The organism is Nostoc sp. DedQUE05, assembly GCF_034530955.1.
GTDB lineage: Bacteria > Cyanobacteriota > Cyanobacteriia > Cyanobacteriales > Nostocaceae > Nostoc.
Genome location: NZ_JAVRCB010000001.1, coordinates 267,267 through 308,502, shown reverse-complemented (window position 1 = coordinate 308,502; position 41,236 = coordinate 267,267). Strand labels below are relative to the sequence as shown.

Here is a 41,236-nt window from a genome sequence, read left to right as displayed (position 1 = left end):
CATAACACGCCGACGTATTGGCATAACACGCCGACGTATTGGCATAACACGCCGATCGCCTGTTTTATAGTAAGAGTGCGATCGCAATTCCTTCCACAGCAGAATTTCAGCAAGTTTTGGATAATCTCACCTCTGGGGAATGAGCGATCGCTTATTTTGGAGTTATGATAAATTTCTTCGTTACTTAACTTGTTCAAATTTAAACAGACCATCGCTACCTTTAACTACTTTGACAAGAACAGGTTCTTGTTGACGATCGCCTCTCTGATCAAAATGGAGTGGATACCCTGAAGTTTCGGTTGGTGAAAGATTAATAGATTTGAGATTTTGCAAAACAGTTTGGCGAGAGGGATTGTTAGACATAGATATAGCTTTGATAAAAGCCTGAGTTGCATCATAAGCTGTAGCTGTGCGCCAGCTAATCTGTCCTCCCCACATTCCCTTAGCTTCCTCTGCAAATTTTTTTGAGTTTTGATCTTCTGCAAACCAATCTACACATATAACCAAACCTTCAAAAGCGTTTCCACCTGATTTCAAAGTGTCTTGATTGTACAAAGCATTTCCCCCTAACAGAGGCAATTTTTTGCTTCCCTGGGCGCGGGCAATTGCAAGTGCCACAGAAGTTAACTCTGTATTCGGAAACAGAATAATTGCATCTGCATTTTTTTCCTTGATTTTTGAAATTTCGGCAGATATATTCAGTGAAGCATCAGCCAAATTCTGAGTATATATAACTTCCCCATTATTATCACTAACAAATAAATTTTCAAATTCTTTCTTTACATCATTACTATAAATATCATCAGGATTGTATAAAATTACTACTCTTTTATAGCCCTGATTCCTAGCATAATCTGCTAACTCACCAGCATTTACTTCAGTAGAAAGTACTGTTCTAAAAAATACTCTGCTATTTATTGAGGTACTTGTACTTCCTGGAGATATCATTGCTATACCAGCGCTTTCATACTGAGGTAGTGCTGCTTGACTATTTGGACTAGTATAGTGTCCAATAACTCCTAAAATATTTTGATTTTTAATTAGCTCTCTAGCAACTTTTTGAGCTTGAGTTTGATCGCTGCCATCATTTGCAATTACTATATTTAAAAATCGCTTATTCACTCCATCTAAACTGTTAAAATTATCTTGTGCCTGTGCAACTCCTCGCAATAGTTCTTTAGAAATATCCGTTTCTTTATTAGTATCTGGTAAAACCACTGCCAGAGTGAGTGGCTTGCCTTGTTGATATGCTTTGGCATTGTTGTAATAAATTCGCAACTCTGGGTCATAAGGAAAGGCTTGCCTAGCTCTTTGAAAATACTCAACAGCTTGGGTATAATTATAATTTTTAAAAGCGTTAAGAGCCTGAGTGCGACTTGGGTTTTCACTTCCACCAAACAAAGTACGCTCACCTTGACTAAATGATTGCTCAAATGGCTGCTCAAACAATATTTGATTTGCTTGAGTTTTAATATATGTATTAATGGTTTTCAAAGATTGCAATACTACTACTGGAATCATTACCAGTAGTGGAGCCACCAAGATAAAAAAACGCTGCTGACTTCGTATTGCCATTTCTTGGCTAGTATTTAAAAATTGATAATCATTAACAAGCAATTCTTTACCTTTTTGCCATTGTTGAGCCTCTTGCAATTTATGTCCACGTAACAACTGTGATTTATCCTGACGATTAGAATTTAGCCATGCTGCTAGTTCTTTCGTATAGGGACATAAATCCGTTAAAGTCTCATTAATCCATTTATGATCAAAAACAAACTCATAAATACGGTTATAAACTCTTAACTTTCCATTTTGCTTAACGACCAATCCTGACAGTCGTAATTCCATTTGTTCGGTACTATTATTATCTTCTCCAATTTCTCCATTTTTTAAAATTTGCTGATATAGTCCTAGCAATGGCTCCGCATATTTATTGATGACAAACCGATTGCTTATTGTCCTCAAATGTTCCGGATCATCCTGAAATTGCCAATTTTGTATAATACGCGATCGCACTAATTCCTCTACAGACAATCTTTGTTCATCATCTAAAATCAATTGACAAAGCTTTTGAGTAAGAAAAGGTTGTCCACCAGTCCATTCCAAAACCTCTTTTAGCTTTTCTTGGGGATTACTGACTTTACCTACTAATCCCTTAGCTAAAGGCTTGGCTTCATCTAGATCAAACCCTTTGAGTTCAATTGGTTGACCAATATTAAAAGGTGTACGCTGTCTATCTTGAATCAAATCAGAGGGAGTTGCTACCCCTAAAAGACAAAATGTCAGGCGTTTATATTCTGGTTTATCAGCACGTTGGTTATAACAGGCTCGAATCAAAGTGAAAAAATCCTCAGTTGAAAAACTGAGGCTGAGAACGCTATCAATTTCATCTACAAAAATGACAATTTTTTTATGAATAGAGGTTAGTATCTCCTCTTCAAGGAACTTCCCCAATCGCCGCAATGGAGGCAGTAATTTTTGCGCCTTCCACCAGTTTTCTAAATCAAAATTATCGTCTAGTTTTAGACTCCTAACCAGGCTGTCAATTACACCTGCATACCATTGATCGGGAGTGACATCCTGACTGCCGATGGCGGTAATATCAATTTCAGCACAATCAATCCCCTCTTCCTGCAACCTTTGCATGGTTTTTACCCGCAAACTCGATTTACCCATCTGCCGCGAGTTCAGAACATAACAGAATTCACCCGCCCTCAACTTTTTGTATAAGTTGTCATCTGCCTGCCGCTTAACGTAAGTAGGGGAATCTGAAGGTAAAGTACCCCCAACTTGGTATTCGTAGTTTGGCAGGGGATCTAGCGAATTTGACATCAACACTACACCCCCAAGCGATCACGAAAATACAGGCGATACAAATCACATAACGGCTGAACAGAATTATTATGAGTATATTTTACTAGTCCCATATGCTGTAACTTAGACGCTTTGACTCGATCTATCAGGACAGCAGTATTTTTGGCTACTACTTGCTTCATGGTCTCTAGTAGTTGATGTTCCTGCAAAATTAACCAATGAAGGCGCAAGTGATCGCCGTATAAGCCTCCTTCAGTAGGCGCAATTTGCAATAGCTCGATTAACGTCAATCCGCATCTTGTCATTTCATACAGTGCTTTCTTTACCAACCAAGGATGCCCACCCACCATATCCATCAATTGAGTAGTTTGTTCTTCATTCCAATGAAGTTTAAGATGTTGTGCCAATTTTTGTACTTGTGCTTGATTCAACTGAGGTATGTCAATAGATTTACCCACATTGAACGGTGATTTATTCCTATCTGTAGAAATGTAATCTTCTTTAGAATAGGCAATTACTAACTGTAGTTTTTTCCAAATAGGTCTAGTATGGGCTTTCTCATGCCAAGTTCGCAACAAAGGAAGAAAGTCACAAGCGATCGCTTGATGAGAAAAAAGTATATCGACGTTATCCAATCCCAAAATTAGGGAACTGCTGATTGCTGGTAAGAGATATCTTTCAAAGTAGTTGGTACAATTACTGTTAGCACTCAGCGCACCTCGCCAGTTTTCAGCTAGATTATGCGGTAGATTCAATTCTTCAGCTATGCTGCCACAAAACCACTGCAAGAACCGTTCTAGAGTATTGAATACTTCTTTTTCTGGTTCTTGAAAGTCCACTCGCACTGGTTGATAGCCTTGCCGTTCCCCATAATCCAAAATCTGGTTCATTAAGTAGGTTTTGCCCCATTGCAAGGGAGCCTTCACGCGGATTAATGCCCCTCCCCTATCAACTGCCTTGTAACAATCAGCATAAAAAGCTTGATCGAAAAACGGAAATTCAAGTTCTAGGGATGGTTCTGGATGCAGCAAACTTTCCAAGTCAGCCCAATTTTCTTGAACTGTGGTTAATGGTACAGCTAATCCCCCTTGGGTATTGTCGTAAGCGGCAATCATCCCAACTACCGCTTTAACTTTAATATCAAATACAGGGGAACCACTATAGCCACCGATGATTTGTTGCGAGTCTGCCATTACCCGCAACCGCAACATTAATAAGTTACTAAAACCTAAATGACGGTTAGCATCAGTGATGTTGCCCTCAATCGTCCCTCCTTCAGGGAAGTCCAAACGCCCATAGCCAATAGACAGAAATTGATTCCCTGGCTCAAAGATTAGCGATAGAGGTACAGCATTGCCTGGATAACCGGATAATTGCAATATGGCGAAATCATCGCGCGTGCTATTTCCCAAATAAACCAATTCAACCGCTTTCCCATTGACTCGCACTTCTTCCCAACCTCCTGCTGACTCAACCACATGAGCGCAGGTGAGTAAATGTCCTTGGGTTGAGATAAAAAAGCCCGTACCTTGGATATTACCTTCTGGAGTAGCGATCGCAACGGTACAAGCTCTAACTAAATCCCAACTCATGACAATTTATTACTTGTTTTCTTCTTGTGTAAGTTTCCAAGTTATTTTCACCTTCAGTGATGCCTGTCCACTAGATTCGACTACATAAACTGAGCCTTTGGCGGTAAAATTCAACCCAAACTCAACTTCTCCGCTCACAGGTTGCGATTCTTGCTGTAAGGTACGAAATGCTTTTGTAATTGGGCGACACCCGCGAACAATCAAATCCTTAACGGCATCGAAGCTTGCCTCTACTTTTTCTATAGGTAAATCACCTGTAGGTGGTGATACACGACCTACTGAGCCATCTGGTAACTCAACTGCTACCAAAATCTTGCCGCCATCCTCTGTATTCAGTTCTAGAAGTTTACGAGCCATAATTCAATTAGCTTGTGGCTATCTGTTAAAAAGGTAAGTAAAGTAGTTTTTGAAATGGATTTATATAAACTTCTAGGTAAATAATTTTTTTGTAGAAAGTATATTTGAGCGTTATATAGAAAAACTATACCAATAAAGCAGTTTCCCTAAAAATTTACTTTTATCTCGTACCTTGCATCTATATGACTTCACAATCTTCTCGCTCTGACAAAATTCTGGTTGTCGATGACTCTCCTGATAACGTGTTTTTGATCAAAACTATTTTGGAGGAAGAAGGTTATACCATTAGCACCGCCGAAAATGGAATTTCGGCCTTGGCAGAATTGAAAGCTTCTCCTTGTGATTTAGTTCTGCTGGATTTGATGATGCCAGGTATGGACGGGTACGAAGTCACTAAGCACATTCGTGGAGAGATGAAATTGCCGCAATACATTCCCATATTGTTAATAACTGCCCACGATGCGCCCAACGTCGCCCACGGACTAGACTTGGGTGCTGATGATTTTATCCGCAAACCTGTAACAGTAGACGAATTGCTGGCACGAGTGCGATCGCTCCTACGTTTGAAGCATAGTATGGATGAACGTGATGAAATTGCCCGCCAGCGAGAAGATTTTGTCTCCCGTCTCACCCACGACTTACGCACTCCCTTGGTAGCTGCCGATCGAATGTTGATGCTATTTCAGCAAGGGGCATTGGGAACATTATCAACGCAAATGCAGGAAGTAATCGCCATCATGGCCCGTAGCAATATCAACCTGCTTTCTATGGTGAATACTTTATTGGAAGTTTATCGTTTTGAAGCGGGTCGCAAAAGTTTGGCGTTTCAACCGGTTAATCTGGGTCAATTACTAGATGAAGTGACTGGAGAATTGTCACCCTTAGCTCAAGATAAAACACTGTCCCTAAATTTGGATGTTACTGAAGAGTCAGTCACAAATACAGTGATGGGCGATCGCTTGGAACTACATCGTTTATTTACCAATCTCATCGGAAATGCGATCAAATTTACCGACTCCGGGTCTATTACTATTCGTTTTACTTCTCAACGCCATTTCAACAAAAGTAATCAATCTCAGTTCTCTGAAACATCCAATTCCGTTGACTACATTAGAATTGAAATAGCGGATACTGGCCCAGGTATTCGCCCTGAAGAACAAGCCACTATATTTGAACGATTTCGCCAAGGCAGTCATAAGAGTTCTGGTAGTGGCTTAGGACTGTATCTTGCTCGTCGAATTGTCGAGGCACATCAAGGCATTATTCTGCTTAATTCCGAGTTGGGCAAAGGTAGTATATTTATTGTGCTTCTACCCACCAAAGTATGAAAAACTAGTAATTATAAATTATGAATTATAGAGTTTTTTATCCTGGTAATTCATGATTTATAACCTTACTAGTATCTACGATAATTTAAAGTAAAAAATTAAATCAGAAAATCAAATGCTAACAATTGAGAAATTAAATATGCTGAGATAACAGCATTAAACAAATAGTTTTTAATAGGAAAAAACAATGATTACCACTGAATTATCTAACATTGGCAATATTATCCAGAATCAGCGAGAGTTTTTTCAAACGGGCAAAACTAAAGATGTAACTTTTCGCATTGAACAACTGAAAAATCTTAAGCAAGCAATTATCGAACATGAACAGTCAATAGTCGAGGCATTACAAGCGGATTTACATAAACCAGAAGTAGAAACTTACCTTACAGAAATCAGCGTAATTAAGGATATTGATTACGCCATCAAACATCTTCAAAACTGGAGTAAACCCCAAAAAGCAGCGGTTTCCTGGGATTTTTTTTCCTACTCAGCAAAAATTTATCCAGAACCATTAGGGGTTGTCTTAATTATCGGGCCTTGGAACTATCCATTTCAGTTAATTATCTCACCGTTAATAGGTGCGATCGCAGCCGGTAATTGTGCAATTATCAAACCTTCAGAAATAGCTTCTCATACGTCTGATGTCATTGCTAAGATTATTGCCAAACATTTTGACCCTGCTTATCTTGCAGTGATTGAAGGAGGCGTGGAAGCAAGTCAAAAACTACTTGCAGAAAAGTTTGACCATATCTTTTTTACTGGTGGTACAGCCGTCGGCAAAATCATTATGGCAGCAGCAGCAAAATATCTTACACCAGTGACTTTAGAATTGGGTGGTAAAAGTCCTTGCATTGTAGATACTGACATTAATATTGAACATACTGTCAGACGAATTACTTGGGGCAAATTTATTAATGCGGGACAAACTTGTATCGCCCCCGACTATCTTTTAGTTAATAAAACAATCAAGAAAGATTTAATAGATGGTTTGGAAAAATCTTTAAAAGAATTTTATGGTGATAATCCAGCAAACAGCCCTGATTATGCCCGGATTATCAGTGAAAAACACTTTGAGAGATTAGTTAGTTTTCTTAAAGATGGAAAAGTTGTCATCGGTGGAGAAAATCAACCTTCAGAGCGTTATATTGCTCCAACACTAATTGATAATGTCTCACTAGAAGATTCTGTAATGCAGGAAGAAATTTTTGGCCCTATTCTACCCATCATTGAATATACTGACATTGCAGAAGCGATCGCCTTGATTAACTCTAGACCCAAACCTTTGGCGTTATACTTATTTTCTCAAGATAAAAACCTGCAAAAGCGAGTTTTGCAGGAAACTTCCTCTGGTGGAGTTTGTATTAACGACACAGTTATGCAGGTTGGTGTCTCGTCTTTACCATTTGGTGGAGTGGGAGATAGCGGTATTGGCAACTATCACGGCAAAGCTAGCTTTGACACCTTTTCCCATCAGAAAAGTGTATTGCAAAACTCCTTCTGGCTCGATTTAAAATGGCGATACGCTCCATATCAGAGCAAATTGCCGCTAATCAAGAAACTTTTAGGATAGAAGTTATGAGTTATGAGTTATGAGTTATGAGTTATGAATTTTTAACTCCTAACTCTAAACTTCTAACTTCTAACTATTAAATCCCAAAAGCGTTGCTGTAACGCTCCTCAGCCCAAGGTTCACCACGGCGATGGTAGCCATTGCGCTCCCAAAAACCAAGTTCTTCAGCAGCTAAAAATTCCAAACCATTAATCCACTTAGCACTTTTCCAAGCGTAGAGGTGGGGTACAACTAGCCTCATCGGCCCACCGTGTTCAGATGGAAGGTCTTCACCAAAGACTTTAAAAGCAAAGAAGTTTTCTTCGCGCAGAAAATCTTCTACAGAAATATTGGTGGTGTAGCCGCCATAGCAGTGTTCCATAACATGGGCTACTTTCGGGTCTAATTCAATCAGACCCATAAAATCTGTAACTTTAATGCCAGTCCATTTGACATCAAGTTTAGACCAGCGCGTTACACAGTGGAAGTCAGCTGTGAATTCGTGTTGAGGTAGCGCCATAAAATCTGACCAACTAAAGGTAGTAGATTTTGCTAAACCCCAAACTCGAAACTCCCATTCCTCAGTGCTGACTTTGGGAGTTTCGCCGTAAGTTAATACGGGGAAACCTTTAGCTAAGTGTTGACCAGGAGGGACGCGTTCGCTTTCTTCTTTACCTGGTTTCTGAAAAAATTTTCCTATCATAATTAGAGAAAAATAAGTTTTCTCAAGATGTTTACAAGCTTTTTTGCTGAGTTGCCAACAGCACCAGATGTTTTACTCTTTATATAAACTCTTGAATGATAGGTAATGGGTAATGGATATTTCCAATTACTCACTACCAATTTTTTTCGATCTAATGAGCTTATGTAGAGTGTCTATGACTCATAATGCAATCAGGAAAGCTAAGAAAAAGCATTTATCTAGCGATCGGAAGTTTGATTGTTGAGTTTGGCAATCAAATCTATCGGCGCTATTCGTGCTTTTCCTGACTGAGAAATTATGATTCTTCTTCCTCTTCTTCAGCAGCTGGATAAACAAATGTAGAACGTCCAGTCAAAATTGACTTACCCAAAGATAGGGCTTTTTGAGCTTCAACGACGGCTTTATGCCTCCAGGTAGCTCGACGTTTATCTCGTTTTGATTTGGAAGTTTTCTTCTTAGGAACAGCCATGTCAGCAGATATCGCGATTTTTGACAACCTTCTTATTCTAGGCCATCCACTGACGCCAAAGACAACAGTTGAGTCAGGAATAAGTAAGTTGGGTTAAGACTGACGCTAGGACGCGGGAACAGCAAGAATGACTTTCTTTTAAGGACTGACAAGAAATAATTATCCATATTCAGGGTGGGCATCCTGCCCGCCCTGAATATGGGACGGGTGAGGACACCCATCCCACAAGAAAATTTGGGATATTTTTTATTTGGAAGTCCCTAAGTTCCCCCAAGGTTCCGAGCCAAAAAAGCTTTGGCTCGGACTTCTAGCTCAACCCGTCATTTTGGCGTTGACACAGCGCTAGCTGCTGGAACTTGATTAGAGTTATTTTCAAAGAAAAGTAAAGATCGCGCAGTTTTGAAGTAAGTGGCCCAATTTTGAGCATCAGGACGCGATCGCCATTGAGGACGACTGACATCTAATGTCAGGACTGGTGCGATCGCTCCATAATTTTGTACGGATACAATTATGGAAACATCTGTCACCAAGATATCTTGGTCGAAGCTCCTTTGAGCAGCTGCCCTAGCGACCGCTTCCGCTCTCCTGAGAACGGTTTCATAGTTTTCTTCTGGCAGGCGGTCGATAGCTAGATCGACTCTAGCGGTGTAAGCTCGCACAAGCTGCGGTGCGATCGCTTCCATCAAAAACCACGCAGGAACAGTAGATATAAGCAAAACTACTAAAGGAATTATCCGGATTCTTCTGGCAATTTGGCTAATAACTGAAAAGGGAGCGAGCGATGATGGTAGGTGAGCAGAAATTTTGCTCATGACCTTCTATCTCCTTAGTAATGATCTGTTATTGAAATTAGGTAAAGGTATTTTCCGGCTAAATAACGTAATAAAAATTACATTCTAACTTAAGATTCAATCAGAATCACCTAGACTATAAGACATAGGTTAGCTTTGTTTGATTTGACAAAGCCAACCGCAATTTTAAGACCAGCAAACAACAATAACTGACAAAGAGCGGGATGGCAAATTACTGGGCGATCGCGATTGGTATCAATCAATATCAGTTATTTCAACCTTTAAGTTGTGCCCAAGCAGATGCTGAGGCACTAGAAGATTTTTTGGTGACAGAGGCAGGTTTTCTCTCCAAGCACTGTCTAGTGATGACAGATACTTCGCCGCCGATTGGGGATAGATCGACTTACCCGACGAAGGAAAATATTTTGCTGCTACTTGAAGATTTGGCAGCAACAAGTTGGCAACCGGAAGACTATCTGTGGTTATTTTTTAGCGGCTATGGAGTTAATTACAAGGGTAAAGATTACTTAATGCCAGCAGAGGGGAACCCGGAACTGGTGCAAGAGACTGGCATAGAATTGCGATCGCTAATGCAAAGTCTACAACTTGCCAATCTGAATGTATTGCTACTACTCGATATCAACCGCGCTTTTGGTACTCAAGCGGATGCTCCCGTTGGTGAAGAAACAATAGAACTAGCCCAAGAACTACAACTGGCGACTATTCTTTCTTGCCAACCAGAGCAATTTTCCCATGAGAGTAGCGAACTAGGTCACGGATTCTTTACAGCAGCTTTGTTAGAAGCTTTGCGTTCTGGTAATGGCAGCAACTTGGCAGATTTAGAAAGCTACCTCAGCCTGATCGTGCCAAAGTTATGTCACCACCACTGGCGTCCTATCCAAAACCCCGCCACGATCATCCCATCAAGGCAGCAAGTAATCTTGCCAAAATTGGCAATGGAAAGTGATTTTCAGCCAGAACCGATAATTTATCCTGAAGAATCTTTTGCTGTTGCTCTTGCAGCCCCTCCCCTTGACGATTCCTCTAAAACTTCAGCAACTCAGGGCAGACGGGGAGAAGCTAGTGTTAACTCCTCCCAACAGGCGAAAGGTCAAAAAGTCCAAGAGTCAGGTGGCGGATTAGTTGCCCAGCCAATGCCGGAAACTTCCTTGGGAGTGAATACCAAAGGAAGATTTATCCCCAATTCCTCTAAAGGTTACGTCTCTCGATTGCCAGCGAATCAGCCAAGCATCCCTTTTTGGAAACAGTTTATCTTGTGGGGCGGAGGCAGCTTACTGGTAGCAGGTTTAATCGCCGTAGTTTTTCTGCGTAATCAAGAAACTTTTAGAATTAAGCAAATATCAAGTGCATTACCCAATGCTACTGTTAGCGATCGCCAGGTTGTCGAGAATTTACCAAGCGATGTCTCCGACGGGCTACGCCTACGCACTCCACCAGTTAGACTCAAAAATCAATCTAGCGCCCAAATAACCTCTAGTTCCGAGTCGAAAAAGCGGAATCAAGCAGTATTAGACCTGGCGAAAATGTCGCTCAGACAAACTCAGGCTAGCGATTTGAGCATGGCGATCGCTACAGCCCGAAAAATTCAACCTGGTGAACCACTGTACGAACAAGCTCAAGAGAATATTAAGATTTGGAGCCAGATGATTTTAGATTTAGCAGAAGGTCGTGCTAAACAAAGACAGTATGCAAGCGCTATTGCTGCGGCTCGATTAATTACCAAAGATGAAGCCCCCTACGCGAAGGCACAAGCAGCAATTAACCTGTGGCGCTTAGAGGGTAAGCAGTATGTGAGTAACAAAACTCTTTTAGATGCAGCGAATGCCTTAATTAAGCCCGAACAGGCATCTACCTACAATCGGGCGATCGAAGTTGCCAAGAAAGTACCACCCGGACAACCAGGCTTCGATACTGCCCAAAAATCGATCGATAAATGGAGTGAGAAAATTTTAGACTTGGCAAAGCGTCGCGCCGCCGAAGGAGAACGTAATGCCGCAATTGCAACCGCAGCCTTAGTGCCAGAGGAGACAGGCGCTTACGAAGATGCTCAGGATGCCATCCAAAAATGGCAAAAGAAATAGTAAAAAAATAGTAAAAAATAGCAGAGAGTTAGGAGTTAGGAGTTATATTATTGATCCCTGAGTCGTTATTCCTTACTCCTAACTTTTCCCTCAACAGTACTGAGATATATCTTCGCCGCATTCATCGGCTAGATAGCACATCGCTCGGAAACGTAAACCAACCACTTCTTCATATAAGGGGTTGAGCTTGCACATCGGCGGGATGTGAAACAAGGTCTTGCCAAATAATTTGACATCGCGCTCAAAGGGGCATTGAGATGGAATCAGTTTGCACAAACGGTGAGCTAGTTGGCGATCGCGGACTTGAATGTTTTCTACTCGCTGCCGTAAGGGTTGGAGAATATCCCAGTAAGGCTTGGAAACAGAATGGTTTAGCTGGGTTGCTTTATGGTCAGTAGTCTCTGCTTGATTGATTGATACCCAGCTAGCCAGAAAAATCTTTTTTGTGGTATTGTCGAATACCTTCATGGTTAACCCTCTGTGTTATTGAGGCTATTCACCTTTTTGATGAATATATACAACGTGGCAACGAACTTTCCCGGAAAAATCGCGTTCTGACTGCGATATAATGTAATACCTGATTAGCCACTTAAGTCAGAACCTAATTTATTACTACGTCAAGTTAATCGCAAATTTCTGGGGATCGGTAGTGTAATATTACGATCTTGTTCATAACTTGACACAGTTTAAATTTTAATAAAGACATCCATCATTGGATAGGTTTTAGTGTAACATTTACAGAACTTAATATAAGGTCTTTCTAAAAGAATTTTTGCTAAGTATAAACATCAGTAATACTCTAGAAGGCATTTTTCCTCTCCGTGTTCCCACTTTCTCACGTAAGTGTGTCTTGTTCATCGCTGGCTGAATACTGTAGAAGTAATGATTTTCGATCGAGTAGAATCGATTGCATTTCACAAAACTAGGTTGGCAGTGGCAATTTGAGAATGATACAGTCTGAAGCGTTAAAATCAGATGAGCTTGCTTATGGTTTCTGTATTCTACAGCGCAATTCCTCCTGACAGTACGCTGTATGCACGGCTTCTACGTGAAAAGGCACTCAGTATCCTTGTAGCTTATCTTTTCCCCTATGGTTGCGGCATTTTCCGCTTTTTTGAAATTGAGCCTGAAGAGATTGACGAAATCGTGGAAGATGTTATCGAAACAGAACAAGAGACTTTTGGATCTGAGCTAGAAGCAAATTGGGTAATCGCACAATTGCGGTCTGAGTTAAGGCTTACTCGTCAAGTGTATCCAGGGATTGAAGATAGAACAGCAACACTAGAAAAATCATCTGCTGAGATCAAGGAACGTTTGTCGCAAGAGCTATCGAGAAGAAAGTTTGCAAATGCCGATGAGATTGTTGAAAAGCTCATGTTCGGAGATCAAACTTTTGCTCTAACTCTATTGTCAGCAGAGGAGTCATTAGGACTGATATCCCGTGAGCTAGTCAGTGAAGGGGCCAGCATTTTTCGACAGATCGATCCTGAAACAGTGTTTGCAAGAAATGAATGGTGTTTTGAAGACTTCGAGCGATGGAGAAATTTGTATCTTTCAGCAGCCGAGAAAAATGAGGAGATATTGGTTGCAGTTGCTTGAGGCCACAGCAACCTAACAAGTGAGATCGCCTCCAATAACTATAGATAATTTCTATACGCATTACAAAAGAAAGCGCAAAGACGTTCAGAAAAATTCTGTGTCTTTGCGCCAATCGAAATTTGAGCCGTGAAAGCCACTGCTCAAACTTCTCTCTGTATGAGATTTTTACCTGAAATTTTCTATGATGCTACCTGAGCAGCAGTCCGAGTCCGCCGTCTTCTCCCATCAGCAACTTTTACAGGTGGCTCATCAGGAATTTGCATCAACAAAGTCACAGATGGCTGACATTGCAATTCCCGACGGATGGAACGTTGCAATTCTCGTTCTAAAGTACCTTGCAATCCACCCCAGTCTATATCTGCTGCTTCACCTTGCTCAGGAGCAAATTCTGTCCAGCGCACCGTGAGGATTTCTTCAATGCGTTGTTTTACCCAGGTTTGCAGGAGCGATCGCTCTACACTTGTAACTACACCCCGGAGGTGAGTTTCTGGTTTTGCTAACAGTTTACCATTCCAATCAATGGCAGCTGCGATCGTAATAATGCCTTCTGAAGCCATGCGTTGCCGTTCTTGCAGCACTTTCGCACTTACCATACCCGAACTAGTAGTATCCACCAGTTCTATACCAGATGGCACTTTCCCAGCGACGCAAATGGCATCTTCTGTCAATTCGACAATATCACCATTCTGAATGATAATCGTGTTTTCTGCGGGAATGCCCATACTCTGAGCCGTTTCTGCGTGCTTCACTAGCATCCGATGTTCGCCGTGAAATGGCACAAAGAATTTCGGTCGAGTTAAGGCAATCATCAGTTTTTGTTCTTCCTGACAGCCATGACCGGAGACGTGAATTCCTTTATCCCGTCCATAGACCACTTTCGCACCTTGAATCATTAATTTATCAATGGTGTTGACTACAGCGATCGTATTTCCGGGAATTGGGTTAGCAGAGAATACTACCGTATCTCCTTCGCGGATTTTAATGTGAGGATGTTCTTTGTTAGCAATGCGGGTCATGGCTGCCATCAATTCACCCTGAGAACCTGTAGTTAAAATCAGCACTCTTTCATCGGGTAGGTTGCGGACAGCGTGCAATGGTTGCAGCAGATTGTCTTCACACTTGATGTAACCTAAATTGCGGGCATGAGCAATCAAGTTCAGCATGGAACGCCCGACAACTGTCACTACACGATTCTGCTTCTTGGCAATATCCAAAATCATGTTGATGCGATGGACGCTAGAAGCAAAGGTCGTGACAAATAATCGCCCAGGTGCTTGACTAAATACTCTCTCCAGATTGGGATAAACTGAACGTTCTGAAGGTGTAAATCCTGGCACTTCCGAATTAGTGGAATCACTTAGTAAACAAAGAACGCCTTTTTCTCCATGTTCTGCTAGGCGTTGCAAGTCAAACTTTTCACCATCGACTGGAGTATGGTCAATTTTAAAATCCCCTGTGTGAATGACTACACCCAGGGGAGTATGAATAGCAACAGTGAAACTATCAGCGATGGAGTGGGTGTTACGGATATATTCGACTAAAAAGTTTTTGCCAATCCGCACCACATCGCGTGGTAGAACTGTTCTGATTTCTGTGCGATCGCGGACTCCTGCTTCTTCTAATTTACCCTCTAGCATTGCCATTGCTAATCTGGGGCCATAGATCACCGGAATATCAAATTGCTTGAGATGAAAAGCAATCCCGCCGATATGGTCTTCATGACCGTGAGTCACGATCATCCCTTTAATTTTGTGCCGATTTTCCCGCAGATAGGTCATATCTGGTAAAACAATATTGACTCCATGCATCATTTCTGTGGGAAAAGCTAATCCTGCATCTAACAGGATAATTTCATCGTCATACTCGAAAAGACAGGTATTTTTACCAATTTCATGCAAACCGCCCAAAGGAATAATTTTCAAGGCGGAATTATTAGCTTCGTTTTTAGCCATTTTCTCCTTAGATTGTTACTTTTGATTAATTAAGTTGATAGTTAACTTTCCTTGTATTTCAGACAACATCTGTCTTTTAAGCCAGTCCCAAAGCAATCAAGTTTTAATTGAAGATTTCAATTTTTTATTCAATAAAATCAACTGTAAAACTCAAGGATTCATAGTATATCTATCAGTCCTAGCACAGGTTTTTAAATGCAACTTATGAACAATTACGATCGTTGTGTATATGTATCTTTGGCAAGGAGGAGACTATCAACATTTAAATAGCTGGTGGTTAAATTAAACTAAGTTCTTTCAGAATCGCTTCTAACTTTTGACTTACTTCTAAATCAGCTTCACATAGCGGCGGACGAGTTGAACCAACCTCCCAACCTTGAAGTTGGAGTGCTTTTTTCACTGGAATGGGATTTGAAGTAAGAAATAAAGCTTTAAACAAGGGAAATAATTGGAGATGAATGTCGCTTGCTACCTCAACTTTTCCCGCCCTAAAAGCTTGAATCATCTGCTGTAGTTGGTTTCCTACCAGATGAGAAGCCACACTTACCACACCCTTTGCCCCGATCGCTAACAAGGGCAAAGTCATGTAATCATCACCAGAATAGATGTGGAATTCTTTTGGTGTCAAGCGACGAATAACGCTAGCCTGATCTATATTACCAGTGGATTCTTTAATCCCGACAATATTGTTAACCTCAGCTAACCGGGCAACTGTTTCTGGCTGAAGGTTTTGTCCGGTACGACCTGGGACATTATATAACAACAACGGTAAGTCGGGACAGGCTTGTGCTATTGCCTTAAAGTGCGCTTCCAATCCCGCTTGCGGCGGTTTGTTGTAATAAGGAACAACTTGTAAGGAACCATGTACTCCTATTTTAGACGCTTTTTGGGTGGCTGCGATCGCTTCTTTGGTGGAATTCGATCCACAACCTGCGATTACCTTGGCTTTTCCGGCCACGGACTGCAATACCTCGACAAACAACTGGTATTCCTCATCCCAACTTAGTGTCGGGGATTCTCCGGTTGTGCCGCACATCACCAATGTATCTGTACCGTTGTTAGCTAGATGCGCCGCCAGTTCTGCCGCTACATCATAGTTGACACTACCATCTGCTTTAAATGGCGTAATCATAGCGGTTAAAACATTGCCAAAATCTCCCACCCTTTTTTCACTCCTGATTACCCATGTTTTTATATCTTGGTGGTTCTCTATTGTAATAACCTATCTGCAAATTGCTTTCAAGTGTCATTAGTCATTTGTTATTTGTCCTTTGTCATTTGTCATTTTACTAATTACCAATGACTAATACAACTCTTGGAGAGGCTGCGCCCGAAGCGTAGCTATGCCGCAGGCTTTACGACTACGCTCAGTACAAGTGACTAATGACTAATAGCTAATGGTTTAAGTAGATTTTTCTCTACTAACAATTCGGCTATTTGTACTGCATTCAATGCTGCACCTTTGCGAATTTGGTCGCCACATAACCATAATTCCAAGCCACAAGGATGAGAAATATCCTGGCGAATTCTTCCCACTAAAACTTCATCTCGACCGGTTGCTTCTATTGGCATCGGAAAATGATTCGTTCCCCAATCTTCTACCAATTTTACTCCCGGGGAGGAATTTAAAATTTCTTTGGCTTCCTTCGCACTAAAAGGAGTCTCAAATTCTAAATTAATGGCTTCTGAGTGAGCGCGGAGTACGGGAACCCGTATACAGGTTGCAGTGATTCTGATTTGCTGCGTACCAAATATTTTTCGGGTTTCGTTGACCATTTTCATTTCTTCCTCACAGTAACCCAAATCGTTTAATGGGGAGTTATGCGGGAATAAATTAAATGCCAATGGATAAGGCAATATTTCGGCAATCGCTGGCTGTCCTTGTAGTATAGCGCTTGTTTGGGTTTTAACTTCTGCCATTGCCCTAGCTCCAGCACCACTAGCAGATTGGTAGGTTGCAGCGACGATGCGTTGCACTGGTTTAACTTTATGCAATGGCCAGACTGCCACAGACATTAAAATTGTTGTGCAGTTGGGGTTAGCAATAATGCCTTGGTGATGCGCCGCAGCTTGGGGATTCACCTCTGGTACTACTAAGGGAACTTCCGGGTTCATCCGAAAAGCACTGGAGTTGTCAATTACCACTGCGCCCTTTTCCACAGCAACTGCTGCCCAAGTTTTGGATGTGGAACCGCCTGCACTAGCTAGTACTATATCGACATTTTCAAAGGCGCGATCGCTCACTGCCTCTATTGGTATATTTTCACCTTTAAACCGCAGCGATCGCCCCGCACTCCGCTCTGATGCCAATAACTTCAAGTCAGCAACCGGAAAATTACGACTTTCTAATAATTCCAGCAACTCTGTGCCTACTGCACCAGTAGCTCCTAAAATAGCTAAACGATAGGATTTCGACAAACTTGCTTCCTCCTTATTAAGAGACTTAATCTGCAATTTCTTGGAACAATGGACAATTTAGTTATATTTAAATAGCGATCGCAGTCTGGAAATACATTTTAAATAGGTTTAAATTTTTCTTTCATTTAATATATCTTTATATATTTAATACATTTTTTTATAATGTTGCATTTTAAAATAACGCCAATTTTTTCATCAATAACTATAACTATATATTATACAATAAACCGCTATTTATCAGAAAAAGGGAGATATCTGCATTTAGGGGTTTAACAAGCATCCTTCCTGTAAAGAAACAAATGTATTGGCTACAAACTTGTTTACCAAAGATGATGAATATACTACGAGCTAAATGCAAAAAGCCAGCACAACACAAAACTGAGCTATGTGGTTAAGTGACAGATGCACTCTCGTACCACACATAACTTAATAATAGCTAGATAATAGCTAGACTCAATACTATAACTTTAATTTGAGGTACTAACCACTCTTTGAGACCAGGATATCACGGCGTTAGCCCACTGAATAATTAATTCCCAAGTTTTAGAGTGAGTCGGGGGTGAAGAAGGGAATAGCGTATTAGGTTACAGGGTAGAGGTGACAGGGTAAGGGTTACAGATTATTTCCCTATCACCTCCCCCTTAATATCAATGCCCCATTAACCAAATTGTTATGAAAGTAAAATGTCAAGTCCTTGATAATTGGCAGTAAACTGGATCTTTGCCCCAAGACAAACATCCATCCTTGGATGTCACAAGACCTTTTGGCAAACTTCCATTGCCCTAAGAGACATCAAGCTATAAACGCAAACAATTATTTTATTGCGTTTTGTGTGTACTCGGAGTATAAAATACCAGAAAACTAGAGACGAAGCATGAAAGTTACCCAGGAAAAACTTCCCGCCAGCCAAATTGGCCTGGAAATAGAGATTACGCCGGAAATTACCAAGCAAACTTACGAACAGGTCATTAAAAACTTAGCGAGTACTGCCAATATTCCTGGGTTTCGTAAAGGCAAGGTGCCTCGGCCGATATTACTACAACGGCTGGGTACAACTCGAATCAAGGCAGCGGCACTGGAAGAACTAATTCAAGATGGCATTGAGCAAGCAGTCAAACAAGAAGCCATCCCAGCAATCGGTCAGCCGCAATTGCGCTCCTCTTTTGAGGATTTGATTAATAATTATGAACCGGGAAAACCCTTGACGATTTCGGCTGCTGTGGATGTAGAACCAGAAGTGAATCTAGTGCAGTACACTGATTTGCAAGCCAAGGCCGAAGAAGTCAAGTTCGAGCCAGAGCAAGTGGAGAACACGCTGGATAAGGAACGTCAAGAATTGGCGACATTGATTCCTGTGGAAGGACGTGCAGCTCAAATCGGCGATATTGCTGTAGTCGATTTTAAAGGTTCATTCGCCAGAGTTGAGGGCGAGGACGAAACAACAGAACTAGAACCGATTCCCGGAGCCGAAGCAACTGATTTTCAGGTTGAGTTGCAGGAAGATAAGTTTATTCCAGGCTTTATTTCGGGAATAGTGGGGATGAATCCTGAAGAAACGAAAGAAATTGCGGCACAGTTCCCAGATCCTTATGCTAATGAAGAATTAGCTGGAAAAGCGGCAACTTTTACCGTGACGCTCAAAGAACTGAAAGAAAAGGAACTACCAGAAGTAAATGACGATTTCGCCCAGGAAATCAGCGATTTTGAAACCTTAGAGGAGTTACGCGCTTCTTTGGTAGAGCGATATCAAAAAGAGGCGGACGACAAAACAAAAACCAATAAGCAGGAAGCCTTGTTAACGGAACTGCTCAAGCAGGTAGAAGTTGACTTACCAGCAACCTTGATTGAGCAAGAAGTGGATGCAATGCTAACGCAAACAGCAATCCGGCTGTCTCAGCAGGGATTGGATGTGAGAAAGCTGTTTACTCAAGATATTATTCCGCAATTGCGGGAGCGATCGCGTACTGAAGCAATTGAACGCATCAAACGCTCTTTATCCTTACGAGAAATCGGCAAACGCGAATCTATCGAGGTAACACCAGAAGAAATCGCAGCCAGAGTCACAGAACTTTTGGAACAGTACTCGGAGGAACAGGACGTTGATGAAGATAAACTGCGCTCAATCGTGGAAAACGAACTGTTAACCGAAAAAATCATCGATTGGCTCTTAGAACACTCATCAGTTGAACTTGTACCGGAAGGTTCATTGAGTACTGCGGAGGAAACGGAAGACGCAGAATCAGATGCTGATGCTGATGCACCTCAGACTGAGGAAGAAAACACCGAAGCTTCTACAGAAGTTACAGAAGGATAATAAAAAATCCCACAACCATGAGTTCACCAGTTCTGAGTTAAAGTACTGGTGAAATGGGTAAGCTAAGGGAGATGAGGGAGCAGAGAGCAGGGGAAAATAACCAATACCCAATGCCCAATGCCCCATGCCCCATGACTCAGGGATGAAGTCAAAATAATTAAAGAATTAATGAATTTTCGGCAAATAGTGACACTTGTTATCACTTGAGCTTGATACTGTGTTACACGAGAGGAAATTATATGAGGCATAATGGTTAACACGTAGCTTATAAAAATTCCATTCGTTGAAAAGGCAGCATCCGCTGCTGAAACATTTGTCCTAAATAATTCTCAAAGAAAGCTTGTATGCTTGAATCGCAGTCGGGAAATTCCCCAATCAGCAACTTAAGTCGAATAAACATTAACTCCCAGTTAAGCAGCCCTAGCAACATCGTGCCGATGGTGATAGAGCAATCTGGCATGGGAGAAAGAGCTTTCGACATCTACTCCCGCCTGCTGCGAGAGCGGATTATCTTTTTAGGAACGCCAATAGACGATGCCGTAGCCAACTCAATTGTGGCTCAGTTGTTATTCCTAGACGCCGAAGACTCAGAAAAAGACATCCAACTGTATGTTAATTCTCCTGGCGGCTCCGTCTACGCAGGGATGGCAATCTATGATACAATACAGCAAATTCGCCCTGATGTTGTTACCATCTGTTTTGGATTAGCCGCGAGCATGGGGGCATTTTTGTTGACAGCAGGGGCTGCCGGTAAGCGAATGTCTCTGCCCGACTCCCGGATTATGATTCACCAACCACTTGGTGGCGCTCAAGGTCAAGCCATTGACATTGAAATTCAAGCCAGAGAAATTCTTTACGTAAAGGCTAAGTTGAATCAGCTAATGGCTCACCATACTGGTCAACCCTTAGAAAGAATAGAAGCAGATACTGAGCGCGACTTTTTTATGTCGGCAGAAGAGGCAAAAAACTACGGTTTGATCGATCAAGTCATTTCCAGGCAAAATCTTCCCGTAGCAGGGGAAAACGTCACCATTCTGAAATAAGAGGCTGGTATGGTTAAGTACGACTCCCATTTAAAATGTTCATTTTGTGGCAAGTCTCAAGAGCAGGTGCGTAAGTTAATCGCAGGGCCGGGAGTCTACATCTGCGATGAATGCGTTGACTTGTGTAATGAAATACTAGACGAGGAGTTGCTCGATACCAGTGGTGCGGCAGCACAACCAGCACCAAGAGCAGAACCACCTGAAAAACGGCGTACCCACTCTGCTAGTATTTCGTTTAATCAAATACCCAAGCCAAGAGAGATTAAAAAGTATCTAGACGAACACGTTATTGGTCAAGACGAAGCGAAGAAAGTGCTTTCAGTCGCCGTTTACAATCACTACAAGCGACTGGCAGTCATTCAGTCTAAAGCCAGTGGCAAACCTGGGGCGGATGATGCCATAGAACTGCAAAAGTCCAACATCTTGTTAATCGGCCCGACTGGTTGCGGCAAAACTCTCTTAGCCCAAACCCTAGCGAAAATCCTGGATGTACCCTTTGCCGTAGCCGATGCGACGACGCTGACGGAAGCTGGGTATGTGGGAGAAGATGTGGAAAATATCTTGCTGCGACTGTTACAGGTGGCAGATTTGGATATAGAGGAAGCGCAACGGGGAATTATTTACATTGACGAAATTGACAAAATTGCTCGTAAGAGCGAGAACACGTCAATTACCCGCGATGTTTCTGGCGAAGGCGTGCAGCAAGCCTTGCTGAAAATGTTAGAGGGAACGATCGCTAATGTACCACCCCAAGGAGGGCGCAAGCATCCTTATCAAGACTGCATCCAGATTGATACAAGTAATATTTTGTTCGTCTGTGGTGGTGCCTTTGTGGGCTTAGAAAAGATTGTAGATCAGAGAGTTGGCAAAAAAGCAATCGGCTTTGTGCAACCGGGTGAAGGTCAATCGAAGGAGAAACGAGCAGCAGACACGCTTCGCCATCTAGAACCGGATGATTTAGTAAAATTTGGCCTGATTCCAGAGTTTATTGGGCGGATGCCAATGGTAGCAGTAGTAGATCCGCTAGATGAAGAAGCACTGATGGCGATTCTCACTCAACCACGCAGCGCCCTAGTGAAGCAGTACCAAAAACTGCTGAAGATGGATAATGTCCAGCTAGATTTTAAAGCAGATGCTTTACGAGCGATCGCTCAAGAAGCTTACCGCCGTAAAACTGGTGCGAGAGCATTACGTGGTATTGTCGAAGAATTAATGTTGGATGTAATGTATGAGTTACCATCCCGTAAGGATGTGACACGCTGTACAGTTACAAGGGAGATGGTCGAGAAGCGATCGACTGCCGAACTGATAATACATCCGTCTTCACTACCGAAGCCAGAATCAGCTTAATAGTCATTAGTGATTGGTCATTAGTCATTGGTCAAAAAATAAGGAATAATAACCATATACCAGGGACTAATGACAACTGACAAAGGACAAATGACTAATGCCTTATATTAATGTTCGTGGCGTTGAGCATTACTACGAATGGGTGAAAAAACCATCCGGTTCTTTGGTAAAACCAGTGATGGTTTTCATTCACGGTTGGGCTGGTTCGGCTAGATATTGGCAAAATACTGCTGATGCTTTATCAGAGCAATTTGATTGTTTACTCTACGATATGCGGGGATTTGGCCGTTCTGGTGGGAAGCCAACCATCACCCAAGCAAGTGAAGCTGTTGCTGAATCTGATTCCCCACAGGAAGAATCAGAGGCAATCAGAGAGTTAACCTATGAATTAGAGGAATACGCTGATGATTTGGCAGCTTTGTTAGATGGGTTGCATCTCCAGCGTGTTTATATCAATGCTCACTCGATGGGCGCTTCTGTTGCTACTTTATTTTTTAACCGCTATCCCGAACGAGTAGAACGAGGAATTTTAACTTGTAGCGGCATTTTTGAGTACGACGAAAAATCTTTTAGTGCTTTTCATAAATTCGGTGGCTATGTAGTAAAATTCCGTCCCAAGTGGTTAAGCAAAATTCCATTTGTTGACCGGATGTTTATGGCCAGATTTCTACATAGTTCTATACCACATTCTGAGCGGCAAGCTTTTTTGGAAGATTTTCTCGAAGCAGATTACGATGCGGCTTTAGGAACAATTTTTACTTCAGTTAGTAAAGCTCAATCTGAAGTGATGCCGCAAGAGTTTGCCAAGCTAACAGTGCCGACTCTGCTTGTAGCAGGGGAGTATGACAAAATTATTCCAGCCGAGATGGGGCGTCAAGCCGCTGCATTGAATGACAAAGTTAAATTTGTGATGATTCGTAACACAGCGCATTTCCCAATGTTGGAAGATGCGCCAACTTATATGCAACAGGTACAAGAGTTTTTGCAAATTAACACGGCAAAACCACAAGTCGGATAACTGATGGCGGTTTTTTAGACAGTTAAATGTACCTGTGTGATACCTTGACGCATTTTGTATTGTCGCTTTAACCAAGACTTTTTAATTATTTTACGGAGCAAGGGAGCAAGTTGAATCAACAGCGATCGCACCAGTGCATTTTTTCGCAGTAGTTCGCCTTGTTTAGCTTCTTCTAACTGGAGTTGCTGGGCGCGGATAATTTCTGGCTGACGTTCTGCTTGGATGTGCAATAGTGCCATGTCAATATCCTGGTGTCCAGCTTCTTTTTGCAAAAGTGGCACAAGATGATTAGCAGCGACAATCACATCACGGAATGCGAGATTAATTCCTTGGGCGCGGACGGGAGACATTGGGTGTGCAGCGTCACCTAGAAGTAATACCCCTGGTGCGTGCCATTGTGGACAATAACCAACCACAACAGAGAGCCTAATGGGAGATTCGATGGTGTCTGCATGATTACGGAAATGCTCTGCTAGCCATGAGGGTGATAGTGAGGCAAAAATCTCTCCCCAGTTGGCTTGTTTGGAGTCAGTGTTTTCGGTTGCCGACATCACCCAAGCCAGATGTAGTTTGCCTGATTCTGCTCCGTGAAAGATTGTAAATACGCGATCGCCATTTACAATAGTACGAAACACATTATCGGCTGCAAACTCAGGGCTGGCGGCAAGTTTAAACCAGAGAATATCAATATTTTTGGGCTGACGTACCAATTCCAATCCTATACGTTGGCGCACAAGAGAATTTCTACCATCTGCCCCAATCACTAAGTCAGCAGTAAATTCTCTCCCATCGCTCAGTACTACACCTGCGACACGTTGGTTACTCCACAGCAAATCTTTGACAGAAACACCTTGGATAAATTCAAATCCATCATTGGTTTGAGCTGACGAAATCAGTGCTTTTAGTAGTGGTGGTTGTGAAACCAGTGTACAGGGTTGGGTTGCTCCCATTGGTTCATCAACTCGAAACAACTGCTTGTCCCCGATAATGAATTCCCACGCGTCGAGTTGCCGATGCGGAATATGTTCCAACAAGGCTGATATACCCATTTCCTCTAAAGCTTCTAAGCCACTGGGCATTAATCCTTCACCGCGAAATACACGATGAAAGTCTTTTGCTGCTTCAATTAACGTTACAGCAATACCACGTTTTACAAGGAGCAGGGCAAGGGTTACACCTGTTGGGCCTGCGCCCACAATCACAATCTGCACTATCCCATCCCTCCTGTATTAGTTGCTCTCAAAGATGTTGCTAGAATTATCTTGAGATTAACTTAAACCCAGTTCTCGTTTTAGTAAATTAATCGAGTTAGCGCCGATATAATTTTCAACCTTAATCAGCTTTGGTGGACGAATAATATCTTCATCAGATGCTTGCACGGCTGCTTGTACTGCCGCAAAACTAGCTTGGTCACTGATGATGACCTCAGCCCGTTTAACCATAGCCTGAAGTTTATAGGCATCTTTTGGCTGGGAAGTCATTACCAGTAGTTCATCGCCCCGCAAGCCGTGGAGGATGACTTCTGCGGCTCGTGCAATCCCGGAACTGAGGCTAACTATCCCAACACAGTTTTCTTTTGGTAGGGTTTTCAAGAGGTTGAGTTCCTTGCTGTAGTCGTAGATATCGAGAGGAATTACCCGTGCAGCTTTTGGAGCTGCGATCGCTTCCACATTACTGATAAAATACCGACTGGTGACTACTGTGGCAGAGGTGGTTTTATCTAGCACAGCTGTTAATTCTTCCATTGCTACCAACTGCACTGGAATTTTTAGCGATCGCTCTAATTCATACACCATCAACTCACCAGCACCTATATCATAAGATGGTACTGCAACCAGTACCCGCGCACTACAACGCAAGCGCCAGTCAATTTCCGCTAAAAATAACTCTCTAGCTTGGTTCAGCGTACATCCTTGAGAGAGCAGTTCGTCAAGTGCTTGCTGGACAACTTGATATGCATCAGGATTTTGTTTGAGAATTGGTGATTGCAGTCTACTACCGCCCTCATGACCTTGGGCACGAACATAAATACCCGAACCAGCCATACTTTCAACAAACCCGTCTTCCTCTAGTTGACGGTAAACCTTACTTATGGTATTTCGGTGTAAGCCCGTTTGCATTGCCAGCGCCCGTGTGCTTGGTAATTTGTAAGCAGGGGGATATTGCCGAGAAGCGATCGCAAATCGGATTTGATTAAACAGCTGGGTTGATGCGGGAATTTCGCTGTCTGGCTGAATACGGAATTGAATCATCACCAAACCTCCTGAATACTAAGTGCTAATGAGTGCTGAGTGCTGAGTTCTGAGTGCTGAGTTTTGAGTATTAAGTGTTGCTTTTATACTCAACATTTTTAACTCAGCCCTCCTTTTGTGACCAGCTACATTTGCTACATCTCAAATATGTTTATTTGCATATAAAGTTTTTCTGATACAAATTTCTAATGCACTCACTATTGGTTATTGATAATTTAATTAGAAAAAAGCTAGGCATACTGGCATAGTTATATCAAATAAACACACGGCTAATCACATAGCACTGGTAAAAATTATTATGACAGAGCAAGCAACAAGTACTACAACGATTAATCTTTTGCAAGATAATATTCAAGTGTCTGCTTATCTAGCAGAACCAAAAGAACCTGGCTCTTATCCAGGAGTCGTAGTATTACAAGAGATTTTTGGTATCAACCTTCACATTCGGGAAGTTACAGAACGGATTGCCCAACTTGGGTATGTAGCGATCGCACCGGCACTTTTTCAACGGATTGCTCCTGGCTTTGAAACCGGATACACACCCGAAGATATTGAAACGGGCAGAAGTTACGCCATGCAAACTCAAGCCTCAGAGTTATTGAGCGATATTCAACTAGCAATTGACTACCTCAAAAATCTGCCCCAAGTGAAAAAAGATGGTTTTGGCTGTATTGGCTTCTGCTTTGGCGGTCATGTCGCATATCTTGCAGCCACCTTGCCAGATATTAAGGCTACGGCTTCCTTCTACGGTGCTGGAATTACCACTCGCACACCGGGAGGCGGCGCTCCTACTGTCACCCGCACCGAAGAGATAACAGGTACTCTTTATACCTTTTTTGGTGCAGAAGATGCTAGCATTCCAGGCGAACAAGTAGATGAGATTGCAACAGAGTTAGAAAAATATAAAATTCCTCATCGTGTGTTTCGCTACGATGGAGCTGATCACGGATTTTTCTGTAACCACCGTGCCAGTTATAATCCTAAAGCTGCGGCCGATGCTTGGGAGCAAGTAAAACAACTCTTTGGTCAACTAAACTGAAGCATACGCAGCCAAGTTCGTCATTGGTCATTGGTCATTGGTGAATAACAAAGGACAAATGACAAATGACAAATGACAATCTAAACTTCAGTTGCACCATATCAAATAACAACTAATCTTCAAAAGTCATGAATTCCGAATCGAAACTTTCTCAAACAGCCAATTCGCCCTTTACAATGGACGATTTTGCCAAAGCACTAGAAAAACACGACTACCAATTTCAAAAGGGACAGCTTGTAAGTGGCAAAGTTTTCCAACTTGACCATGATGGAGCTTATGTGGATATTGGTGGTAAGTCGTCAGCTTTTCTGCCGCGCGATGAGGCTTCTTTGAGAGCAGTTACCGATTTATCGGAAGTGCTGCCATTGCAAGAGGAAATGCAGTTTTTGATTATCCGAGATCAAGATGCAGAAGGGCAAGTCACCCTTTCTCGAAAGCAGTTAGAAATTCAGCACATCTGGGAACGACTGACCGAAATGCAGGAAAATGCTCAAACTGTGCAAGTACGAGTTATGGGTGTGAATAAAGGTGGTGTCACCGTTGATATTCTTTCTTTGCGGGGATTTATTCCGCGATCGCACTTGGCAGAGCGTGATAATTTAGATGCACTCAAAGGTCAAAATCTGACCGTGGGCTTTTTGGAAATTAATAAAAACACCAACAAACTCATTCTTTCCCAGCGTTTAGCAACTCGTTCTAGCAACTTCAGCTTATTAGAACTAGGTCAACTGGTGGAAGGTAAAGTTACTGGCATCAAACCTTTTGGTGTATTTGTCGATTTAAGTGGGATGAGCGCCCTACTTCATATCAAGCAAGTAAGCCAGAAATTTATTGATTCTTTAGAAAAAGTATTTCAAGTTGGTCAGCCAATTAAAGCTGTAATTATTGACTTGGATGAAGGTAAAGGCCGAGTTGCTCTTTCTACCAGAGTTTTGGAAAACTTCCCTGGCGAAGTGCTAGAAAATTTCGATGAGGTGATGGCTTCAGCTGAGGCGCGTGCTAATAGAGCTAATAACAAAGCGTCTGAATAGTTTTGAGATGGGCTGCTTGCACAAAGTATAAATAGTGCAATTGCACCTACTGTATATGGGATTAATGGGTGAATACTGCCCAAAAATTAATCAAAAATTCAAATTGTGGGTTATTTTATTACTCCCCCTGCATCTATAAAGATGTGGGGGGATTGAAATTGGGAAAACTTTTAACAAACTTACGTTTTTTTAGTACTTTTTCAAGCTAATATATAGGGTTTTTAGTAAGCATTTTATTGATGAGAAAATAAAGACTAAAGCTATTACTAAAAAAACATTACCTATTAAGAGAAACTTGACATCCTAATAGCCTATAGCTAGTAATATGGTTAAAACAATAATTTTAGTTAGCTTTAGATAACTTTCACTTTTAACCACATAAATTCTTCTGAGTAAAACGTGTAGGCAATGCCAAAATTATGCAAGAGGTCTACCGCAGAAATATTGTGTGTTAGGATTTAAATACTTACCTACTTGTGAATTTAATTATTCCAGTTGAAAAACGCTACGATTTACCGCAAAACTTTACCCAGTGAAATTATCTAACTGAAAAATTATTTATGAATGTTACTACAGATCGGACACTTATTCACCAGAAAATATATGCGAAAGAATTACGTTCTCTGATACCACCTGAAGCATTTATTTCCGATCCAAGTAAGTTAATTATCTTGTTCATTAATCTGGCAATTTTGATATTAGGCTGGATGATAGCAGCTCGGCTAGATTGTTGGTTGCCACATCTTTTATGGCTTTATCTACCTTTAAGCATCATTATGGGCAATAGCGTTCTTGTCTTACTATTGAGTTCTCACGAGATGATGCATGGTAGCGTAATTAAAAACGCCCGGTTAACTTATATCATTAGCTTTCTAGGGCTAACAATTGGGTGGATGCCACCAACGTTGTGGAAAGCAGTTCATAATCGAGTACATCATAATCACACTAATGATTTAGGCGACCCAGATCGTAATTACTTGTATGAACAATCTTCAACCTGGGGAAAATGGATTCAGAACTTATTTGTGCCTTCTACTGAAGTCAATCCTATATGGTTCATAGTGGGAATGACTTCTGCTTGGGGAGTACATACTTTTCGCAATGTGACATCTGTGCTATTTTTCAATCATGAATCCGTCGATTATGTTCCTGCTGCATTTACAGTCAGTCCGAAAGATCGTCGAGCGATCGCAGGGGAATTATTGATGATGATCGTGATTCATCTGAGTATCCTCATCTATCTCCAATTTGACCCCATAAAGCTCATACTTGGTTATTTTTTACCGATTGCAATTGGTTATGCCGGAGTAATTTTTTATATTTATACAAATCATTTACTTTGTCCCATGACTAGTGTGAACGATCCACTAATTAATAGTATGTCTCTCCGGGTTTACAAAATATTTGACTTGTTGCATTTAAATTTTTCTCATCACACTGAACATCATATTTTCCCAGGAATGAACTCGGACTATTATGTGATGGTTAGGGATTTGTTAGAAACTCAATATTCTGAAAAGTTTAATTTATTGGATGCTGGAGAAGCTTGGCATTTGCTGCTGAAAACTCCCCGGCATTATAGAGATGAAAATACTCTTACAGATTGGTCAGGAGAAAAGTCTGTCCCCTGCCCTACAAGCGACAATTAAAAAGGTTTCTTGCGAAAATATTTTGAGTTCATAACTTTTAAATCGGACTACTACTCCCCTACATCAACAAAGATGTGGGGAATATTTTTTGTAAAGTTGCACTTGTAGTTGCCTATGAAACACTTATTTTATGAGGTATTCTCACCTCAAATACCATCACTTCTGATGCTTCCATCAGGCATTCACGTCCAGCAAGCGAACTCTTGGTAGCTTAACTCCAGTAAAATCTCTCTCCCCAGCAGCATATCGCTGCAACAACTCTTCGGCATTCATACTTCAACCCCTTCATTCCCTTTGAAATTACTTCTCTTTATCCTTATCTAATGCTTCCTGGATTGCACGACGACAAAATTCTGGAGAATCATCCTTGGTGGATAGTTCTTCCTTCATAGTTTTTGTGACACGTAAGTTAAGACGCTCACTTAAAGGTTCTTCCCTCTCTGATTTAAATGGTTTTAAATTTTCTGGATGACCTTTAGGGTTAGGCATTTATGTAGAAATATAAATATAATTTGAATCACTGGTAGGCAGCAGATTAAATTGTTTTTTGGTGGTTGCTACAACTTGCCGGAAGTACAACCACCAATATCCAATTTCAAAAATGGACACTACTATTTTATGTTCACGCGTTCCGAACTTGAAATCAAGACTATTAAAGAATTACGCGACTTGTGTCGGAGATACGGCATCAAACCAACTGGAAATGCAGGATACAAAACCTCGTACATCGTAACTCTGATGGCATTTCCACTTTTAGCGCTGCAACAAATGAAGCAAGGTAAAGGGTTAAAATTCCCTAACTTTAACGCTATTCAGGTCATCAGTTCTGCTATAGATGAGATGAATTCACCCACAGATGAGCAAGCAGCACTAATTCGGATAACTTTAGAGGGCAGGAAAATGAGCTATCCTGACCGATACGACCAGGAAAACCTGCTAAATTTGCACAAGGCTAAGATGTCGCTTGAACAAGCTATTGACTTGTTGAGCCAGTAAAACTAATCCTATTATTCTATCCCCTGCATCTACAAGGATGTGGGGGATCATTTTTAGAGTATTAAAATAAATAAGGTGTGACTATATATCGAGATATCGAGAATTTTGACAATTATAAACGCTGTAACTATTCAATTTAGGTATTTGTATGTTTCTGGTAACTGGAGCAACGGGAGGCATTGGTCGCAGAGTTGTGCGACTTCTACGACAACGAGAACAGTCTGTGCGGGCATTTGTCCGCCTTACCTCGCGCTACAGCGAGTTAGAACATCGGGGTGCAGAAATCTTCATTGGTGACTTGCTAGAGGAAAAAGATATCCAGAAAGCTAGTCAGGGTGTGCGGTATATTATCAGCGCCCACGGTTCTGATAGCGATGCCCTATCTTTAGATTACCGTGCCAATATTGAACTCATCGACCAAGCGAAAGCCAATGGCGTAGAGCATTTTGTCTTCATTTCTGTACTGGGAGCCGATCGCGGTTATGAAGATGCTCCTGTTTTTAAAGCTAAACGAGCAGTAGAGCGATATTTAGCAGCTAGTGGCTTAAATTACACTATTTTGCGCCCAGCTGGATTAGCATCTAACTTGCTGCCACTAGTAGAACGATTTCGGGAAACGGGATTGTATCTGCTGGTTGGCGATCGCAAAAACCGTACCTCAATTGTCAGTACCGATGATTTGGCAAGGATAGTAGTGGATTCTGTGACAGTTGAAGGCGCTCGCAACCAGATTTTACCCGTGGGAGGGCCGGAGATTTTATTACGAGAAGATATTCCCCGGATTTTTGGTCGGATTTTCGCCAAAGAACCAGTAATAATTAACTCACCCCTATTTCTGATTGATGGGTTACAGAGTGCATTGGGTTTATTTAATCCCCAAACCCAAAAAGCTTTGGGAACTTTTCGTACATTGCTAGCCAATGAATTTTTCTGTACAAAAGATGAAATTGCCAATTTAGAGACGATTTTTAACTTCCAATTAGAGACATTAGACAGTTTTTTGCGGCGCTATTTAGCAGTTTGAATAGTCATTAGTCATTAGTCATTGGTCATTCGTGAATAATCAAGGACAAATGACAAATGACAAATGACAAATGACAAAGGACAAAAATATATGGTAAATGCTGCTCAAGCACGTCAAACAAAAGAGCGATTCGCTAAACCGGAGGAACAACTTACTTATGAATTAGGGAAGGCCGTACAGGAATTGCCACCCCTGTACACTAGATTATTAGCGGGAACGATGAGTGCCATTGTATTTGGAGCGATCGCCTGGGCGTACTTCTCGCAAATAGATGAAGTAGCAACAGCACCGGGGGAATTAATTGCTTCTACACAGGTAAGACCCGTGACATCTTTGGGTGGAGGGTCAATTGTCGCTGTTAAAGTACAAGAAGGCGATCGCGTTACTAAAGGTCAAGTTTTGATTCAAAAAGATCCAGATTTGCAAGTAACCGATGTTTCCCGCCTAGCTAAATCTACCAGATTGATTCAAGACGATTTACAACGTTTGGATGCAGAACGTGTTGGAGGCAAAACTACTGGGACGAAACTGCAAGATGAACTTTTAAGTTCCCGCCTGCAAGACTACCAAGCGCGTCAAGCAGCAGCAGAAGCAGAAGCAAATCGTCAAATAGCACTCATCGATCAAGCTAAAGTCCGCTTGAGCAGGTTGCAAGATAACTTAGTTAATGCTAAAAGCAGCTTTGCGAATGCTCAAACCAACCTTGTGAATGCAGATAGCATCCGAATTAAAATTGAAAGTAATTTAGCCCTTGCTCAAGAAAGGGAAAAAAGCCTACGCACTCTAATTACTCCTGGCGCTGTGCCTCGTGTCGATTACCTTGATGCCCAAGAAAGATTAACTCGTGCAAAGACAGAAATCACTAGATCGCAAGATGAAGTCATCAACGCCCAGAATAGAATCACAGAGGCTCAAGATAAAGTCACATCATTAGAAAAAGATATTGCTGCTCAAGTCCAGGAAATTCGCCAAGCACAACAAGCTTACAACGCTGCACGCAGTCAGGCGCAGCGTGTAGCATCAGAACGCCAAAGCGAAATTTTGACGCAGTATAATAAGCGTAAAGAAGAACTGACAACTGTACAAGGTCAATTAGAGCAGGCGAGGAAGCAACAAGCTTTAGAAACAATTGAGGCTCCCGTAGCCGGTACAATTTATAAAGTCAAAGCCACCAAGGGGCCAGTACAATCGGGTGAAGAATTGCTGTCAATTTTGCCGGAAGGCGAAGAAATGCTTCTAGAGGTGAAAGTTCTCAACCGCGATATTGGGTTTATTCGTCAAGGAATGAAGGCAAAAGTGAAAATGGCAACTTTTCCCTTCCAAGAATTTGGCATTGTGGATGGCGAAGTTATGCAAGTCAGTCCAAATGCAATTGCTGATAAAGAATTGGGTTTAGTTTTTCCGACGAGAATTAAGCTAAATAAACACGCGGTAAATGTTCGAGGTCAAGAAGTAGAATTTACACCAGGGATGGCTGCTACAGGTGAAATTGTCACTCGGAAAAAGTCAATTTTGACATTCATTACTGAGCCTGTGACACGGCGATTCAGCGAGGCATTTTCTGTTAGGTAGGAAAGTCTGTTAGATTAGCTACAAGTAAGGGTTTAGCATTGTTCATTGGTGTCAACTTAAGCTGAAACTCCTTTAAAACCTCGTTTCCAGCCTCTGGCTGGAAATGCACTTCAATTGGGCTGCTGCCGCCAGCAAGAGAGGCGGAGCCTCTAGGACGGCATTCCCAGTCGGAGACTGGGAACGAGACACGGGCAGTATTGAACTTAACTGCAAATTGCTATAATTTTCAAGCTATACCCAAAAATTTTATTTTCTATACCGATCTATTTGTTTTTACATTCCCTCTAGTAGTTTGACAAAATCTGGATTATTCTCATCCTGATTGCTATTCACATTGATGCTACCCAGAATCTTCTCATAGCTTTGAAATTGCGACCATAATTCTGGATTTGTTGATATTTTATTACCTTCGGCTGATATCAGATATTTTGTGGTTTCTGTAATTGCTTGACCAATTACAGGGTTAAAATCAGAATTATTCCAACTATTGATATTTTCTGGTGTTAGATATCTTGTAGTTTCTGTAATTCCCTGACCGATTAGAGAACCAAAATTGGAATTATTAAAACTATTGATATTTTCTGGGGTTAGATATCTTGTGGTTTCTGTAATTCCCTGACCAATTAGAGAGCCAAAATTGTAACTATTAAAACTAGAGTTTGTCGTTTGTGTGTTATTTCCTGCGCTTTCTGCAATCACCCGACTCGCTAGAGAACTGACATTAGAAATTTTAAAACTAGAGCTTGTAGTTTGCGTACTATTTTCTGCGGTTTCTGTGACAATCTGACGTACTTGGGCATCAGTCAGGTTAGAGTTAGCACTAAGCATCAGGGCAACGATACCAGCAACGTGGGGAGCAGCCATAGATGTGCCGCTATAAGTTGCATATTGATTATTCGGAACTGATGAATAAACCTTGACTCCTGGAGCTGTGACGTAAGCGATTGGATTTGTTCCAGAGCGGTTAGAGAAGTCAGCCAAATTATTATTCTTATCTACTGCCCCAACGGCAATTCCCGACTTGGATGCATAGCGGGCGGGATAGTCTGGTGATGAGTCACCATCATTACCTGCTGCCATGACGACAATCACTCCTTTACTGCTGGCGTAGTTAATGGCTGACTCTAAAGTGCGATTGGAAGATCCGCCTCCTAAACTCAGGTTAATCACATTAGCTCCATTATCTACAGCGTAGCGAATACCTTTAGATATGGAACTATAGGAACCAGAGCCAGAGCTATCTAAAGCTTTGACAGGCATAATCTTGGCATCGTAGGCAATACCAGTGACACCGTAGTTATTATTTTCTCCTGCGATCGTGCCGGAAACATGAGTACCATGACCGTTGTCATCTAGGGTGTTGTTATTTTGATCGGCAAAGTTCCAGCCGTAAGTATCATCAACATAGCCATTGCCATCATCATCTATACCGTTACCTGCAATTTCCTTGCTATTCGTCCAGATATTATTTTTTAAATCTTCGTGGTTGTAGTCAACTCCAGTATCTACAACAGCGACAACAACGCCTTTACCTGTATATCCATGTGCCCAAACTTCCGGTGCTTTAACTAGGTCTGCTCCCCAATTATTGCCACCGAGATCGGGAACATCAGCAAAGGTATTTTGACCAATAGCTCTAGCCACTGCTGCTGCTCCATTAATCAAGCCATAACCATTAGTGGAGTTATAATTTTGAGTGTTAAAAGCATTATTAGTAGGGTTATTGCTATTTTTCGATTCATCGTTATTTCGCAACTGCACATCAGCATCGGCTGAGTTATAGCTACTACGTCTGCTGAAGTTGAGGCTGTAGTTATCTTTTGTATTAAAGCTATCTAATGAGGAGATTGAAGTGGTATTTAGCTGTTTATTTGACAATATATTGTTATTAACATCATCAATGTGCATAAATTTTTTCTCAAAGATAGCAACCGTTTTTTGACAGTTTGAAGCTTTGAAACCTTGACAATCAAAAGATTTCAATGGGTGAATAAACTTCATTCTCAATAATTACTATGGAATCTAATAACAAAATGCTAATTTTATTACCAAAAAACATTATGAAAATTACGGTTTTTATTAAGAGTAACTTTATCGAGTACATCTTAAATATTTTAGTTGTATTAATGGAGACTAAAGCAAAAATGATAATAGGATGCTATGACTCCTTTTGTTACTCTTAAAACTGCTGCGATCGCTAGCTATAAAAGTTATTTACACCACACAGACTGGAGCATCAACAAAATAAAAATAACGAATGGAGTTATGCTCCATTCGCCAAAGGCTATGCTTAAGCCGCTTTGCAAAGGTTTCTTTTTTATGTAGCTACAAGCTTTGAGTTAGTTAAATCTATTAAATGTTTGCTTGCTGTCGCTGATATAATGACCAATACAAACCCTTTTGTTGCAACAACTGTGAGTGAGTACCACGTTCGGCAATCACGCCTTGCTCTAATACCAAAATCAAATCAGCACGTTTAAGGGGAGCAAAGCGGTGAGCAATCAGAAACACGGTACGGTTGGCGGAAATTTTTTGCAGGTTTTGCAGTACTTGTTGTTCAGTTTCACTATCCAAGGCACTAGTAGCTTCATCCAAAACTAGAATCGGCGCTTGGGAAAGAAATAGCCTTGCCAGAGCAATGCGTTGTCTCTGTCCGCCAGATAAAGCTGTACCGCGTTCGCCAACATTGGTTTCGTAACCGTAAGGTAATTGACTAATGAAGTCGTGTGCCACGGCTAATCTTGCCGCTTCTACTACTTGCTCTGCGGTAATGTCAGGACTACCGAGAGTGATATTTTCCAAAATAGAACCATTGAATAAAAAGTCTTCTTGGAGAACTACACTAACTTGTTGCCGCAGTGAGGCTAAATCGGCACTTTTTATATCAAAACCATCAATCAGGATGCGTCCTGATTCAATTTGATAGAGGCGTTGTAATAGTTTAGACAGAGTACTTTTCCCAGAACCGCTACGTCCGACAATGCCAACAAACTGCCCTGGTTCAGCACTGAAAGAGATTCCCCGCAGAATTGCTTCAAAGTTCGGGCGGTAGCGGAAAAATACTTGCTCGAAGGTGATTTGTCCTTTCAGGGGTGGCAAAACTAAGCCAGTTCCCAGTTCAGCTTCTGGGGAGACGTTGAGAATATCACCAATGCGATCTACAGAAAGTAGCACTTGTTGAAGGTTTTGCCACAACTGTACTAAGCGCAAAAGCGGGCCTGTGACTCTACCAGACAACATTTGAAATGCAACAAGCTGTCCAATTGTGAGCTTTTGTTCGATGACTAACTTGGCTCCATACCAGAGAATCAGCATGGTGGACAAATTAGTGAGAAAGTCACCAATGTTGCTGCTGATATTGGAGGTGGTAGAGGCTTTAAAACCTGTGCGAATGAAGCGGGCAAATAAGCCTTCCCAGCGATCGCGGGCTACTGGTTCGGCTGCATGGGCTTTAACGGAGTGAATTCCCGTCACTGTCTCTACTAGAAACGATTGACTATCGGCACTCCGGTTAAAGGTTTCGTTGAGCCAGTTACGCAGAATTGGTGTTGCAACTATCGTCAATGTGGCAAATAGCGGCAGTACTGCTAAGGCCACAAAGGTGAGTGGAATATTATAGTAAAACATCAATGCCAGGTACACCACAGCAAAGATGCTATCTAGAATTACAGTTAATGCTGTACCTGTGAGAAACTGACGAATTTGTTCGAGTTCCTGGACTCTTGCTACTGTGTCTCCGACGCGTCGCGACTCAAAATAAGCTAATGGCAGACGCATCAGATGGCGAAATAGCTGCGCTGATAAACTCAAATCCAGACGGCGAGCTGTATGGGTAAAGATGAATAGGCGCAGAATGCCCAGTACGGATTCAAATATGGCTACGCATAAAAGTGCGATCGCCATTACATCGAGAGTCGGCAAACTCCCCTGCACCATCACTTTATCAATGACGACTTGGGTAATTAGCGGTGTTGTTAATCCCAAAAGCTGCAAGGTAAAAGATGCTAACAATACTTCTGTGAGCAATCCCTTATACTTCCAAACTGCTGGGGTAAACCAACTGAGGTTAAATTTTTCTTGCTGGGATATGAGTTCTACTTGCCACAATTGTCCATCCCAAGATGCCTCAACGATGGACTGCGGCAAGCTTTCACAAGTCCGTTCGGGATTTAGAGGGTTAGCGATAATTAAGCGATCGCCTTTAACTCCATAAGCCACCACCCAGGATGGACTCTGGGGTGAGTCAGAATTCCACAGCAATAAAGCTGGAAATGACAACTGTCGCAACTCACTCCAACTCACTTGTAAGCGCCGCAACACTAACCCTAACTTTTCTGCTGCTTCCACAACCTGTTTTGGGCGTTGTCCTCTGAGTTGACGCTGCACCCATTCCAGTTGTACAGAATTTTCTAGTTGTTGCGCCACCATTGTTAAACAGGCAGCAGCGGTATTCCAACTGGCAACAAACGGATAAATTGCAGCGATTAAATTGGCGGCTGGGAGTCCTTTTTGGGGTTGGAGGCTGTGGGGGCTGGAAGTCCCGTCTGAGGCTGAAGTTACTGAAGGAGTGCTAGAGAAGGAAAATGTTTCCCTTTGTCCCTCCATCTCTACTGGTAACGCTTGCCAAAATTCCTGAATTTGTGGATGAGAAAATTCTGCCCACAGGGCAGTATCCCAATAAACTACTATCACTTCTTTACTAGCAGCTACAGCTTTAAAATCCGCAGACAGCTTTTGGAAGTCGCCAAACCAATCCCCTGCATCTAGGGCGGCTATTGGTTTACCAATGCCTTCTTCTCGCAAGCGGACTTTCCCAGCCACAATTAAAAATTGATAACCGCGAACATCGTTTGACCAGATTTTTTCTCCAAGACGATACTGGCGGGTTTGGCACTCATTTTCCAATCGAGATTGTTGTTCGGGAGTCAGCCAGGATAGCGGTGGCTGATTCCAAGGCAAAGAAGCTAGCACTTTTAATCGTAAAGATTCATTATCCAGAGTTTTTAACTCACTTGTAACTTGACTGTCAGTTTTTGAATTTTCTCTGCTAGCCATTTTTCAAACAACTCATTTTGTAGTGCTTGCTGTAGTTGAGTATCTTCTAAAGACGCTGGTAGAAATTGTTCTACTCGAAACAAACCATAAGGCCCTTCTCCTTGGGGAGAGTCTTTGCCAACGATTTCTATTGGACCTATCAATTGTCCAGGATTGGCCACATCAATAGCTGCCCGTAATATATCCGGCATACTACCTCGGCTGACGATTCCCATCATGCCATTCACAATTCGGTCATCTGAAAGGGAATACTCTTTAGCTAGTTGCTCAAAACTACCTCCTTCTTCTATTTGGGTTTGGAGTTCGTCTGCCAATTCTCGATTGTCAACAACAATCCGGGAAAGTACTACCCGATCCAAGAAAATTTTGCGCTCAATAAAATATTCTGGGAGTTTTGTTTGTGTCACTACAGCTTTCAGCTTTTCTAACTTGTAACCAAAAGCAACCGATGTGTGAAAAGTAGCGTAATCCGTATTATTTGTCTTTAACCATTCTTGAAAACTTTGGGGGTCAGTGAGTTGATTTTTTAGTCTAAAGTCAATTATTGACTGTTCAGTTATTGCAGTGCCAATTTCAATATCATCTCTTGTTCGGATTTCTTCCTCAATTACGTACTGCCGGAGAATATCTCCAATGAACTGTCCCAATTTTCCAGACGCTTGCAGGTACTTTACTGCTTGCTCTATAGAAATTATTTGGTCATTAATTGTCAAAAATGATAAAGATTCCATGAACTAATTATGTGAAAATGGTTAATCACTTATAGTACTTTTTTATTAAATCATATAGAAATAATCTGGTTATTGATGGATAAATATGATAAAGATTCCGTGAACTAATTACATCTAAATGGTCAAAAAATTATATAGCTAGTAAATAAAATAATTTGCCACGATCACTTTTACAGTCTAACGGGGACAAAACAGGATTGAAAATATCATTGATAGCGTAGTAGTAACGGCAAATTAGTTATTTTCTAGCAATGCCCCACTTAAATAGAGTAATTATTTCTTTCCAGTCTAGTTAATGAAACTTATCCATGTCCAAGCAAGTAGTACAGATGCGATCGCACCGATTAATGTATTAAAAATATTTACTACTTCATTGGTCAGCCAGGTATACTTAGATTGCAGTGTTGCACCAATCACACTTTCTAGGTTGGTGGCAATAAATGCTGCCAGCACACACCAAGCGACTCCCAATAGATCGATTAAACCAACTCCCCAACCCACAAATGCGATCGCTACAGAAGCCACAATCCCAGCTAAAGTTCCCTCCAAGCTTACTGCTCCTTCTGTGCCACGAGGTACTGGTTGGAGTGTGGTAATCAAAAAGGTGCTTTTACCATAAGCTTTACCAACTTCACTAGCAGTGGTATCAGCCAGCTTGGTACTGAAACTCGCTACATAGGCTAGCAATAATAGGGACTGGAGACTTGTACTGAGCGAAGCCGAAGTATTGGGGATTAGCGACTGGGGATTAGATACGAAGAATCCCGAATTTATTATTCCTACTCCCAAAGCACACAGCGCCCCAGTCAAAGCCGAACCCCAGACATTTTCTGGGCCTCTTGCCCCAGAACGCTTTTCGGCAATTCCTTCTGCCTCCTTCTGCGCCATCCCGATGCGGGTAACGCCAGAACCAACCAAAAAATAGAACATTACTACTGCATATCCTTGCCAGCCTAATGTTACCCAAATTAAGATGGCCAAAAACCAGGCGTGGAATAATCCAGCAGGGGTAAGTAGCTTTTTGGGAGCAATCCAAGCTAAACCCAATAAAATTGTGTTTAATACTACTGCTACTAACCAGGGATTTACAGAATCTATTGAGGATAACATCAGCAATTAATCATGAGTAATTTTGTCTGAATATCAACAGAATAACGAATTTGTGATGCTTAGTGCTTTATTTTTGCAACCTCTCTAGGTAAAATAATATGTTTGTATTATTAACTAAATTGCGTAGGCATCATTCTGAAAGCTGAGTGTCAAACCATCAATGGTGTCTTAGATTTACGCTGCAATGATTAAACAAAATGCAAAACTTCTTTTGAGTTAGGTAAACTCTTCTCTGTAGCCGCAGAGTACAGTGGCGGAAGTATTACTCAGTCCCCAATCTTAGTAATAAGGATAAAGAATATAAGTTAATGTCAATAAAAACTGTGTCCAAGTTAACCACAATCAAAACTTAATAGCATAAATTGTAGATAGCATAAATTACTAGTATTTTTCACATAAGCTATGAGCCAAACTTTATTCCATTTAGCTTTCCCTGTAACTGACATTGCCCAAACAAAAGCATATTATGTAGATGGTTTGGGCTGCATTCCTGGTCGTGAAAACCACCATGCCCTGATACTCAATCTCTACGGTCATCAATTAGTGGCTCATGTCACAAAAGAACTTTTGACACCGCAACAAACTATCTATCCCAGACATTTTGGGCTAATTTTTACCCAAGAACGTGACTGGCAAGACTTACTACAAAGGGCACAACAACAACAGCTACTTTTTCGTGAAGAAACCAAAAATCGCTTTATCGGTTCTCCTCTTGAGCATCGCACTTTCTTTTTAGAAGATCCCTTTTATAATCTCATGGAGTTCAAGTATTATCGTCATCCAGAGGCGATTTTTGGGAGTTACGAACATACGCAAATTGGCGATAGGACTTAAAAAATTAAAAATTAAAAATTAAAAATTAAGTAATGCAAGTCTATCAAGCATCCTGGTTACTGACTGGATTTTTTATTCAGCAAGGGTAGCTTAATAGGCTTTGCTAAAGCTGCTGTGACTACTGCTAAACTCCTGGGGTCTGTTACCATCCAACGGTGTAGAGCAACTGGTACTATTACTTCGCTTCCTACGGAGATTTGTGAACTATTCGCTGGGACAATCATTAAATCATAAGGTGTCCAGATAGATGTAAAATCTAGCTGCCCCAACATTACAACATCTGAATTTAAATCCTTGAGAAAAATGCTGTCAGGGCGCATTTGTAGGCAACCAAGACGCCAAGAACCATAAGCAACCACAGTTCCATGATGGGGCGAAGAGATCGTGATAAACCGCTGCACGCGGTTAATTCCTCCCAATCTCTGAACATAGTAACGGCTGACAATTCCTCCCATGCTGAAGCCTACTAAATCTAGGCGTTGTTCTGGTGCAAAGGTAGCTGTAACATAATCGGCTACCTGCTTTGCCAATTCATCAAGACCCA

General features: G+C 41.6%; 33 protein-coding genes (1 of these 33 running past the window's edge). 15 read left to right on the top strand and 18 right to left on the bottom strand.

Annotation, left to right across the window (positions count from 1 at the left end; translation table 11 throughout):
- Positions 1-180 precede the first annotated feature (180 nt).
- From RMZ42_RS01290 to RMZ42_RS01280, 3 genes are read right to left on the bottom strand one after another with little or no spacing between them, the layout of a single operon-like run.
- Positions 181-2,832 (bottom strand): ABC transporter substrate-binding protein, encoded by a 2,652-nt coding sequence (locus RMZ42_RS01290; protein ID WP_322669686.1) that lies wholly within the window; start codon positions 2,830-2,832, stop codon positions 181-183.
- A 5-nt stretch (positions 2,833-2,837) separates the two neighbouring features.
- Positions 2,838-4,406, bottom strand: coding sequence for an AAA-like domain-containing protein (locus RMZ42_RS01285; RefSeq protein ID WP_322669685.1), 1,569 nt, complete (start codon positions 4,404-4,406; stop codon positions 2,838-2,840).
- 9 nt (positions 4,407-4,415) lie between these two features.
- Entirely contained in the window at positions 4,416-4,763 is a 348-nt protein-coding gene (locus tag RMZ42_RS01280) for a CU044_2847 family protein (protein ID WP_322669684.1), read from the bottom strand.
- Between the two features lie 182 nt (positions 4,764-4,945).
- On the opposite strand from RMZ42_RS01280, the gene RMZ42_RS01275 reads away from it, so the two are divergent.
- Positions 4,946-6,091 (top strand): hybrid sensor histidine kinase/response regulator, encoded by a 1,146-nt coding sequence (locus RMZ42_RS01275; RefSeq protein ID WP_322669683.1) that lies wholly within the window; start codon positions 4,946-4,948, stop codon positions 6,089-6,091.
- A gap of 187 nt (positions 6,092-6,278) precedes the next feature.
- Entirely contained in the window at positions 6,279-7,661 is a 1,383-nt protein-coding gene (locus RMZ42_RS01270) for an aldehyde dehydrogenase (protein ID WP_322669682.1), read from the top strand.
- A 76-nt stretch (positions 7,662-7,737) separates the two neighbouring features.
- Here RMZ42_RS01270 and RMZ42_RS01265 read toward each other — a convergent pair whose 3' ends face one another.
- From RMZ42_RS01265 to RMZ42_RS01255, 3 genes are all read right to left on the bottom strand, one after another.
- Complete coding sequence (locus RMZ42_RS01265; RefSeq protein ID WP_322669681.1) at positions 7,738-8,343, bottom strand: sulfite oxidase-like oxidoreductase; 606 nt, start codon at positions 8,341-8,343, stop codon at positions 7,738-7,740.
- Between the two features lie 295 nt (positions 8,344-8,638).
- Positions 8,639-8,812: a 50S ribosomal protein L32 gene (rpmF, locus tag RMZ42_RS01260; RefSeq protein ID WP_094328804.1), complete on the bottom strand. Its 174-nt coding sequence runs from the start codon at positions 8,810-8,812 to the stop codon at positions 8,639-8,641.
- A gap of 320 nt (positions 8,813-9,132) precedes the next feature.
- On the bottom strand, positions 9,133-9,624 hold the full coding sequence (locus RMZ42_RS01255; protein WP_094348614.1) for a hypothetical protein: 492 nt from the start codon (positions 9,622-9,624) through the stop codon (positions 9,133-9,135).
- A gap of 203 nt (positions 9,625-9,827) precedes the next feature.
- On the opposite strand from RMZ42_RS01255, the gene RMZ42_RS01250 reads away from it, so the two are divergent.
- Positions 9,828-11,705 carry a caspase family protein gene (locus tag RMZ42_RS01250; RefSeq protein WP_322669680.1) on the top strand — a complete coding sequence of 626 codons (1,878 nt, stop codon included), beginning with the start codon at positions 9,828-9,830 and terminating at the stop codon, positions 11,703-11,705.
- Between the two features lie 90 nt (positions 11,706-11,795).
- On the opposite strand, the gene RMZ42_RS01245 is transcribed toward RMZ42_RS01250, so the two are convergent.
- Positions 11,796-12,173: a Mo-dependent nitrogenase C-terminal domain-containing protein gene (locus RMZ42_RS01245; RefSeq protein ID WP_322669679.1), complete on the bottom strand. Its 378-nt coding sequence runs from the start codon at positions 12,171-12,173 to the stop codon at positions 11,796-11,798.
- Between the two features lie 519 nt (positions 12,174-12,692).
- Between RMZ42_RS01245 and RMZ42_RS01240 the strand changes: the two genes are divergently transcribed.
- Positions 12,693-13,304: a hypothetical protein gene (locus RMZ42_RS01240; RefSeq protein WP_322669678.1), complete on the top strand. Its 612-nt coding sequence runs from the start codon at positions 12,693-12,695 to the stop codon at positions 13,302-13,304.
- Between the two features lie 179 nt (positions 13,305-13,483).
- Here RMZ42_RS01240 and RMZ42_RS01235 read toward each other — a convergent pair whose 3' ends face one another.
- The 3 genes from RMZ42_RS01235 to RMZ42_RS01225 form a co-directional block, all read right to left on the bottom strand.
- Complete coding sequence (locus RMZ42_RS01235) at positions 13,484-15,256, bottom strand: ribonuclease J (protein ID WP_322669677.1); 1,773 nt, start codon at positions 15,254-15,256, stop codon at positions 13,484-13,486.
- Between the two features lie 277 nt (positions 15,257-15,533).
- A complete protein-coding gene (gene dapA / locus RMZ42_RS01230) occupies positions 15,534-16,418 on the bottom strand; it encodes a 4-hydroxy-tetrahydrodipicolinate synthase (protein WP_322669676.1) in 885 nt (294 codons plus the stop codon).
- A 218-nt stretch (positions 16,419-16,636) separates the two neighbouring features.
- Positions 16,637-17,674: an aspartate-semialdehyde dehydrogenase gene (locus RMZ42_RS01225; protein WP_322669675.1), complete on the bottom strand. Its 1,038-nt coding sequence runs from the start codon at positions 17,672-17,674 to the stop codon at positions 16,637-16,639.
- Positions 17,675-18,548: 874 nt separating this feature from the next.
- Here RMZ42_RS01225 and tig point away from each other — a divergent pair.
- The 4 genes from tig to RMZ42_RS01205 all read left to right on the top strand — a co-directional run bounded on the left by tig (position 18,549) and on the right by RMZ42_RS01205 (position 23,399).
- Positions 18,549-19,988, top strand: coding sequence for a trigger factor (gene tig / locus RMZ42_RS01220; RefSeq protein ID WP_322669674.1), 1,440 nt, complete (start codon positions 18,549-18,551; stop codon positions 19,986-19,988).
- Between the two features lie 344 nt (positions 19,989-20,332).
- The gene (clpP, locus tag RMZ42_RS01215; RefSeq protein WP_104905916.1) at positions 20,333-21,031 is read left to right on the top strand and encodes an ATP-dependent Clp endopeptidase proteolytic subunit ClpP; all 699 of its coding nucleotides are present in this window, start codon (positions 20,333-20,335) and stop codon (positions 21,029-21,031) included.
- A gap of 9 nt (positions 21,032-21,040) precedes the next feature.
- Positions 21,041-22,381, top strand: coding sequence for an ATP-dependent protease ATP-binding subunit ClpX (gene clpX, locus RMZ42_RS01210; protein ID WP_322669673.1), 1,341 nt, complete (start codon positions 21,041-21,043; stop codon positions 22,379-22,381).
- A gap of 97 nt (positions 22,382-22,478) precedes the next feature.
- Entirely contained in the window at positions 22,479-23,399 is a 921-nt protein-coding gene (locus RMZ42_RS01205; RefSeq protein ID WP_322669672.1) for an alpha/beta hydrolase, read from the top strand.
- 14 nt (positions 23,400-23,413) lie between these two features.
- Here RMZ42_RS01205 and RMZ42_RS01200 read toward each other — a convergent pair whose 3' ends face one another.
- Both RMZ42_RS01200 and RMZ42_RS01195 read right to left on the bottom strand, forming a co-directional pair.
- Entirely contained in the window at positions 23,414-24,613 is a 1,200-nt protein-coding gene (locus tag RMZ42_RS01200) for an FAD-dependent monooxygenase (protein WP_322669856.1), read from the bottom strand.
- 54 nt (positions 24,614-24,667) lie between these two features.
- On the bottom strand, positions 24,668-25,651 hold the full coding sequence (locus RMZ42_RS01195; RefSeq protein ID WP_322668693.1) for a GntR family transcriptional regulator: 984 nt from the start codon (positions 25,649-25,651) through the stop codon (positions 24,668-24,670).
- A 298-nt stretch (positions 25,652-25,949) separates the two neighbouring features.
- Between RMZ42_RS01195 and RMZ42_RS01190 the strand changes: the two genes are divergently transcribed.
- The 3 genes from RMZ42_RS01190 to RMZ42_RS01180 all read left to right on the top strand — a co-directional run bounded on the left by RMZ42_RS01190 (position 25,950) and on the right by RMZ42_RS01180 (position 29,370).
- A complete protein-coding gene (locus tag RMZ42_RS01190) occupies positions 25,950-26,690 on the top strand; it encodes a dienelactone hydrolase family protein (RefSeq protein ID WP_322668692.1) in 741 nt (246 codons plus the stop codon).
- 128 nt (positions 26,691-26,818) lie between these two features.
- Entirely contained in the window at positions 26,819-27,721 is a 903-nt protein-coding gene (locus RMZ42_RS01185; RefSeq protein WP_322669671.1) for a S1 RNA-binding domain-containing protein, read from the top strand.
- Between the two features lie 560 nt (positions 27,722-28,281).
- Positions 28,282-29,370 carry a fatty acid desaturase family protein gene (locus RMZ42_RS01180; RefSeq protein ID WP_322669670.1) on the top strand — a complete coding sequence of 363 codons (1,089 nt, stop codon included), beginning with the start codon at positions 28,282-28,284 and terminating at the stop codon, positions 29,368-29,370.
- 300 nt (positions 29,371-29,670) lie between these two features.
- On the opposite strand, the gene RMZ42_RS01175 is transcribed toward RMZ42_RS01180, so the two are convergent.
- A complete protein-coding gene (locus RMZ42_RS01175) occupies positions 29,671-29,859 on the bottom strand; it encodes a hypothetical protein (protein ID WP_322669669.1) in 189 nt (62 codons plus the stop codon).
- A 129-nt stretch (positions 29,860-29,988) separates the two neighbouring features.
- Here RMZ42_RS01175 and RMZ42_RS01170 point away from each other — a divergent pair, with 129 nt between their 5' ends.
- From RMZ42_RS01170 to RMZ42_RS01160, 3 genes are all read left to right on the top strand, one after another.
- Complete coding sequence (locus RMZ42_RS01170; protein WP_322669668.1) at positions 29,989-30,366, top strand: hypothetical protein; 378 nt, start codon at positions 29,989-29,991, stop codon at positions 30,364-30,366.
- A 148-nt stretch (positions 30,367-30,514) separates the two neighbouring features.
- The gene (locus RMZ42_RS01165) at positions 30,515-31,390 is read left to right on the top strand and encodes an SDR family oxidoreductase (protein WP_322669667.1); all 876 of its coding nucleotides are present in this window, start codon (positions 30,515-30,517) and stop codon (positions 31,388-31,390) included.
- 63 nt (positions 31,391-31,453) lie between these two features.
- Positions 31,454-32,962 (top strand): HlyD family efflux transporter periplasmic adaptor subunit, encoded by a 1,509-nt coding sequence (locus RMZ42_RS01160; protein ID WP_322669666.1) that lies wholly within the window; start codon positions 31,454-31,456, stop codon positions 32,960-32,962.
- A 273-nt stretch (positions 32,963-33,235) separates the two neighbouring features.
- On the opposite strand, the gene RMZ42_RS01155 is transcribed toward RMZ42_RS01160, so the two are convergent.
- The 4 genes from RMZ42_RS01155 to RMZ42_RS01140 form a co-directional block, all read right to left on the bottom strand.
- Positions 33,236-34,870, bottom strand: a complete 1,635-nt coding sequence (locus RMZ42_RS01155) for a S8 family peptidase (protein WP_322669665.1) — start codon at positions 34,868-34,870, stop codon at positions 33,236-33,238.
- 444 nt (positions 34,871-35,314) lie between these two features.
- Entirely contained in the window at positions 35,315-38,017 is a 2,703-nt protein-coding gene (locus RMZ42_RS01150; protein WP_322669664.1) for a type I secretion system permease/ATPase, read from the bottom strand.
- Positions 37,966-38,748 carry a peptidylprolyl isomerase gene (locus tag RMZ42_RS01145; protein ID WP_289796933.1) on the bottom strand — a complete coding sequence of 261 codons (783 nt, stop codon included), beginning with the start codon at positions 38,746-38,748 and terminating at the stop codon, positions 37,966-37,968. Before RMZ42_RS01145 ends, RMZ42_RS01150 begins: the two co-directional genes overlap by 52 nt.
- 288 nt (positions 38,749-39,036) lie before the next feature.
- Entirely contained in the window at positions 39,037-39,858 is an 822-nt protein-coding gene (locus tag RMZ42_RS01140) for a TIGR00297 family protein (RefSeq protein ID WP_322669663.1), read from the bottom strand.
- Between the two features lie 402 nt (positions 39,859-40,260).
- On the opposite strand from RMZ42_RS01140, the gene RMZ42_RS01135 reads away from it, so the two are divergent.
- The gene (locus RMZ42_RS01135; RefSeq protein ID WP_322669662.1) at positions 40,261-40,692 is read left to right on the top strand and encodes a VOC family protein; all 432 of its coding nucleotides are present in this window, start codon (positions 40,261-40,263) and stop codon (positions 40,690-40,692) included.
- A gap of 56 nt (positions 40,693-40,748) precedes the next feature.
- Here RMZ42_RS01135 and RMZ42_RS01130 read toward each other — a convergent pair whose 3' ends face one another.
- A protein-coding gene (locus RMZ42_RS01130) for a triacylglycerol lipase (RefSeq protein ID WP_322669661.1) crosses the window boundary here: on the bottom strand, positions 40,749-41,236 show its 3' portion. 148 nt of this gene lie beyond the right edge of the window; the window shows 488 of its 636 coding nt (coding positions 149-636); its start codon lies off the right edge, out of view — the gene reads right to left on this strand; the stop codon is at positions 40,749-40,751.

What these genes read in the sequence shown, in the direction of transcription:
- RMZ42_RS01290 (WP_322669686.1), bottom strand. Translation starts at nt 2,832, where the DNA reads ATGTCAAATTCGCTAGATCCCCTGCCAAACTACGAATACCAAGTTGGG.
- RMZ42_RS01285 (WP_322669685.1), bottom strand. Translation starts at nt 4,406, where the DNA reads ATGAGTTGGGATTTAGTTAGAGCTTGTACCGTTGCGATCGCTACTCCA.
- RMZ42_RS01280 (WP_322669684.1), bottom strand. Translation starts at nt 4,763, where the DNA reads ATGGCTCGTAAACTTCTAGAACTGAATACAGAGGATGGCGGCAAGATT.
- RMZ42_RS01275 (WP_322669683.1), top strand. Translation starts at nt 4,946, where the DNA reads ATGACTTCACAATCTTCTCGCTCTGACAAAATTCTGGTTGTCGATGAC.
- RMZ42_RS01270 (WP_322669682.1), top strand. Translation starts at nt 6,279, where the DNA reads ATGATTACCACTGAATTATCTAACATTGGCAATATTATCCAGAATCAG.
- RMZ42_RS01265 (WP_322669681.1), bottom strand. Translation starts at nt 8,343, where the DNA reads ATGATAGGAAAATTTTTTCAGAAACCAGGTAAAGAAGAAAGCGAACGC.
- rpmF (WP_094328804.1), bottom strand. Translation starts at nt 8,812, where the DNA reads ATGGCTGTTCCTAAGAAGAAAACTTCCAAATCAAAACGAGATAAACGT.
- RMZ42_RS01255 (WP_094348614.1), bottom strand. Translation starts at nt 9,624, where the DNA reads ATGAGCAAAATTTCTGCTCACCTACCATCATCGCTCGCTCCCTTTTCA.
- RMZ42_RS01250 (WP_322669680.1), top strand. Translation starts at nt 9,828, where the DNA reads ATGGCAAATTACTGGGCGATCGCGATTGGTATCAATCAATATCAGTTA.
- RMZ42_RS01245 (WP_322669679.1), bottom strand. Translation starts at nt 12,173, where the DNA reads ATGAAGGTATTCGACAATACCACAAAAAAGATTTTTCTGGCTAGCTGG.
- RMZ42_RS01240 (WP_322669678.1), top strand. Translation starts at nt 12,693, where the DNA reads ATGGTTTCTGTATTCTACAGCGCAATTCCTCCTGACAGTACGCTGTAT.
- RMZ42_RS01235 (WP_322669677.1), bottom strand. Translation starts at nt 15,256, where the DNA reads ATGGCTAAAAACGAAGCTAATAATTCCGCCTTGAAAATTATTCCTTTG.
- tig (WP_322669674.1), top strand. Translation starts at nt 18,549, where the DNA reads ATGAAAGTTACCCAGGAAAAACTTCCCGCCAGCCAAATTGGCCTGGAA.
- clpP (WP_104905916.1), top strand. Translation starts at nt 20,333, where the DNA reads ATGCTTGAATCGCAGTCGGGAAATTCCCCAATCAGCAACTTAAGTCGA.
- clpX (WP_322669673.1), top strand. Translation starts at nt 21,041, where the DNA reads ATGGTTAAGTACGACTCCCATTTAAAATGTTCATTTTGTGGCAAGTCT.
- RMZ42_RS01205 (WP_322669672.1), top strand. Translation starts at nt 22,479, where the DNA reads ATGCCTTATATTAATGTTCGTGGCGTTGAGCATTACTACGAATGGGTG.
- RMZ42_RS01195 (WP_322668693.1), bottom strand. Translation starts at nt 25,651, where the DNA reads ATGATTCAATTCCGTATTCAGCCAGACAGCGAAATTCCCGCATCAACC.
- RMZ42_RS01190 (WP_322668692.1), top strand. Translation starts at nt 25,950, where the DNA reads ATGACAGAGCAAGCAACAAGTACTACAACGATTAATCTTTTGCAAGAT.
- RMZ42_RS01185 (WP_322669671.1), top strand. Translation starts at nt 26,819, where the DNA reads ATGAATTCCGAATCGAAACTTTCTCAAACAGCCAATTCGCCCTTTACA.
- RMZ42_RS01180 (WP_322669670.1), top strand. Translation starts at nt 28,282, where the DNA reads ATGAATGTTACTACAGATCGGACACTTATTCACCAGAAAATATATGCG.
- RMZ42_RS01175 (WP_322669669.1), bottom strand. Translation starts at nt 29,859, where the DNA reads ATGCCTAACCCTAAAGGTCATCCAGAAAATTTAAAACCATTTAAATCA.
- RMZ42_RS01170 (WP_322669668.1), top strand. Translation starts at nt 29,989, where the DNA reads ATGTTCACGCGTTCCGAACTTGAAATCAAGACTATTAAAGAATTACGC.
- RMZ42_RS01165 (WP_322669667.1), top strand. Translation starts at nt 30,515, where the DNA reads ATGTTTCTGGTAACTGGAGCAACGGGAGGCATTGGTCGCAGAGTTGTG.
- RMZ42_RS01160 (WP_322669666.1), top strand. Translation starts at nt 31,454, where the DNA reads ATGACAAATGACAAAGGACAAAAATATATGGTAAATGCTGCTCAAGCA.
- RMZ42_RS01155 (WP_322669665.1), bottom strand. Translation starts at nt 34,870, where the DNA reads ATGCACATTGATGATGTTAATAACAATATATTGTCAAATAAACAGCTA.
- RMZ42_RS01150 (WP_322669664.1), bottom strand. Translation starts at nt 38,017, where the DNA reads ATGGCTAGCAGAGAAAATTCAAAAACTGACAGTCAAGTTACAAGTGAG.
- RMZ42_RS01145 (WP_289796933.1), bottom strand. Translation starts at nt 38,748, where the DNA reads ATGGAATCTTTATCATTTTTGACAATTAATGACCAAATAATTTCTATA.
- RMZ42_RS01140 (WP_322669663.1), bottom strand. Translation starts at nt 39,858, where the DNA reads ATGTTATCCTCAATAGATTCTGTAAATCCCTGGTTAGTAGCAGTAGTA.
- RMZ42_RS01135 (WP_322669662.1), top strand. Translation starts at nt 40,261, where the DNA reads ATGAGCCAAACTTTATTCCATTTAGCTTTCCCTGTAACTGACATTGCC.